The organism is Halodurantibacterium flavum, from assembly GCF_042681825.1.
GTDB classification, from domain to species: Bacteria; Pseudomonadota; Alphaproteobacteria; order Rhodobacterales; family Rhodobacteraceae; genus Halodurantibacterium; species Halodurantibacterium flavum.
On the sequence record NZ_JBHUGH010000011.1, the window covers coordinates 111,654 to 159,862 of the forward strand.

44 protein-coding genes and 1 pseudogene (1 of these 45 only partly in view) are annotated in these 48,209 nt (G+C 62.8%); 23 read left to right on the forward strand and 22 right to left on the reverse strand.

Annotation, left to right across the window (positions count from 1 at the left end):
- Positions 1-1,105 carry the 3' portion of a ribonuclease J gene (locus tag ACFSGJ_RS14745; RefSeq protein WP_390263403.1) on the forward strand. Its footprint begins 563 nt before the window's first position, so only the last 1,105 of its 1,668 coding nucleotides appear in the window; the start codon falls outside the window, past its left edge; its stop codon occupies positions 1,103-1,105.
- Between the two features lie 57 nt (positions 1,106-1,162).
- Here ACFSGJ_RS14745 and ACFSGJ_RS14750 read toward each other — a convergent pair whose 3' ends face one another.
- The gene (locus tag ACFSGJ_RS14750) at positions 1,163-2,629 is read right to left on the reverse strand and encodes a DEAD/DEAH box helicase (protein ID WP_390263406.1); all 1,467 of its coding nucleotides are present in this window, start codon (positions 2,627-2,629) and stop codon (positions 1,163-1,165) included.
- Between the two features lie 194 nt (positions 2,630-2,823).
- Positions 2,824-4,431: a peptide chain release factor 3 gene (locus ACFSGJ_RS14755; protein WP_390263409.1), complete on the reverse strand. Its 1,608-nt coding sequence runs from the start codon at positions 4,429-4,431 to the stop codon at positions 2,824-2,826.
- A gap of 78 nt (positions 4,432-4,509) precedes the next feature.
- Here ACFSGJ_RS14755 and ACFSGJ_RS14760 point away from each other — a divergent pair, with 78 nt between their 5' ends.
- Entirely contained in the window at positions 4,510-4,926 is a 417-nt protein-coding gene (locus tag ACFSGJ_RS14760) for a CoA-binding protein (protein ID WP_390263412.1), read from the forward strand.
- A gap of 115 nt (positions 4,927-5,041) precedes the next feature.
- On the opposite strand, the gene ACFSGJ_RS14765 is transcribed toward ACFSGJ_RS14760, so the two are convergent.
- The 3 genes from ACFSGJ_RS14765 to hisA are packed head-to-tail and all read right to left on the reverse strand — an operon-like array spanning position 5,042 to position 6,837.
- The gene (locus ACFSGJ_RS14765) at positions 5,042-5,356 is read right to left on the reverse strand and encodes a phosphoribosyl-ATP diphosphatase (protein WP_390263415.1); all 315 of its coding nucleotides are present in this window, start codon (positions 5,354-5,356) and stop codon (positions 5,042-5,044) included.
- Entirely contained in the window at positions 5,353-6,114 is a 762-nt protein-coding gene (gene hisF / locus ACFSGJ_RS14770) for an imidazole glycerol phosphate synthase subunit HisF (protein ID WP_390263418.1), read from the reverse strand. Before hisF ends, ACFSGJ_RS14765 begins: the two co-directional genes overlap by 4 nt.
- 3 nt (positions 6,115-6,117) lie before the next feature.
- Positions 6,118-6,837 carry a 1-(5-phosphoribosyl)-5-[(5-phosphoribosylamino)methylideneamino]imidazole-4-carboxamide isomerase gene (hisA, locus tag ACFSGJ_RS14775; RefSeq protein ID WP_390263420.1) on the reverse strand — a complete coding sequence of 240 codons (720 nt, stop codon included), beginning with the start codon at positions 6,835-6,837 and terminating at the stop codon, positions 6,118-6,120.
- A 135-nt stretch (positions 6,838-6,972) separates the two neighbouring features.
- Here hisA and ACFSGJ_RS14780 point away from each other — a divergent pair, with 135 nt between their 5' ends.
- Positions 6,973-7,362, forward strand: coding sequence for a DUF2147 domain-containing protein (locus ACFSGJ_RS14780; protein ID WP_390263423.1), 390 nt, complete (start codon positions 6,973-6,975; stop codon positions 7,360-7,362).
- Here ACFSGJ_RS14780 and hisH read toward each other — a convergent pair.
- Positions 7,359-7,997 (reverse strand): imidazole glycerol phosphate synthase subunit HisH, encoded by a 639-nt coding sequence (hisH, locus tag ACFSGJ_RS14785; RefSeq protein ID WP_390263425.1) that lies wholly within the window; start codon positions 7,995-7,997, stop codon positions 7,359-7,361. The two genes, ACFSGJ_RS14780 and hisH, sit on opposite strands and share 4 nt — an antisense overlap.
- Positions 7,997-8,584, reverse strand: coding sequence for an imidazoleglycerol-phosphate dehydratase HisB (gene hisB / locus ACFSGJ_RS14790; protein ID WP_390263428.1), 588 nt, complete (start codon positions 8,582-8,584; stop codon positions 7,997-7,999). Before hisB ends, hisH begins: the two co-directional genes overlap by 1 nt.
- A gap of 339 nt (positions 8,585-8,923) precedes the next feature.
- On the opposite strand from hisB, the gene ACFSGJ_RS14795 reads away from it, so the two are divergent.
- A complete protein-coding gene (locus ACFSGJ_RS14795; protein ID WP_183318999.1) occupies positions 8,924-10,195 on the forward strand; it encodes an integrase arm-type DNA-binding domain-containing protein in 1,272 nt (423 codons plus the stop codon).
- Between the two features lie 275 nt (positions 10,196-10,470).
- Here the strand turns inward: ACFSGJ_RS14795 and ACFSGJ_RS14800 are convergent, their stop codons facing one another.
- Positions 10,471-14,469 (reverse strand): ATP-binding protein, encoded by a 3,999-nt coding sequence (locus ACFSGJ_RS14800; protein WP_183318997.1) that lies wholly within the window; start codon positions 14,467-14,469, stop codon positions 10,471-10,473.
- A 107-nt stretch (positions 14,470-14,576) separates the two neighbouring features.
- Positions 14,577-15,308, reverse strand: coding sequence for a DUF2971 domain-containing protein (locus tag ACFSGJ_RS14805; protein ID WP_183318996.1), 732 nt, complete (start codon positions 15,306-15,308; stop codon positions 14,577-14,579).
- A 262-nt stretch (positions 15,309-15,570) separates the two neighbouring features.
- Between ACFSGJ_RS14805 and ACFSGJ_RS14810 the strand changes: the two genes are divergently transcribed.
- On the forward strand, positions 15,571-15,708 hold the full coding sequence (locus tag ACFSGJ_RS14810; protein WP_390263482.1) for a hypothetical protein: 138 nt from the start codon (positions 15,571-15,573) through the stop codon (positions 15,706-15,708).
- Here the strand turns inward: ACFSGJ_RS14810 and ACFSGJ_RS14815 are convergent.
- The 3 genes and pseudogenes from ACFSGJ_RS14815 to ACFSGJ_RS14825 all read right to left on the reverse strand — a co-directional run bounded on the left by ACFSGJ_RS14815 (position 15,670) and on the right by ACFSGJ_RS14825 (position 17,924).
- Positions 15,670-16,443: pseudogene (locus ACFSGJ_RS14815) on the reverse strand (protein NO VEIN domain-containing protein). The gene ACFSGJ_RS14810 and the pseudogene ACFSGJ_RS14815 overlap by 39 nt on opposite strands.
- A 208-nt stretch (positions 16,444-16,651) precedes the next feature.
- Positions 16,652-17,515, reverse strand: coding sequence for a hypothetical protein (locus tag ACFSGJ_RS14820; protein ID WP_183318994.1), 864 nt, complete (start codon positions 17,513-17,515; stop codon positions 16,652-16,654).
- On the reverse strand, positions 17,481-17,924 hold the full coding sequence (locus ACFSGJ_RS14825; RefSeq protein WP_183318991.1) for a very short patch repair endonuclease: 444 nt from the start codon (positions 17,922-17,924) through the stop codon (positions 17,481-17,483). Before ACFSGJ_RS14825 ends, ACFSGJ_RS14820 begins: the two co-directional genes overlap by 35 nt.
- A 253-nt stretch (positions 17,925-18,177) precedes the next feature.
- Between ACFSGJ_RS14825 and ACFSGJ_RS14830 the strand changes: the two genes are divergently transcribed.
- Complete coding sequence (locus tag ACFSGJ_RS14830) at positions 18,178-19,773, forward strand: NERD domain-containing protein (RefSeq protein WP_183318989.1); 1,596 nt, start codon at positions 18,178-18,180, stop codon at positions 19,771-19,773.
- Positions 19,774-19,779: 6 nt separating this feature from the next.
- Here the strand turns inward: ACFSGJ_RS14830 and ACFSGJ_RS14835 are convergent, their stop codons facing one another.
- The 6 genes from ACFSGJ_RS14835 to ACFSGJ_RS14860 all read right to left on the reverse strand — a co-directional run bounded on the left by ACFSGJ_RS14835 (position 19,780) and on the right by ACFSGJ_RS14860 (position 28,684).
- A complete protein-coding gene (locus ACFSGJ_RS14835) occupies positions 19,780-20,769 on the reverse strand; it encodes a hypothetical protein (protein WP_183318986.1) in 990 nt (329 codons plus the stop codon).
- Between the two features lie 713 nt (positions 20,770-21,482).
- On the reverse strand, positions 21,483-24,581 hold the full coding sequence (locus ACFSGJ_RS14840) for a helicase-related protein (RefSeq protein WP_390263434.1): 3,099 nt from the start codon (positions 24,579-24,581) through the stop codon (positions 21,483-21,485).
- A 2-nt stretch (positions 24,582-24,583) separates the two neighbouring features.
- Positions 24,584-25,666, reverse strand: coding sequence for a sigma-70 family RNA polymerase sigma factor (locus tag ACFSGJ_RS14845; RefSeq protein WP_183318982.1), 1,083 nt, complete (start codon positions 25,664-25,666; stop codon positions 24,584-24,586).
- Between the two features lie 40 nt (positions 25,667-25,706).
- Positions 25,707-26,876: a DNA cytosine methyltransferase gene (locus tag ACFSGJ_RS14850; RefSeq protein ID WP_210289717.1), complete on the reverse strand. Its 1,170-nt coding sequence runs from the start codon at positions 26,874-26,876 to the stop codon at positions 25,707-25,709.
- A 120-nt stretch (positions 26,877-26,996) separates the two neighbouring features.
- Positions 26,997-27,860: a nucleotidyl transferase AbiEii/AbiGii toxin family protein gene (locus tag ACFSGJ_RS14855; RefSeq protein ID WP_183318980.1), complete on the reverse strand. Its 864-nt coding sequence runs from the start codon at positions 27,858-27,860 to the stop codon at positions 26,997-26,999.
- Positions 27,857-28,684 (reverse strand): type IV toxin-antitoxin system AbiEi family antitoxin domain-containing protein, encoded by an 828-nt coding sequence (locus ACFSGJ_RS14860; protein WP_183318978.1) that lies wholly within the window; start codon positions 28,682-28,684, stop codon positions 27,857-27,859. Before ACFSGJ_RS14860 ends, ACFSGJ_RS14855 begins: the two co-directional genes overlap by 4 nt.
- Positions 28,685-29,118: 434 nt before the next feature.
- Between ACFSGJ_RS14860 and ACFSGJ_RS14865 the strand changes: the two genes are divergently transcribed.
- From ACFSGJ_RS14865 to ACFSGJ_RS14920, 12 genes are all read left to right on the forward strand, one after another.
- The gene (locus tag ACFSGJ_RS14865) at positions 29,119-30,078 is read left to right on the forward strand and encodes an ArdC family protein (RefSeq protein ID WP_183318976.1); all 960 of its coding nucleotides are present in this window, start codon (positions 29,119-29,121) and stop codon (positions 30,076-30,078) included.
- A complete protein-coding gene (locus tag ACFSGJ_RS14870) occupies positions 30,075-30,476 on the forward strand; it encodes a DUF2958 domain-containing protein (protein WP_183318974.1) in 402 nt (133 codons plus the stop codon). The genes ACFSGJ_RS14865 and ACFSGJ_RS14870 overlap by 4 nt, the downstream gene beginning before the upstream one ends.
- Before the next feature lie 119 nt (positions 30,477-30,595).
- Positions 30,596-31,084: a RadC family protein gene (gene radC / locus ACFSGJ_RS14875; protein WP_183318971.1), complete on the forward strand. Its 489-nt coding sequence runs from the start codon at positions 30,596-30,598 to the stop codon at positions 31,082-31,084.
- A 172-nt stretch (positions 31,085-31,256) separates the two neighbouring features.
- The gene (locus ACFSGJ_RS14880) at positions 31,257-33,401 is read left to right on the forward strand and encodes a ParB/RepB/Spo0J family partition protein (protein ID WP_342640479.1); all 2,145 of its coding nucleotides are present in this window, start codon (positions 31,257-31,259) and stop codon (positions 33,399-33,401) included.
- Between the two features lie 102 nt (positions 33,402-33,503).
- A complete protein-coding gene (locus ACFSGJ_RS14885) occupies positions 33,504-33,980 on the forward strand; it encodes a hypothetical protein (protein WP_183318967.1) in 477 nt (158 codons plus the stop codon).
- 72 nt (positions 33,981-34,052) lie between these two features.
- The gene (locus ACFSGJ_RS14890) at positions 34,053-34,322 is read left to right on the forward strand and encodes a DUF6117 family protein (protein WP_390263443.1); all 270 of its coding nucleotides are present in this window, start codon (positions 34,053-34,055) and stop codon (positions 34,320-34,322) included.
- Positions 34,319-34,615 (forward strand): hypothetical protein, encoded by a 297-nt coding sequence (locus ACFSGJ_RS14895; RefSeq protein WP_183318963.1) that lies wholly within the window; start codon positions 34,319-34,321, stop codon positions 34,613-34,615. Before ACFSGJ_RS14890 ends, ACFSGJ_RS14895 begins: the two co-directional genes overlap by 4 nt.
- A 426-nt stretch (positions 34,616-35,041) precedes the next feature.
- Complete coding sequence (locus ACFSGJ_RS14900) at positions 35,042-35,206, forward strand: hypothetical protein (RefSeq protein WP_183318961.1); 165 nt, start codon at positions 35,042-35,044, stop codon at positions 35,204-35,206.
- A 305-nt stretch (positions 35,207-35,511) separates the two neighbouring features.
- On the forward strand, positions 35,512-36,069 hold the full coding sequence (locus tag ACFSGJ_RS14905) for a hypothetical protein (protein ID WP_183318959.1): 558 nt from the start codon (positions 35,512-35,514) through the stop codon (positions 36,067-36,069).
- Between the two features lie 64 nt (positions 36,070-36,133).
- Entirely contained in the window at positions 36,134-36,484 is a 351-nt protein-coding gene (locus tag ACFSGJ_RS14910) for a hypothetical protein (RefSeq protein ID WP_183318957.1), read from the forward strand.
- Between the two features lie 10 nt (positions 36,485-36,494).
- Positions 36,495-36,689, forward strand: a complete 195-nt coding sequence (locus tag ACFSGJ_RS14915; RefSeq protein ID WP_183318955.1) for a hypothetical protein — start codon at positions 36,495-36,497, stop codon at positions 36,687-36,689.
- A gap of 70 nt (positions 36,690-36,759) precedes the next feature.
- Complete coding sequence (locus ACFSGJ_RS14920; RefSeq protein WP_183318953.1) at positions 36,760-37,176, forward strand: hypothetical protein; 417 nt, start codon at positions 36,760-36,762, stop codon at positions 37,174-37,176.
- 331 nt (positions 37,177-37,507) lie between these two features.
- On the opposite strand, the gene ACFSGJ_RS14925 is transcribed toward ACFSGJ_RS14920, so the two are convergent.
- From ACFSGJ_RS14925 to ACFSGJ_RS14935, 3 genes are all read right to left on the reverse strand, one after another.
- Positions 37,508-38,368, reverse strand: coding sequence for a DMT family transporter (locus ACFSGJ_RS14925; protein ID WP_390263476.1), 861 nt, complete (start codon positions 38,366-38,368; stop codon positions 37,508-37,510).
- Positions 38,369-38,433: 65 nt separating this feature from the next.
- Positions 38,434-38,823, reverse strand: coding sequence for a type II toxin-antitoxin system VapC family toxin (locus ACFSGJ_RS14930; RefSeq protein ID WP_183318948.1), 390 nt, complete (start codon positions 38,821-38,823; stop codon positions 38,434-38,436).
- On the reverse strand, positions 38,810-39,085 hold the full coding sequence (locus tag ACFSGJ_RS14935; RefSeq protein WP_183318946.1) for an AbrB/MazE/SpoVT family DNA-binding domain-containing protein: 276 nt from the start codon (positions 39,083-39,085) through the stop codon (positions 38,810-38,812). Before ACFSGJ_RS14935 ends, ACFSGJ_RS14930 begins: the two co-directional genes overlap by 14 nt.
- Before the next feature lie 183 nt (positions 39,086-39,268).
- On the opposite strand from ACFSGJ_RS14935, the gene ACFSGJ_RS14940 reads away from it, so the two are divergent.
- From ACFSGJ_RS14940 to ACFSGJ_RS14960, 5 genes are all read left to right on the forward strand, one after another.
- The gene (locus tag ACFSGJ_RS14940) at positions 39,269-43,612 is read left to right on the forward strand and encodes a strawberry notch-like NTP hydrolase domain-containing protein (protein WP_183318944.1); all 4,344 of its coding nucleotides are present in this window, start codon (positions 39,269-39,271) and stop codon (positions 43,610-43,612) included.
- Positions 43,612-44,652 (forward strand): DUF7146 domain-containing protein, encoded by a 1,041-nt coding sequence (locus ACFSGJ_RS14945; protein WP_183318942.1) that lies wholly within the window; start codon positions 43,612-43,614, stop codon positions 44,650-44,652. The genes ACFSGJ_RS14940 and ACFSGJ_RS14945 overlap by 1 nt, the downstream gene beginning before the upstream one ends.
- A gap of 330 nt (positions 44,653-44,982) precedes the next feature.
- Positions 44,983-45,918 carry a DUF2493 domain-containing protein gene (locus ACFSGJ_RS14950; protein ID WP_183318940.1) on the forward strand — a complete coding sequence of 312 codons (936 nt, stop codon included), beginning with the start codon at positions 44,983-44,985 and terminating at the stop codon, positions 45,916-45,918.
- Positions 45,919-46,080: 162 nt separating this feature from the next.
- The gene (locus tag ACFSGJ_RS14955; protein WP_183318938.1) at positions 46,081-46,497 is read left to right on the forward strand and encodes a hypothetical protein; all 417 of its coding nucleotides are present in this window, start codon (positions 46,081-46,083) and stop codon (positions 46,495-46,497) included.
- 706 nt (positions 46,498-47,203) lie between these two features.
- Complete coding sequence (locus ACFSGJ_RS14960) at positions 47,204-47,605, forward strand: single-stranded DNA-binding protein (protein ID WP_183318936.1); 402 nt, start codon at positions 47,204-47,206, stop codon at positions 47,603-47,605.
- Positions 47,606-47,659: 54 nt separating this feature from the next.
- Here the strand turns inward: ACFSGJ_RS14960 and ACFSGJ_RS14965 are convergent, their stop codons facing one another.
- Entirely contained in the window at positions 47,660-47,980 is a 321-nt protein-coding gene (locus ACFSGJ_RS14965) for a TerC family protein (protein WP_183318934.1), read from the reverse strand.
- Positions 47,981-48,209 lie beyond the last annotated feature (229 nt).

Below are 48,209 nucleotides of genomic sequence, written 5' to 3' on the forward strand. Positions count from 1 at the left end.
CGAGGGCGTCAAGGTTCTGGCCTGCGACTCCACCAACGTCTTTTCACCGCTGCCGGGGCGATCCGAAAGCTCGCTTCCGCCTGCGCTGAACGAACTGGTCGCGAATGCGCGGGGAATGGTGGTGGCGACCACCTTTGCGTCAAACATCGCGCGGCTGCGGACGCTGGCGAACGCGGCTGTCGCGAACGGGCGCTCGGTCTGCCTGCTGGGGCGGGCGATGCGCCGGATGGTCCAGACGGCGACCGAAACCGGCATCCTGCGCGACTTTCCCTCGACCGTCGCGCCCGAGGATGCGGCACAGATCCCGCGCGAGAACCTGATGCTGATCGTTACGGGCAGCCAGGGCGAACGCCGCGCGGCGACGGCGCAGCTGAGCCGGGGAAAGTATCTGGGGCTTTCGCTGAAGGACGGCGATCTGTTCCTCTTTTCCTCCAAGACCATTCCCGGAAATGAGTCGAGCGTGAACCGCATCATGAACGCCTTTTCCGAGATGGGCGTCGACGTGGTCGATGATGCGGGCGGGCGTTACCATGTCTCGGGTCATGCGAACCGGCCGGATCTGGAGCAGGTGCATGGCCTCTTGCGGCCGCAGATGATCCTGCCGATGCATGGCGAACACCGCCACCTGCGCGAACATGCCCGACTGGCCGAGGCGCGGGGCATCGCCTCGGCCATCCCGGTCAACGGCACGATCTGGGATATCACCGGAACGGCGCCGGTCAGCGCGGGCCATGTGGAGACGGGCCGCGTCTATCTGGACGGATCGGTGCAGGTCGGCGCATTCGACGGGGTGATCCGCGACCGCATCCGCATGGCGCTGAACGGCCATGTTCTGGTGACGCTAATCATCGACGAAGAGGATGAGCCGCTGGGCGAACCCTGGGCCGAGGTCATGGGTCTTGCCGAACGTGGCCGCACGGGCGCCGTCCTGACCGAAGCCGTCGAGGGCGAACTGGAGCAGTTCCTGAACCGCGCGGATGCCCGCACCTTGGGCGATGACGACAAGCTCGATGACGCGATCCGGCGCATCGTGCGTCAGGTCTGCATGGAGGAGATCGGCAAGAAGCCCGAAGTGACGGTGGTCGTCAGCCGTCTGATGGAATAGAAAAGGGCCCCTCGGGGCCCTTTTTTTGATCTGCGCCTCTGACCCCGCGGTGGCGGATCATGCCTCGCCGGCAGCCTCGGGAGATGCGTCGGCGTCACCGGCCTCCATCGGAACCTGACGCGCCAGGCTGCGCAGGATGAAGTCGGGGACGTGATCGCCCATGCCGACAACGCGGCCGTCGTCGCGGTCGTTGCGGCGTCCGCGATCATTCCGGCGATCATCACTCTTCCGGTCGTCCTTCCGGTCGCGCGGCTGTTCTGCGACGCGTTCGCGCGGCGCTGCGGCGGCTTCGACCGGTTGTTCTTCGCGGGCCGGGCGACGGCTGCGGGAGGATTTGCGGGGCTCCGGCTCCGGCCGGCTGTCACCACCACCCTCGGGCAGGGGGTTCACGCCCCTCGGGATGGGCTGCTTGACCAGTGATTCCACATTCGCGAGGTATTTTTCGTCCGCCGGGGTCGCCAGCGTGAACGCCTTGCCCTTGCGGCCGGCGCGGCCCGTGCGCCCGATGCGGTGCACGTAATCCTCGGGGTGGGTGGGCACGTCGAAGTTGAACACATGGCTGACCGCCGGAATGTCGAGCCCCCGCGCCGCCACGTCCGAGGCCACAAGCAGGTGGAGCGAGCCGTCGCGGAACCCGTCCAGAGTGCGGGTGCGGTGGCTCTGATCCAGGTCGCCATGGATCGGCGCGGCGTTGAAGCCGTGGGATTTGAGCGACTTGGCCACCACATCCACATCCATCTTGCGGTTGCAGAAGATGATCGCGTTGGTGCAGGCGGCGCCTTCGGCCTCGATCAGCGCGCGCAGGACCGCCCGCTTTTCGGCAAAGGCACGGTCCTTGCGGCTGGGCTTTATCTCGATCAGCTGCTGTTCGATGTTCTCCGAGGTGGTCGCCTGACGCGCGACCTCGATCCGGGCGGGGGCGGTCAGGAAGGTGTTGGTGATCCGTTCGATCTCGGGCGCCATGGTGGCGCTGAAGAAAAGGGTCTGCCGGGTGAAGGGGGTCAACTGGAAAATCCGCTCGATATCCGGGATGAAGCCCATGTCGAGCATCCGGTCGGCTTCGTCCACGACCATGACCTGAACGCCGGTCAGCAGCAGTTTGCCGCGCTCGAAATGGTCGAGCAGGCGTCCCGGCGTCGCGATCAGCACGTCCACACCGCGGTCGATCAGCTTGTCCTGTTCGCCAAAACTCACACCGCCGATCAAGAGCGCCTTGGTGAGCTTGGTATGCTTGGCATAGATATCGAAGTTCTCGGCGACCTGTGCCGCCAGTTCGCGCGTCGGCGCCAGAACCAGGCTGCGTGGCATCCGCGCCCGCGCCCGCCCCTTGGACAGCATGGTGATGAGGGGGAGCGTAAAACTTGCGGTTTTCCCCGTACCGGTCTGGGCGATCCCCAGAACGTCGCGACCTTCCAGCGCGTGGGGAATGGCCTGGGCCTGAATGGGCGTTGGGGTTTCATACCCGGCTTCGGTAATGGCTTGCAGGACCTTGGGGTCCAGGGCGAGATCGCTGAATTTCGTCATTGGCGTCCAGTTTGTTACGGCATCGGGCCGTAAGGTTGAGGGACGCGGGTTTCCGGGGCGTCCCGACAGCAAGAAACATCCGTCAAAACGGATGCACTGCGCCTAGCGGAAATTTGCCCAAAGGTCAATGCGCTGCACTCGGCGGGCGATTTTCGCCCGCCTTTGATCATCATCGCGGGCGAATTTTGCCCGCCTCAGACCATCATTTCCTTGGTGGCGGTGAGCTTGAGCGAGGGGTGATCGCGTTCGACCCGGTCGATATCCCACTGCAACCGCGTGAGATAGACCATATCGCCGTCATGGTCGGTCGCAATATGGCCCTTGTTCACGTTCACGAATTTCTCCACGTCCAGCTTCGGCCCCGAGATCCAGCGGGCCGAGGTGAACTGCGAGCTTTCGAAGCGCACGGGCAGGCCGTATTCCAGCTCGATCCGGCTTGCCAGAACCTCGAACTGAAGCGCGCCGACGACGCCCACGATGAAGCCCGAACCGATGACCGGCTTGAAGACCTTGGCCGCGCCTTCCTCGGCGAATTGCATCAGCGCCTTTTCCAGATGCTTGGCCTTCATCGGATCGCCCGCGCGCACATTCTGAAGCAGCTCCGGCGCGAAGGACGGGATACCGGTAAAGCGCAGCGCCTCGCCCTCGGTCAGCGCGTCGCCGATGCGCAACTGGCCGTGGTTCGGGATGCCGATGATGTCGCCCGCCCAGGCCTCCTCGGCCAGTTCGCGGTCGGCCGCCAGAAAGAGGACCGGGTTCGACACGGCCATCGGCTTTTTCGACCGCACATGCAGCAGCTTCATGCCCCGCTCGAAATGCCCCGAGGCGAGCCGCACGAAGGCCACGCGGTCGCGGTGCTTGGGGTCCATGTTGGCCTGCACCTTGAAGACAAAGCCGGTCACAGGGACCTCTTCCGGGGCGATCTCGCGGCTTTCGCTGCGCTGGATCTGCGGCGGCGGGCCGTAATCGCCGATGCCGTCCATCAGTTCCTTGACCCCGAAGGAGTTGATGGCGCTGCCGAACCAGATCGGCGTCAGCGTGCCGTCCAGAAACGCCTGCCGGTCGAAGGCGGGCAGCAGTTCGCGCGCCATCTCGAGCTCTTCGCGCAGCTTTTCCAGCAACCCGGCGGGCACATGCTCGGCAAGCCGGGGGTCGGACAATCCCTCGATCTTGATCGATTCCGCCACACGGTTCCGGTCGGCGCGGTCCATCAGTTCCAGCCGGTCGCGCAGGATGTCGTAACAGCCGATGAAGTCGCGCCCCATCCCGATCGGCCAGGAGGCCGGCGTCACGTCGATGGCGAGGTTTTCCTGGATCTCGTCGATGATCTCGAACGTGTCCCGCGCCTCGCGGTCCATCTTGTTGCAGAAGGTCAGGATCGGCAGGTCGCGCAGGCGGCAGACCTCGAACAGCTTGCGCGTCTGGCTCTCGACGCCCTTGGCGCCGTCAATCACCATGATCGCTGCATCCACCGCCGTCAGCGTGCGATAGGTGTCCTCGGAGAAGTCGGAGTGGCCGGGCGTGTCGACGAGGTTGAACCGGAACTGCCCGTAATCGAAGGACATCGCCGAGGCCGAGACCGAAATCCCCCGGTCCTTTTCCATCTGCATGAAGTCCGACCGGGTGCGCCGCGCCTCGCCCTTGGCGCGCACCTGACCGGCCATCTGGATCGCGCCGCCGAACAGCAGGAACTTTTCGGTCAGCGTCGTCTTGCCCGCATCCGGATGCGAGATGATGGCGAAGGTGCGGCGCCGGGCGATTTCCGTCGGCAGGGTCGGGCGGTTGTGCGAATGGTCCAGCATGGCGAGGTCTATAGGGCAGGGCGCCGCGCCGTGCAATCAGGGCTTTGCACCGCGCGCCAGTGCGCTATGGTCGGTTTCATGGATATCGATGACGTGACCCTTCGCCAGATCCTGACGGAATGCCGGACCATCGCCGTGGTCGGGTTTTCGCCCAATCCGGCGCGGCCTAGCCATGGGGTCGCGCGCTATCTGGCGGGGGTGGGATATCGCGTGATCCCGGTGAATCCGGGCCATGCGGGCGAGGTCGTGGCGGGCATGACCGTCGTGGGCAGCCTGTCCGAGATTGTGGAGCCCGTGCATATGGTCGATATCTTTCGGCGGTCGGAACATGTCCTGCCGGTGGTCGAGGAAGCCATGTCGCTTGCCGGGCTGCGATGCGTCTGGATGCAGCTTGGCATTTCCAATGCCGAAGCGCGCCGTCTGGCGGAGGCGAAGGGCATTCAGGTTGTCGACAACCGCTGCACCAAGATCGAGCACGCCCGCCTGATCGGCTGAGGGGCTGCTCCCGCCCGTCTTCGATGCTGACGCATCTCATCCCGTTGGGCCGGGCCGCGCTGACGCGCGGCTGGTACCTCAGGGGGATGCCGTAGCTCGACCGGTGAAGGCGGGATTATCCCGCGCGCCCCTTTTTTTCCGCGATGCCGGACGTGCCCTCGCGCCGTTCGAGTTCGCGCAGCACATCCGCCAGCGTCACACCGCGGGCGGTCAGCATGACAAGCAGGTGGTAAAGCACGTCGGCAGCCTCGGAGGTCAGGCGGGCCGGGTCGCCCCTGACGGCCTCGATGATCGCCTCGACCGCCTCTTCACCGAACTTCTCGGCGCATTTCTCGGGGCCTCTGGACAGGAGTTTCGCGGTCCAGCTGCTGTCCGGATCGGCGTTGCGCCGGCTCTCGACGGTTGCCGCCAGGCGTTCGAGCGCGCTCATGCGAGCCTCATCGGGATACCGGCTGCGGCCATGTGGGCCTTTGCCTCGGCGATGGTGAAATCGCCGAAGTGGAAGATCGAGGCGGCCAGAACGGCACTCGCACCGCCCTCGACCACGCCCTCGACCAGATGGTCGAGCGTGCCGACCCCGCCCGACGCGATCACGGGGACCGGAACCGCATCGGAAATCGCCCGGGTCAGGGGGATGTTGAACCCCGATCGAGTGCCGTCCCTGTCCATGCTGGTCAGCAGGATCTCTCCCGCGCCTTTTGCTGCGACGGTGCGGGCGAATTCCACCGCGTCGATGCCGGTCGGCTTGCGGCCGCCATGGGTGAAGATCTCCCACCGGCCGGGCGCCACGGTCTTTGCGTCGATGGCGACGACAATGCACTGGCTTCCGAAGTGATCCGCCGCCTCGGCCACCACATCCGGGTTTGCCACGGCGGCGGAATTGAAGCTCACCTTGTCTGCGCCGGCCAGCAGCAGGGCGCGCACATCGGCCACGCTGCGCACGCCACCCCCGACGGTCAGCGGCATGAAACAGTGTTCGGCCGTCCGGGTCACGAGATCGAACATCGTGCCCCGGTTTTCATGCGTGGCGTGGATGTCGAGGAAACAAAGCTCGTCCGCACCCGCCGCATCATAGGCGCGCGCAGCCTCAACCGGGTCGCCCGCGTCGATCAGATCCACAAAGTTCACGCCCTTGACCACGCGCCCGTCGGCCACGTCGAGGCAGGGGATGATACGGGTCTTGAGCATGATCTAGCCTTTCAGAGCGGCAAGCGCCGCCGCGAGGTCGATGGCCCCATCATAAAGCGCGCGGCCCGAGATCGCACCGGAAATGACGCCCGTGTCGCGCAGCGCAAGGAGATCAGCCATCGACGAGACCCCGCCCGAGGCGATGACCGGGATCGAAACGGCGCGGGCAAGAGCCTCCGTCGCCTCGATATTCGGGCCCTGCATCGCCCCGTCGCGGTTGATGTCGGTATAGATGATCGCGGCGACTCCGGCATCCTCGAACTGCCGCGCGAGATCGGTGACGATGACGTTGGTCTCCTCGGCCCAGCCGCGTGTCGCGACGCGGCCGTTGCGCGCGTCGATGCCGACCGCAATCCGGCCGGGGAAGGCGCGCGCAGCCTCGCGCACCAGTTCCGGGTTCTCGACCGCGACCGTGCCAAGGATCACCCGCGCCAGCCCCTTGTCCAGCCACCGTTCGATCGTTCCCATGTCGCGGATACCGCCGCCCAGCTGCGCCGGAACCCGCACGGCGGCAAGGATGGCCTCGACCGCCGCCGCATTCACCGGCTCACCTGCAAAGGCCCCGTTCAGATCGACCAGATGGAGCCATTCGCAGCCTGCATCCTCAAAGCTCAGCGCCTGCGCGGCGGGATTGTCGCTGAAGACCGTGGCCTGCTCCATCTCGCCCTTGTAAAGGCGGACGCATTGCCCGTCCTTGAGGTCAATCGCTGGATAAAGGATCATGGCTGCCTCCGGTTTCGCCCGGCGCGGTTCTGGCATAGGTTGGCAGCGTTGGCAAAGGGCAAGGATGCCGTGACGTCACACTTGGTCGAATCGCGCCGGCTGCGCAGGCTGCGCCGATATGGAGGAGGAACCATGATGCGTAAGCTGATCCTGGCGCTGGCACTGGCCACAGCGGCAGCCCCCGCTCTTGCGGCGGACCCGGTCGAGGGGCTGTGGATGACCCAGCCGGACAATAACGGGAACTATGGCCATGTGCAGTTCATGCCCTGCGACAGCGGCATTTGCGGCGTTCTGCTCAATGCGTTCGACAGCACCGGCGTCGAACGTCCGTCCGAGCATGTGAATACCTCGATCGTCTGGGCGATGCAGCCGCAGGGGAACGGGACATACGAAAACGGCCGGATTTTCGTGCCGGACATGGGGCGCGCGCTGAACTCCAAGATGGCGCTGCGGGGCGACCAGCTTGGCGTGTCGGGCTGCATCCTCGGCTTTTGCCGCGAACAGACCTGGACCCGCCTGCGCTAGGGGCGCCAGCGCAGGAAGTTCGCGATCAGGCGCAGCCCCGCAGCCTGGCTTTTTTCCGGGTGGAACTGCGCGCCGATGAAGTTGTCACGGCCGATGATGGCCGTGATGTCACCGCCATAATCCACATGCGCCAGCCGTTCTGCGGGGTTTGCCGTGCGGAAATGGTAGGAATGGACGAAATAGGCGTGATCGCCGGTCGCTATCCCGTCCAGAACCGGGTGGGGGTTGTCGATCACCAGGTCGTTCCATCCCATATGCGGCACCTTGAGCGCGGGGTCCCGGGGCGTGATACGGACCACCTCGCCCTCGACCCAACCAAAGCCGGGCGTGTCGCCATACTCGCGACCCCAGCTTGCCATCATCTGCATTCCGACGCAGATCCCGAGGAACGGGCGACCCTGACGGGTGACGGCATCCTCGATCGCCTCCAGCACGCCGCCGGCAGTGGCAAGCGCGCGGCGGCAGGCCGGAAAGGCGCCGTCACCCGGCAGCACGATCCGGTCGGCGCGGGCGACATCCTCGGGGCGGGACGACACGAGAACCTCTCCGCCGCCCGACTCGGCCGCCATGCGCTGAAACGCCTTTTCGGCGGAATGGAGGTTTCCGCTTTCGTAATCGACCAGAACCGTGAGCATCAAAGCGCGCCCTTGGTCGAGGGGATCGCATCGGCCTTGCGCGGGTCGGTCTCGACCGCCTGACGCAGCGCCCGCGCGACGGCTTTGAACGCGGCCTCGGCGATGTGGTGGCTGTTCAGCCCGTGCAACTGGTCGATGTGAAGCGTGATGCCGCCATGGGTGGCGAACGCCTGAAAGAACTCGCGCACCAGCTCGGTGTCGAAACGTCCGATCTGGGCACTTGGGAAGGCCATGTTCCACACAAGATAGGGGCGGCCCGAAAGATCGAGCGCGCAGCGCACCTGCGCATCGTCCATCGGCAGGTGACATTCGCCATAGCGGCGGATGCCCCGCTTGTCGCCCAGCGCCTCTGTCAGCGCCTGGCCGAGGGCGATGCCCGTATCCTCCACCGTGTGGTGATCGTCGATATGCAGATCGCCCTTGGCGCGGATGGTCATGTCGATCAGGGAATGGCGCGAAAGCTGGTCCAGCATGTGATCGAAGAAACCGACACCCGTCTGGTTGTCATAGCTGCCCGTCCCGTCAAGGTTCACGGTCACGCTGATCTCGGTCTCGGCGGTCTTGCGGGTGATGGTCGCGCTGCGCATGTCTTTCCCTGCCTCTGGCCATGGTGTGCCTTGGTTTCGCGGCCTTATAGGCCGCAGGAACAGGCAGGGGAAGGCCCCTGTCATATTACCGATATCCGGGAAAACTGGAGCGGGCGATGAGATTCGAACTCACGACCCTAACCTTGGCAAGATTGAGAAACTCTTGCGCCACAATATCCAGAAATGCGAAAATGCGCTACAAATCATATCGTTAGGCTGACCGCCATTCGCCACAACTCGCCACGATAGACCTAAATTTCCGCCTGCACTGCTTACATATTGCTTACATGGGTGCTATGATTAAGCCGTGTAAGCAGAACGATCAAGCGAGGAAGCGACGTGGCCAAGCTGACGAAGAAGGCCGTGGAGGCGCTGGAAGCACCAGCTACTGGGCAAGCATTCTTGTGGGATGGAGAGCTCAAGGGCTTTGGCGTCCGCGTGACCAAGGCCGGAGTCAAGACCTTCATCATCCAATACCGAAACGCTGAAGGAAAAAGCCGCCGTATCAATATCGGCCGTTTCGGCATCATGACCGTCGAGAACGCACGCGACGAAGCCAAGATCAAGCTAGGCGCTGTCGCTGCTGGCGAGGACCCCGCCGACACCGATGACGATCCCCACCATCAGGTCACGGTTTCCGATCTCTGCGATTGGTATCTCACGGAGGCCAGGGCTGGCCGCATCCTCGGCCGCCGCAACCGCCCGATCAAGAAGTCGACGCTTGCCATGGACAAGAGCCGTATCGAAACGCACATCAAGCCGCTGTTGGGCAAGCGCCTCGCCCATACCCTGAAGGTGGCCGACATCGAGGGGATGCAGTCCGATATCGTGGCTGGCAAGACGGCAAAGCCTCGAGGTAAGGGCCGAGGCGGCGTCACGACCGGCGGCCCCGGCGTTGCGTCTCGCGCTGTCGGAACCCTCCAGAGCATCCTTGGTCATGCCGCCCGGCTTGACAAGCTTGAGAGCCATCCCAGCCGCGGAGCGCGAAAGCTGGCCGGCAAGAAGAAGCAGCGCCGCCTGAGTGTTGCCGAGATTAAGCTGCTGGGCACAGCGATGCGGCACGCAGAGCGCAACGGCGAAAACCCGGTGGCGCTTGCCATCGTCCGGTTCCTGGCTCTCACGGGTTTCCGCATCTCCGAGGGCCAGGGCCTGCAACGGCCTTGGCTTCATGCGGACGCAGGTTATGTGGCGTTCCCCGACACCAAGGGAGACGCGCAGATCCGCGCGATCGGCCCCTCCGCCGCGAAGATTGCCGCCAGCCAGCCAATTCGAGGCAACAGCCCCTATGTCTTCCCATCCGACATCAGCGAGGGGCATTTCACGGCGGCTAAGGCCTGCCTCTTCAGGCTCTGCGCCAGCGTGGGGATCAAGGGGGTGACGCCCCACACGCTGCGCCACACATTCGGAAGCGTCGCCGGCGATTTGGGCTTCTCGGAGCTGACTATCCGCGCGCTTCTTGGCCATGCCGCTCAGAGCGTTACACAGGGCTACGTCCATATCGATGAGGCACTGAAGCTCGCGGTAACCCGAACCTGTGAAGAGATCGCCACTTTGCTCGACGCCAAGGAGGAGGCCGCACCGACCGCCCGAAACGATAGAGCAGCCGCTTAGTCGACATCCCAAACTACAGAAGGTTTGACGGAATAGCTTGCAAGCTATACGACGTTGGAGGCAAGTTTCATGCTGCCTTCGAAGGCGAGCTTCTCGGCTACGCTCCGCAGTGCGCTTCGCATTGATCACGGCCAGGTTGCTTGTCGACTGCGATCCACAGCGAGGGCGGTCTCGCGCCGATAGGCTCACGGTTCGAAACACGCCAACATGAGGGAGTTGCCCGCCTGCGGCAGGTGCGCCCTAGCCAACTCGCAGGCTCGCTACCGGTGAGGAGGTCAGTGACTGCCGGAACGAAGCACGCCGTGAACCCGCCAAAGCCGCTCAAGCGTCAGGTTATCGGCGCTGTGAACGGCGGAACCCAGCGAGATGCACACGGCCTGGCCGTTGAGACCTATATTCTCGAAGATGCGCGCGCCCGTTTCGATCCGTTGGCCGAGGCGCTTCAGATACCCGTAGCTCTCACCGCCGCTCCGAGCCGTTACGGCAACGATTCGCCCTTCCAGCGCCGTTAGCTTCGCGGGCGTGAGATCATCAACAGCCTCAAGCAGCACCGTGTCCCCATTCCGTATGACAGGATATGCGCTGTCCTCAACGATACTGGCCACCGCCAGCTTGCGGGAAAGTATGTCGCTGGCGCGCGCAGCAACTGCCTCGTCGCGCCCGGGAAGGTTTTGCGCATCGTAGAGCACGCCGACGATCGGCATGACGCGAGTTTCTGCCGTGGGGACGAGCAAGGCCGGCGGCACACGTTCTGTCCCGGAGCGATCCGCGGCAAGGATCGTTCGTGAAAGGTCCTTCTTGTCCCTATGAAACCGGCGCGCATAGATCTTGCTCCCATGAAGCGCAATGACCGGCTCGCCTTCCGTTGCATCGCGATCGAGCGAGACGATGACAACCTGCCCGGCCAGTGCAACCGAACCCAGCGTGGGACCGCGGATGACATACAGGGCAACGGCGCCGAGCGAGCCAAGGGACAGATATTCCTGGTCGCCGGTGACCGCGAGAATGTCAGCGGCGCTGCGCGCGGCCAAGGTGCCAAGCATCGGCAGGGGCGTGTCCGGCAGAACCATTGCCTCGGGCGCTGACGGTGCATCCGCCTGCACCAGATCGCGCTCCTCATGAGTGAGTCGTCCGAGAAAGCGCGCGTATGAGGCCGTGCAACTCCTCAGGAGGCTGTGCACACTCTCATAGACTTCATTCACGTCGGCAGCATCCTGCGGCGTGATCATGGACGGCTGATGATGTGCCTTGTTGATGATCTTGTAAAAAAGCGCGCTGTCTCGAAGCGCTTGGTGCGTGAGCAGCTTTTCAAACGGCGGTTCCTCGAAAGGCCGTTCTCCAGCATTCCTTGCGTGGCGTAGCTGGCCGAGCAGATCGCCAAGGGTCGGGGAGTGCATGACCAGGGGGTCAGTTGCGAGCAGGTTCCACAGCCTGTTTTCGATGTCGACCCGTACACATTTCACGAACTCCTGCGCCTTGGCAGAGTCGTTTTCGTCTTCGATCCAGCGATCCCGCCTTTCCCTGATTTCCTCGATAGCGGGGCTGAGCGATGCTGTAAGCCTGGATGACGACACAGGGTCGAGCCGCAGCGCCGTCCAAGTCGGCGCATCTTCGGCGCGGGAAGGGAGCTTGTCCTGCACCGACGCAACAAAGCGAATATCGTTCGACGCAATCAGCGGCCGCATCCCATGCGACGGCATCTTCGGCACTGTGGCTGCAAAGTTCTCGCTGTTAATTGGATCGAAATGAGTCTGGGGATCGTCGAGCAGAATGCAGCTTAGCCCGCCTGACTGAGTCCGCACGTGTTCCCACAGACCGAAAAGGAAAGCCCAAACGCACGCCCTCAAAAGCGAAGCGTTCATCACCTGATGCGCAGGCACGCGCATATCGCCCAGCCCGGCGCGAAGTCCAAACCCTCCATCTTCGCCTGGCTCAAACCCTCCATAATCCGGACCGCCGCGATAGTGCGGCCGGTAGATATTGCCCAGCCAGGTGCCGGTGTCGCGATCAAGCGTATTGATGAGCCCCGAAACCCGTTCATAGACCAGTGCCGGAAACTCAAGAAAAGGTTCCACCGCATCCGCCGCCCGTTCCAGCAACTTCAGCCGTTTCTCCTCGGCTTCCCACGCCTGTCGCACCCGCTCGAGCTCATCAAGCTGACGTATGAGCGAAAGGATTGGGGATGCGTTTTGAACGCCGCGCCGGATCGCTTCAATCTGATCGCGTAGCGAGCGTTCCTGCGGCTTTGCCTGTTCCCGTTCGGCAGGTATTTGGTCTTCGGCGGATTGCGGGGCGCCGACATAGCGCACCATCAACTGCTTCAAGACATCGCCCGCTGCCGCCCGGTGTGCGCGCAACATCAAAGCGTGGACGATGGCGGCAAGCCGCTTTTGCAGCGTACTGCCTGCAAAAAGCTCGGGAAGTTTGCTGTTCGCCGGCTGCGGCGCATCCGGCAACGGGTTCTCCCTTGCCGCTATCTCCCAGACCGCCTGAGCATTCCTCTGAAGCGGCTCCAGGCGGCCGGAGAAAGCCCTGTGTGCAAGTAGCTCGTCAACATAGCCCTTGCGAACAATGGCCAGCAGGGTATCCGGCAATGCCTTGTCAGCGAAACCCCGCAGGCTTTCGGGCAGAGCGTGCAGCAAGGAGGCCGCCTCGTCACGTTCCCATTCCGAGGCGGTCTTCGCGATATCGCTGTCAGCTTCGCGGCACTTCTCCAGCGCCGCCTTCACCGACATATCAAGCAACGCGTCGGGAGGAACCTCGTCAAGGTCCGTTCCGCAAACCGGGCAGTTCACCACATCACTGTCAGGGTGAGCGTTCTTATGCCAGTCGGCCACGCGCGCATACAGGCGCCAGCGTGTCGCCTGACGCTCATCCTCCAGCCGGGTCGCAAGCGCTCGCGCTCGCGCGAGAATATCCTCCACCGCCTTTAGCGCGTCAGATGCCTCTTCTTCGGAGATTTCTGAAAGGGAGAGGATCGTTCCAATCGAGGGCAGCTCCCGCAAAGCGCCACCCTTCAAACGTTCGGCAGCCGCATCAAGGGCGCCGGTCATGGCGTCGGCATCCTGCTTTGAGGTCAGTTCCACACGGCGGCCCAGGATGGTTTCCATCGTGGACATCATTTCGCTCTGCAGTTCCTGCAAAGCTTTGCGCGCGGCAGCGATGGAGGAGGCGCAGCCCGCCTTGTTCTCGCCTTCTCCTTCTTCCTCCCCCGGCATCAGAATCCTGGGCGGCGTTCCAAGATCGGAACGTTCCTCCCAGTTCTCGACAAGCGTTTGAAGACGGCTCGCAAAATCGCTTGTCTTCTGATCGCGGGCCTCTTCCGTCGTGCGTTTCTCGGCATTCCGCAGGCGTCCGACGAGCCGCGTTGAACGGTGCCCGAGCTCTTCAAGCGGCTTTAGTCCGGTTAGCTGCGAAACGGCCTGCGTGAAGTCGGTCTTCTCATCGAAGCGCATATGTGCAGCAACGCCTGGCATCAACGTGCCTACCTCAAGCGCCAGCGCCGGGATACCGAGCGCGTCCAGCCCTTCTACGGGAGCCGTCAGCTTCTTGCCCGACACTTGCACCCTTCGCGTCACGCTGCGGATTTCAGCCGTGTCTTCGCGTTTAAACGTCAACCTTACCCAGGTATCGAGCTTCGGCTGATCGGCGAGCTTTTCAAGATTTTCGGCAGAAGGGATAGGAACAATCGGCGGAATGGCTATTTCAGGCCGGTTATCACCCTCGCCAATTGCTTCGCTGTCCGCGGTCCATTCGACCGCCATGGGTTCGTGCACCTCATGCGGCATATGCTGCGACCGCAGCGCCTTGCCCGTCAGGCACCAGATCACCGCGCTCAACAATGCGGTCTTACCGGCACCGTTGAACCCGCTGACAAGCGTAATTTCCCTATTGATATCGAGAACGAAGTCATCCGGGTCTTCGCCGTTCGGACCCAGGTGGCGGTGGAGTCCGCCGAACCGATGCGCCTCAACACGTTCCAGATGCCAGATCGGCCGGGCGCCCGCCGAACGCGAGGTCCTGGCCGTCGCGGCCGGCAGCTCCGCTTCGAGCGCCGTAAGGAGCCCTTCGACTTCCTTTGCCTGAACGGTGCGATTCCGCGGCCACAGATCGCGATTGCGCCCATAGAACGCAAACGCTTTACGCTTGTCGTCTGTATCGAGCCGGAAGGCATCTTCATTCGCACGGTGAACCGGCACGCCCGCCGTCAGTAGCCTGACAACTTCATCCAGGCTGTAATCTTCAAGACGTATCGGTTCAGGCTGGTCGTTCATTGCGTTAGCCAATCATCATGGAGCTCATTTTTCTGAATCTCCCCCGGTTGCCAGACTATCCGGATTCTCGGTGAGAACAAAGCAGCAACTTTCAAAGGTTCAGCTTGTTACCCGATCGGGAAAATCATGTCCTTCGGCGGTGCGTAGAGCAGTGACCTCATAATCCGCCCCTTGAAGCCGGTGCGCCTGCGGATCTCGTCCTTCACCTTGTTCACGTCAGAGAGCGGCAGGCGCGGGTCGATCATAATTTGGTCGATCAGTGCGTGCGGATCGACCGAGTAGGCATAGATGTCCTGCTTTCCCTTATTCTTCTCCAGATAGAGAAGCCGTACCTCACGCTCGTGGATGAAGGCGTTGCGCTTGACCAGTAGCGTTTCGGCCAGCGCGCGGACGTGCAGGCCACCGCGGAACACCTTGTTGCCGAATTCCACCAGCTTCCTGTCGCCCATGTACTGGACCTTGCCGATGAAAGCTTGCTTATGCGCCCAGTCGCCAAGCGGGGCCTGCAATCCGGTGAGGAGGTTGCGGATCGTGGTGCGCACCCGCACGCCGGTCTTGTCGGGCGAATAGATACGCCAGATAGCATCGGAGCTGGTCTGCCGCGTCCAGCATTGCCCGTAGAAGTCGTTGTTGAATGCGAACTTCGCGATCGTGCCATCAGCAAGCCGCGCGGGGGCGTTCAGGATGAAATTCTCGAACGGGTCATCCCATTTCGAGGGCCGGACCAGCACGTTCTGCTTGTTTGCGAACAGTTCGTAAAACCGCCCGAGCGGCATCACGCGGTAGATATAGCCGTCAAACTCGGTGGCTTGTAGATTGATATAGTTCTTCGTATTCATCGCCCCCTCCCAGCGTTCTAATTTGCCGTGTATGTATTCGGCCGTAAAGCTGCGAGTGCCCCGGCGCCCCTGCCGGCTAGTTGATCTTCGGTGATGAGCGGTTTGGCCACGATCGCCTCCATTCAATCTCGACCTCCGGTCGAGAGCGAGAACGCCCACCCGGTGCAAACCCGGGTCGGGCTCTACAGTGGCAAGTGCGGGGCTGATTTGATCACGCGGCGGCCGTCAGAGTTCCGATGCTTATCGGTGCGAAGAGGGATGGATGGAGGGGGTGGCAAAGGTGGTGGCGAGTTCCTCCGGCTCGGATATTCAAGTGCATCACGATGCGCTCGGCAGTTATCTGCAGGAGCCGGCAATAGACTCAAACGAAGCTCGCCTGAAACGTCATCGCCGTCAGTGAGACGTGAGCATCCAATGGCGGATATAGCTCGAACGCCTTCGGCTCGCGCGAGAAGTTCTAGAGCCGGAACAAGCACCATTCGGCGCGCTTCTCCTCGGCAACCGCCAGTTCGTTGCGCGTGACGTGAAAGGGTGTGCGTTCCCAACCGTTCGTCGTCTTGACCTCGATCAATCGAGACCGCCCGTCTGCCGAGAAGCTTGCGATGTCGTAACCCGCACCGTCTCCATCTTCCTGCGACACCCATCGTATCTTGCGTGCTAGATCGTTTCGGCCCGCGTTGGTCAGCGAGGCATGTTCATGAGCCAAGACACGTTCTTCTCCCGCTCGACCGAGCGCGCGATTGCGCTCGTCCCTACCCGCGACATCGAACTTTCGGGCAATGTGTAGCGTCTGCTCCAGTTCCTGCGGCGGCGGCTGATTCGAAAGCGTGGGTGGCGGCCCGACCCAGAGCGGTGATGTCTCGCGTAGCCCGGAGTCTTCGCGTGCGGAGGGCCTTCTGGCAAACCAACCCGGATTCTGCGCCAGCCAACGCACTACTGCATCGATCAGAGACGTCTGGAAGTGGAAGGCCGGCCGGTAGCCAGGAATCCAATCCTCGCCAAGCCCCTTGAGCACTGCACTGATGTTCTGGTGCTTGAACTCGATCGACTTTCGGGAGCGGTCGATCCGCTCTTGTAGTCGTCGGTTACATTCGGCCTTGCTATAGGACCGGCCGGCGACGTCGTCAGCGAGCATTGCGAAGTAATCCGCGACGATCAAATCGTTCTCTTCATCTGTCCAGGGCTCGTTTGCATCACATCAGTCTAGAGGTGAGAAGCTACTGAGTCATCTACTGTTTCCATCGTACACTGAATTTGTCGTCGCAACCTCGCGCGTCGCCGTATTCTAATTTGCTAAATTCTTTTTATGCAAAGATCGTCCGATGAGTTTCCAACGCGAAAGCTTACGATGATGGCCGCCAATAGCGAATTGCCGGCACCTCTGCACCGATGGCGTTGAGAGCAAGTGAAAGGTTTTGATGCGTCCAATCCAGTTTCTTGTCGGCGGTCATCAAGCCCTCGTAATATGTACCATATACTGCGAAGCTCAAATCGATGAGATCGTTTCTTGCGCGGTCGAGCCGTTTCGGAGTTTGATTCCCGTTCTTGACCCACCAGAGCAGGTAAATGACGATCGCAAGCGAGTAGCGGTAGAGATAGGCTTGCGTTCTGAGTTCTTCGGGCGCCGGGCAGGTGGAATCCTGGTCACCCCCCGATAGCGTCTCCCATATCTGATCAGCGGCTCCGAAGATCGACGAGAACATCTCCGGCGTGTATCGCGTATTCCTCCTGATGATGCGAAGGTGCTGAGGCGTAAACATTTGCTCGGCCATCTCCGGCAACGAAACCAATATGTCGTGGGCACCTTCGAGCATTCCGGAAAGCGCATTTACAGCGCCGGACCAAAGTCGTTCTAACTGAGCGCGAACCCCGGGCTCGTCTCGGTCCGGCCCGTCCAAAATGGCGACCATTCCTCGAATCTGATGCGCCACGTCGGAGCGCTGCATTGAGGAGGTCATATTCGGGGTTCGAGGATCGATTTCCACGATTTCCTTTCCCGGTTTCAAGACGATGACCTGTTCCGGGAAGTCACCGATGACGGACATCCCAGCCACAATCGCTTCGATCGATTCCTGCTTGTACAGCTCGAACCAAACGAAGTCCGGTAGAACGGCAAAATTCGCGGCTGATGCATTGAGAAACAGCCTGAGATCCTCCGACTGCAGCATGCTGCTATCGATGACCAGGCGCCGCATTAGCTTCATCATCGCCGATGTCCCGAAGGACCGTGAGTTCGCTCGCGCTCGTCGGCGGCAGTGCCGACATCAACTTTGCCACGAGCGTGTCGGTCGACCTGGCCTCACATTCCCAAATGGTGAGTACCCGCCAACCCATCACTCGGAGCGCCGCTTCGTTTTCGCTATCACGCATGACGTTTCGCTCGAACTTCGCCGCCCAGAACTCGGCTCGCGTCCTGGGCGTCGTCGCCTTCTTGCAACCCGGATGCCGGTGCCAAAAGCAGCCATGCACGAAGATGGCCAAGTTGTGCTTCGGCAGCACGATGTCCGGCGAGCCCGGCAGGTCACGGCGCTGGACGCGAAAGCGATAACCAGATGCATGCAGGAGGCGCCGCACGGTCATTTCCGGTCCGGTATTCTTCTGCCGGACGGCACGCATGATGCGACTCCTGATCGGGTCTACTTCCAAGATCAGTCTCTCTCAAACGGTGTGAAGCGATCGATCACCATGAATCCCTCCTGAGATTCGCCGATCCCGTCGTCCTGCCCGAACGTCGCGGCAGCCGCAGACCGACCTCCGATCGATTTTCGTTTGGCCAACCGCTCCACGACCCGCAGCCTCAACTTAATAGTAGTTCTTTGAAACTGATGTCTTCTTGGACTCGTCGCCAGCGCTTATAGAATTGATTTCCATGGCTATCACTATCTCATATCCAGTCGCCGGTTACGATCCTCAGTCCGAATTGAAGGTCCACGCCGCACTAAAGGCGCTTTCGGACGACTGGCACATCATACATTCCGTGGCGTGGCTCGGCCCGCGAGGCAACCGGCTTGCCGATGGAGAGGCTGATTTCGTGCTCCTCCATCGATCCTTTGGCATCGTAGTATTGGAGGTGAAGGGCGGCGGTGTCGATCTCCGGAATGGCCGCTGGGTTTCCGAAGACCGTCATGGTCGAGTGAACGATATCAAAAACCCTTTCGAGCAGGCGACCACGTCGAAAGTGAACCTGCACAAGTGGCTGAGAGGCCGTTTGGGCCTATATGTCCCGACTTGCCACGCCGTCGTGTTTCCCGACATCACCTACTCGCTCGAACTCGGGCCCGCCGCACCGACCGAAATCGTCATCGACGGTCGAGGACTGTCGGATGTTCACATCTCCCTCGCACGCGTTCTCGACCATTGGCAACAGAAGGCGAGCTTGTCCGCGGCCGACACGACCAGAATCGTCGACGCGCTCGCTCCGACCGTTACAGTCAGACGGACGTTGGCCGATGCCGCTCACGACGCCGACGCCGGACTCCTGCAATTGACCCAAGGTCAGGTTCGGGCCTTCGCGATGACCCGAAGGACCCCCAGAGCGGTCGTGTTCGGAGGCGCCGGCACCGGGAAGACGGTATTGGCTTGCGAAAAAGCGCGTCAGCTCAGAGACGAAGGCAATAGCGTCCTGCTGACGTGTTTCAACGAACTGCTGGCACGCCGACTGGCTGCCGATCCCTCGCTCCACGACATAAGAACCGCGACTTTTCACTCCCTTTGCATGACAGCCGCTAAATCGTCAGGAGTGCCGATACCGAGAATGCCGGATTCGAACTGGTGGACAGGCGACGCGCCATTGGTACTTCTTGAAGCCATGGAGAGGAATGGTCTGACCTTCGACGCCATCGTGGTCGATGAGGGGCAGGACTTTGCCGGGAGTTGGATCGAGGTACTGGAGGCGCTTTGTAGTGCCGGTCCCGACGCGCCCTTTTATGTATTCGCTGATGAACATCAGCGCCTTTGGGACCGGGACTGGGTGCCGGATGCGCAACGTTTCAGACTCGATCTCACCACCAATTGTCGAAACGCACGACCTATATCGGAACGCGTGGCGGTAATCGCCGGCTTTGATGTCGACGACTTATGTATCGATGGACCACCGGCCAAATGGTCGGACCTAACCAGGGTGCCGGATGCGCCTCGTCTCGTGCAGCGTATCGTCGAAAAGCTGCTCGCAGAAGGGTTCGAAAAGCGCGACATCGTCGTTTTGTGCGAGACTGCGAGCCTCGTGGGAAGGCTCAGGGAGATGGCCGTCGCCGACTCTGGATTTTGCCCCTACGGTGGCTCCGGAGTGGTGGCCGAAACTATAGGCCGATTCAAGGGCCTGGAGGCCCTTGCCGTGGTCCTCGCCCTTGACGGGGATACGCCCGAGCCGCCCGACCGAAATGCATATGTCGGCTTCAGCCGTGCTCGGGCCTACTTGAACGTCCTTGGTTCGCCCTCCCGAAAGGCTTCCGTAGGATGGAGGTGACGCTCGTCAGCTGCGCATTCGAAAGTAGCCATCCGTATCGAACAGCACCTTCCGATCGAGTCGCGTATTGAATAGCCGACACGACGGTTCGCCCAGATGAAGGCATACGGCACAGGCTGCCCCGTGCCTCGATTCCCAACAACCTGGATCCAATGCACATCGCGATTCGTCCAACACCACGCGATCCAAGACCGTGTGCAGATCGTGCTCGAACATGGCCTGTAAGCCCCCGAGGACGAAGTCGCCCCTAGGAACGGCGTATGTCACGACAGCCAAAGCCAAGGGGAATAGGAGCTCGGAAATGGATTCCCTATCGATACCTGCATAGTAGGAGGTCTGTCGGACCATTCGGTGCGAAAAGCTGTGAACGAGGGTCGTGATGTCGGACAGGACCGCCGAGTTTTCAGGATCATTTCCCACCGCGCCGAGGATTCCCTCGTAGGCATCTCGTATGTTGTCCTTCACCTCGATTCCGTGTCCTCGTTCCCGTAGCCAATACGAGACCCGGACCGGATCCAGCCGAGTAATAAGCGCTTCCGTGGTGGCGAGGTCCCCATAAACCACGACTGTACCGTCTCGTTCGGTGAACGCCCGAAGTCGTGACGCTCCCGGCTCGTGATCGCCCCGCGTGTAACCGAATTGACCGTTCAGGATCGGAAAGCGCTCCACCAGATCGATTCTCTGCACTCCCGCGCGTTTCAAGGCATGGTCGTACTGGCCGTCATAAAGCGCCTGCCTCTTCCCCGTGGCGGTCCTCTTCAGATCTCCGATGGTCTTCCTCGTCTCTGACATCGCAAGGGCGATCGCGGAAGCGTCATACTCTGCGGCATCGTTAACCTCGGGCGAGATACGGAGCTCCCGCGGCTTGTCGTCTGCCACCCCAGCGGCCGCAAGCGCGGCGTCGATCTGTTCCGGAGTCAATCCTTGCTCTGCCAGAGTTCTTCGAAGCGCCGCAGACTTCGCGCCAGCAACTCCATCGACCCAAGGCGATGCCATTCCTTCCGCTACCCACGCCAGTGCGGCCGGCCCACCCCCCGCGGCGTGTAGTCGCCGCCTCTGAGTGCGTGACGGGGGATTCACGATCACGACGCTCCTCGGGACATAGACGGAAGCGCTGCGGTGAACCGTGAATTCCATCCTCTCGCCATTCCGGCCCGATTGGCCACAAGTGCAGTTGGTATAGAGGAAGTTCGATCGCAAAGTTCGATTGCATTCAGGGCACGAGAGCTCGATTTCTCGCAGACTGGTCGTCCCGGGCAAGCGCATCCTCACATCGTCATGAGCCGGACAACGCGGATAGCTGGGCTCCCGTATGTCCCCGCAAGCGTCGTGAAACAATACGAAAGGGAGTTGCCCGTGCGGCCCGATCGCACCGCATTTGCAACGTGCCCGGGGGCTATCCAACAGTCGTGAGCAGTTCTTGCACCGCCAGGTCTTCGGGAACGGCTCCAACCAAGCTCCGAGTTCCCGATCGAGCGATCGCACCTGTACATTCGCACCCGCTCTCAAGCTGGCCACGAGTCGCCCATCGCGACCGCTCGCTTCCCAAGGGGCGGCAAGCCGGATCAATTCTGCTGACAATGCCTCTGCATCGACCTCGTGAACAGGCTTGTACTTCCAACTTTTGACTTTCCAAACGCCGCCTCTGACATCGACAGTCTGCTGCGGGAGATGACCGTAAAGGATTTGCGATGCGCTTCTGGTTTCCTTCATCTCGGGTCCTCTCCGCGAATCTCGACTTGCTCCTCAACGTCGCGAAGAGACAGCATGGGGCCACCTTTCGGCCCCATGGAATTCGACCATTCGTTGGCGTGCGCTGGATCGCCGAGATTCGCAGCGAGACGTTCGTACCACCATCGCACGTCTTGGGAGAGATCGGCCGTCATTTCATCGGTGTAGCCGAGCATCCCGGCGATCGTGGCACTCTCGTTCTCGCAGAAGTCAGGGTGTGCATCCAGATAATCGCGCAAGACTTTCGCCTTCGCTATGCTGCGGCCCGCCCGGGGCTCGTGAAGCAGCAGGATCCGCGCGAAGGCCAGACCCGGCAAAGTTCGCTCCAGCACCCGTCTGCTATGCCCGGTGATCGGTATAGGTTCGACGAAACGATCACCCTGAGCCACGTACTGCGGGAACGCTTTGAAGACGCTGGCGTCGCGCTCCCTGGCAATTCGGTGCACGACAAAGGCGAGGGCAGGCCACCTGCGCCCCACACGTGCCGTCGCCTGGATGAACTCGGCCGTAGTGAGCGGTAACCCAAGCATCACCATCACGTTTAGTCGGTCGATGTCCACGCCATGCGACATCATCGAGGATGCCGCGACCACGTGAAGTCGGTTGGCGAACTCGGCGTCAGGGCGTTCGAGCTTTTCGAGGACTTCCGATACGTCCGAGAAAAGGGTCCGCCCGGTCATCGAGGTTACGTTGGGCGCCGGCTTAGGGATAGCCTCCCACTGTGTCTCAGACGAACGGACAACAGCGTCGAGGTCGCGCAGCGTGTTCCCGTACACGACGTTCGTGCCGTATATGTCGACTAGGAAGTCGGCGAGCGACGGATCGACACCGATCTTCTCTGCGACGCCGCGCGGATCTCGCAGCCATTCGCGGATTGCTGACTGCAGCGAGATCATCATGCGGTCGACTGCGAACTCGACGGTCTGCCCGCGTGGCGAAACAGCAAGGTAGGAGCGCATTCGCTTGTCCGTCTCCCGGGACCAGAAGCCTTCTCCTATCTGGGGCTCTGGATACGGAAACACACGTGCTTTTTTGCCGTATAGGACTTCGCTCTGTCTTTCGTAACCGCTCAGCGTGGCGGACGAAGCCAGTATTTTGGGCCGCGTTCCCGAAAGGTGTCGCTGCAAGTGGTCATAGAGCGCCTCGTAATGCGCGTCGACAGCTCCGAGGCTGTCACGCAGAAGATGCAACTCGTCCTGCAGTCTGAACGACACCCCATAGAGAGACGGGTCCATCGGGAGGCCTTTAGGTGACCCTTTGCAATCCGGCACTAGGCATCCATTCGGACGACTCCATCGGGTCGCATAAGTGTGGCCATGCTCGGGCTCGGAACAGTATCCCATAGGTGGGCCGATGATCCCACGCATGTTGGCCTGTAGTGCGATGCCCGCCGCCTTGTCGAGCGTGCCGACGATCACCGTCGGGAGATAACGCCATACTTCGAAATCGACGACCCAGATCGGAAGTGGCTGCGCAATATCCCACTCGCAGTCGGAGTTCGTGCAGCGGTGCTCCAGCCGCCAATATCGCCGATTGAAACGCATCTCTATGCTGTCTGTGCGGCAGAACGGGCACACCTTGAGCATGCGAAGACGATCTGGCATCGAATCGTCCTCGTAGTCCCATTGGCCGCGCCGATCGCGATTTCTCTCGCGTTTGATCTCGTTGGGGGTGGCTCCACTGCCAACGAGAAAACCGAGGCCAAACGGGTCCCCCTCGATTGCCTCCTTGCGGCGGACCATCTCTGCCGCGGCCAGGGCATTGGCGAAACGCTGCGTCTGTTGGAGCGAAAGCAATCGGAGTGGGAATCTCGACCACGCCGTCACCCCCGTGGTCTTGCCACGAAAGCGATCCAGGAAAGCGGCTGTCAGGATGAGACCGAGATAGGTCTCCGTCTTGCCGCCTCCGGTCGTGAACCAGACGATATCGACGATGTCGGCACCCTCGTTTCGGCAAGCGTCCAGGTTCGCGTAAAGAAAACCGATCTGAAACGGCCGCCACGATGTGTATTTGAAGCCACCCTTGCCGTCTCGTGCGGAGATGAGCATAGATGCGTTCATCAGACGAAATGCGCGGCAAAGATCCTGGTCTTCCTCGAGGCGCGCGACACCGGCAGCTATTCGCTCGACTTCTTCGAGAAAACCCTGCCTCTCCCGCCTCGCTTCGCGTTCCATCTCCTCCGACCAGTCGGCATGTCTCGATCGTATACGCTCCATGTCCCATGCGTCGTCTCCCCAAGCCCGGAGCGCTTCGACGAGTTCGCGACCAGGCGCGACCGGATCGTCTGCAAGCCTTTCGAAGGAAAAGAAATCTTCCGACTGGCCAGGAGCGTTCCAGAATTGAGGGCGTGGCTTGTCGTGGCGCGGAAGATCGACGGTGGTGAAAACCGATCCCTCGACGGAAACCCCGCAGTTGATGCCCCACGCGGGGACATGCCGATCATAGCGAAAGCTGTCGGGTAGCGCTTCGAGAATGAACTCCCGGGTCGGCAGACCGGAAACCTCAAGTTCGCACTGAAACAGCCGCCCTCTGGCGAAAGCGTTCTTCTGTTCCTGATTTGGCTTCGAGCAATTGACGAGGGTGACGGTCAATCCCGGCAAACCATCCCGACTTGTATCCACCTCGATTTCAATGGCGGCGGCGAGGCCGGAGTCCGGAAAGCGGCTATCGAGCTCGCGTTGGATGGATGTCGTAAATCGATTTGTAGACCCATGATTGAGAAGGATACTGACGCTTTCAGTGCAGTCGATCGGATCGGACTTGATCCACCTATCGCCCTCCTTCCGCCAGACCGCGAACGAAGCACGGAGGTCGAACGACACCATGTCTCCAAATTCTGCGTCGGGGCCCAGCCGCATGCCGACGGCGCATGGCTCCAGTCTCTCTGCCCGTTCCCCAAGCTTGGATTCGGCGATTTCCTCTTCGGGGGCGAGGCGCCCGAGCCAGAACAATCCACACGGATCCACTTCCAGCGCCGACTTTTTTGCTCCCGTAGCATCCGCTACGACGAAATCGGCCAGCCAGTCGACAAAACGTTCGGCGGCCTGGTAGCGGTCGGTGATCGCCGTGTGCGGCAATTTCAATCTCCTTCGAAGGTCTTGTGCAGGCCGATCTTGCGAGCGCGTCCGCGCAAGATCCTGAGCGCCTTGCTTTCGAGCTGTCGTATGCGTTCCCGCGTCACACCATACTGTTGACCAATCTGCTCGAGCGTCTCGGCGGGTCCGTCAATTCCGAATCGCCGGCGGACGATATCGATGAGCCGCTCGTTTCCAATGCCGTCTACCAGCTCTCCGAGAACCTCCGCGAGGTCGCTGGCGATCGCAACCTCTTCCGGAGTCGGAGCTTCGTCGTTGATAAATTCGCGCAGCGGCGTGGAGGACTCGTCGTCGATAGGCACGTCGTACGAGATCACCTTTTGCTCGGAGAGCTGCGCAATCCTCGCTGTGAAGGCTTCATCCCAGCCGAGCGATTCCGCAATCTTCGGGATGTCTGCAGCGCTGTAGCCCGTGGATAGCCCCAGGGATCGCCTCGTGCGTCGGTATTTCGATATCTGTCCGCGCATATGGACGGGGAGGCGTATCGTCGAACCCACATCGTCGATGCCGCGCGAGATCGCCTGCCTTATCCACCATACAGCGTATGTCGAGAACCTGGTGCCCCAGTCCGGGTCGAACTTGTCACATGCCCTCATCAGTCCCATCAAGCCGAACTGAACGAGATCCTCTGGATCCATTCGATATCGGAACCTTCGGTCGTAGGCCATCTTGGCGACCAAGCGAATGTTGGAGGTCACGAGCTTCGCCTTCGCCTGCTCGGCCCGCGCGAGGACACGCTGCCCGATAGGCGAAAACCGATCCGCATCCGGCAACCGCAAACCGTCTTGGATGGCATACCCGAGCTCTCGCTCCTCAGCTTCATTGAGCAAAGGATACTTCCGTGCGAGACCCAGTAGCTGCTCTAGCGCCGTCCCCGCACGCGGTGACGGAATTCCCTCGAAGGTTACCTCACTGACTGCCGAATCTTCGACTATCCTTATGCTGTCGGCCGTCAACGCCCTTTCGATTGCTATCGCTTCGTCGGGCGTGATGCCGCGTCGAAGATAGGTGGCGTCGATTTCGCTGCGCTTGAGTTCGCCGTCCTGACGATAGGCGTCATCGCCCAAGTCCTCGAGTGTGCGACCTACCAGGCGGTCACGCTTATCGTCAGCTGTTTCCGACAATGTTCTTTTCGCGAATGTGCCGCACGATCGACTTCCCGATCACTTCCCCCAGCAATGGTGGTACGGCGTTACCGATCATTCGGCCGACGGATTTCATGGAAACCGCCGAGCCTGGCTCAATGAATTCATATGTCCGGGGGAAGGTTTGAAGAATCGCCGCTTCGCGGAGACTGATGGCACGATGTTGCTCCGGATGACCGAATCTGCCGTTTCCGAATCCGAAGCACTGCCCCGTCATTGTGGGAGCCGGTTTGCCCCACTCCATTCGCCCATAGACGGCCGGGTACGTTTTCCCGCTTTCCCGAACGTGACACGGTGCGCGAAGCTCATCTGGCCAGTCTCGCCAAGTTCCGCCGGGTTTCGAGGCAAGCATCCGCTTCATGTTCGTCGGAGACAGCCGGCTCGTACGATGAAGCGGATCCCCTGTATCGGTTTCACCGGCACCGAGCGGGGGCATGTCTCCGATCACGTCGCGCACCGCGGTCCACTGTTCTGGGTGTTTGTGGGTGGGTGGCAGAATGTCGATTTCACCGTGCCGCGATGCAAGTAACACAAGACGGCGACGTTGCTGCGGTGCGCCATACTCGCGACAGTCCACGATCCAATGTTTGACACGAAAGCCCGCCTCCTCGAGCTCGTCAACGAAAGACTTGAACCGGTCGGTAACTGCCAGAGGCGTTACGTTTTCCATCGATACGATGTCTGGCAGCACCGACCGTGCGAGTTCACCGAAACGATCCAATAGCGCCCATTTGTCTCGATGATTTCCTCTCGGCCCTTGCGTGTAGGTGGAGAACGGCTGGCAGGGTGCACAGCCGGCTAGCACTCGAACCTTCGCCCCATCGAGAGCGGTGGCAGCATCGGCGGCGGTGTAATCTAAGGCGCTCTTATGGACGAACCGGGAGCCGTTGTTGACCTCGTAAGCGTACCGGCACGCACCATCTATATCGACGCCTTCGACCACGGTGATCCCGGCACGCTGCAGACCATATGTCAGCCCACCGGCCCCGCAAAAAAGATCGACCGCCATCACGTCGTCGCTCCCGGTCACGGGAAAGATCGAGTGGTCCTGCACAGAATTGGCGTTGCCCCGGGCGACTTCTCGTTCGGGTGCCGATTTTTTGACCGATACAGAGTTCAAAGTACCTGACATGGCAAATTCTTGATAGATTCTTGCTTGAAACTCAATTCCCGCGAGCGACTTGACAGTATTGATCCACCCTTATCCCGCCCGTTGGTCCTTCTCGCGGCACCGTTCGGGCAACACTTCTGGCTACCATAAGATTCCAAACCTTTCCTTCATGGCGGGGGTCTTCGCCCACGGCTCACCGGGGAGCCGATCGACCAGTGCCGTGAACACGAGCCGAAACGATTCCGCCGTCGATGCTTCGGTCAGCGTCTCCACCTGAGCCGCCGGTAGCAGAGGCCGCATGTCGAGCAGAAAGCGCGGGTTCGCCAGCTTGGCGAACATGCGTTGCTGGGCCTCGGCGCGGGAGATCGCCTGGCCGGCAAGGGCGAGATAGCGACCGAACATCTCGACGATGCGATCGATGGCGAGATCCTCGAAGACTTCGAGAGCATGGGCAATGTCGTAAAGATCGCGTCCCTTGTCCCGCTGCAGCAACGCCCGCAGCTTGGTCGCCAGCATCTCCTCGCGGGAGAATGTCGGAATGGCGGCCTCGCCGGAGAACCAGGGATTGGTGACCTCGAGCGATAACGCCGCCGGCGCATCGAACACCTCGATCTCGCGGGTGTTGATCTCGATCTTCAGACGGATCGGCACGCCGCTGCCGTCCTCGGCCTCGACCCGGAAGCGAAACTTCGGCGCGACGGGGCTCTGGTCGAACCGCGCCTGCCCGAGCCATGGCTCCAGAAGTGCGCGCAGTCGGTCGAGGATCGGACCGATCGGACCGCCGGAGGTGCGGACCAGATCGATGTCCTCCGAATAGCGCAGCGGCGCCGGAAAATGCAGCTTGTTAAGCGCCGTTCCGCCTCGGAACCGCAATGCGTCGCGCAGCATGTCGTCGGAGAAGATGTCGACGAGGGCGCGGCTGATGATGAGGTCCTGCTCGACCTGGCGCTGATCCGCCCACGGAACGACATTGCCCCAGGCGACGATGTTCTGGGCCGGGATCATTCGTCGAGCTCCGGCACGCGCCGCACGATCACACGCCAGCGGGAATCGCGTTCCTGTGGTTCGGGCGCGAAGTCCGGATCCCGTGCCTCCTGCCGGTCGAGTTCGGCCCAGGGAACAGCCCCTCGTTCCTGCAGCGCCTCCAGCATCGGCGTCGTCAGGGCCTCGCGGCCGAGGCGATCCAGAAGATGTCCGAGGCGTTGCACGACCGGCCGCTCAAAGGTTGCCGACAGGGTGGCGAGTTGCTGGGGATCGATCTTCTCCGCGAGGTCGGAGAGCACCGTGGCGACATTGTCGATGCCGCCGGACGCCTTCGGATAGCGCAGCAGATCGAGAGCCGTCAGAGCTGCTGACGAGATATTCATTGTACCGGTATCGGTCTTGCGGCCCTCAATCCCTGCGGTCACCGCTTCCATGTCCTTGCGGAAATAGAAGACGATCAGGTTGCGGCCGGCACGGATCTTCGGAAGGCGCTTGGCCGAAACGACCTGGAACTCCATGACCGCCTGGTGCGTCGCGCCATGCAATTCTGCGGCCTTGAGAAGCCCGACATAGTAGGCCTGACGCTCATAACGCATGAGCGCGTCGATGTACCAGGCCGGCGGTGGCGCTCCCCAGGATGCAAACTGCGGCGGGACGACGACATAAAACCCTTGCCGCGGGTTCAGCAGGGCCTTGCGACGCTGCAAGCGCTCGGCGGCATCCAGGAACGCGCCGCGCCCGACGCCGAGCGCCGCCTCGGCTTCCTCGGCGGTGAAAACCGTCCGGCCCGCGGAGAGCAGGCCGCTGACATAGCTCGACAGGGCGGATCGCTGATCGTGAACCATGCTCTCTTATCCGCTTTTAGCGCGGATATTTCAACACGGATTGTAACAGAGCCGCGATTCACCTCAAAAAATCCGCACTATCAGCGGATATTTTGACATGATTTATCCAGGGTGAACTGGCCTCGGTTGCCTTGAGAACTCTCGCCTTGTCCCCAATGCTTGGCTGACCGAATCAGGCATGGCGTCGCCCTTCGGGCCGGGCTCTCGGCTGGCGCTGAAGCCCCGCTTGCGCGGTCTTCACCCTGCGGGCGTCGATCCCTGACGCGTCGTGGTGCTGCTGCGGTCGGTGGATGTCGGGAAGGCGGCTTTGCGCCTTCACGGTTCTGCGCCCTTGCGGGCCTCCGGCCCGGCGAGAGTCAGAGTGCGGACGGGGGTTTGCCGTGACGGGTTGAGGTCGAGAGAGAGGCTCTCGGCGCCCGTCGCGGAGAACCGCGATGTCCAGATATGACCGCACCCCACGCGCCGGCCCGGACCGGACGAACCTGTACGATGAAATCACCAACAAGATCATCGCCGAGCTGGAAGCCGGCCGCGTGCCCTGGGTGCAGCCCTGGGGCACGTCTGCGGCGAAAGCCCCGCTCGGCCTGCCGAAGAATGCCAGCACGGGCCGAAGCTACAGCGGCATCAACATCCTTCTCCTCTGGGGCGCCGTCGTCCAGCACGGCTTCCCCGGCCAGGGCTGGCTCACTTTCCGGCAGGCCCTTTCCCTTGGCGGCAATGTGCGCAAGGGCGAGCGCGGCACCACCGTCGTCTATGCCGACCGCTTCGTTCCCGAGGACGAGAAGAAGCGCGCCACCGAGACTGGAGAAGAGGCGCAGGCCGTTCCGTTCCTCAAACGGTTCACCGTGTTCAACACGGCGCAATGCGAGGGGCTGCCCGACGATATCGCCGTCACCATCCCGCCGCCACCCGGCCTGATCGAGCCGAAGGTCGAGGCGCTCATCAAGGCGACCGGCATCGACTTCCGCATCGGCGGCGACAAGGCGTTCTACGTTCCCGCCCACGACTATGTGGTCGTGCCGCCGCCGCAAGCCTACTACGAGCCGATCAACTGGCATCGGACCGCACTGCACGAAATCGGTCACGCCAGCGGTCATCACAGCCGGCTCAACCGCGATCTTTCCGGATCCGTCGGCTCGAAGAAATACGCCTTCGAAGAAATGATCGCTGAACAGATTTCGGCTTTCTGCTGCGCTTCGCTCGGCATCGTCCCGACCGTGCGCCATGCAGATTACATCGGCTCCTGGCTCGACGTCATGCGCGAGGATTCCCGCGCCATCGTCCGTGCCGCCTCGCAGGCCAGCAAAGCGGCGGACTGGATCCTGTCCTTCCTTCCGGATGCTGACAGCCCCGCCGTCGATGCCGAGATCATCGACAGGAGGGCAGCGGCATGATCCTCCTGACACCCGAACTGCGCGTTCGCCTGCTCGCCAATGGCCGTCAGCGCGACGTCGACCATGTGCCGGTCGTGAAATTCTACAATCCGTTCGGCGAAGGCGTCTGGCTCGCGACCGAGCTGGATCCGGACGGCGACATCATGTTCGGCCTCGCCGATATCGGCTATCCGGAGCTTGGCAGCTTCTCGCTGGAGGAAATGGAGTCCATCCGGTTGCCCTTCGGCATGGGGATCGAGCGGGACCTGCTCTTTACCGGGGATTTCCCGATCTCGGTCTGGGCTGACGCGGCAAGAGAGGCTGGCAGCATACGTGCGGCCGAGCGCATTCTTTACGCCCGCGCCCGCGGCGCCGCGTCCAACCTCACTCCCCCTGATACGGAAACCCGGAAAGCCTGATTTCCGGCTCTCCGGCTTGCGATCCTGCGCCGCTCTCTCCGAGGCAGAGGGCGGCGCGTCTCGCCGTGACGCGGTGAAAGTCCCGGCACCCGGCCGGCTGCCCGTCGGGGAATCCGAACATGACGCGACATCACAGAAAACTCACCATCGAGCCGCAGCCTCTCCGGTTCTCGGCCCAGGAGCAGGCCGTCGTCTACGAGGCCCGCCAGATCCTGCTGCGCCACCTCAACCAGAACCCGGTCCTGTCCTCCTGGCAGGCGGTTCTTGACTATTGTGCCATCACCATCCGTGGAGAGGTAGAGCGCTTCCATGTCCTCTATCTCGACCGAAAGAACCGGCTCATCTCGGACGAATGCCTCGCCATCGGCACGGTCGATCATGTCCCGGTCTATCCCCGGGAAGTGCTGCGGCGGAGCCTGGCGCTCAACGCGACCGCGCTGATCATCGTGCACAATCATCCGGCCGGCGATCCCGAACCCTCGGCCGCCGACCTCGCTATGACGAAGGAAATCCAGAAGGGCTGCAAGGTTCTGGGCGTAACGCTGCATGACCACATCATCGTCGGTATCGGCCGGGAGGTCAGTCTGCGCGCCCGAGGCGAAATCTGATTGCTTGTCGGACAGCCTGACGGGCTCGGCTTCTCCGCACGCGGTTTCCCGGTGGCTTCCAGTCACAGGAAGCCGACCGCGCTGCCCGCAGAGTCAGAGGAGGGAAGGTGTTTTCGCGACGGGTCGGAAGCGGAGAGAGAGGCTCTCGGCGCCCGTCGCGGAGACTACCCTGATGGCTACTGCCGCTCAGAAACTCACCCTGTCGCCCTCGCGCGACATTCCCTTCAACAAGCTCGTTCTCAGCCAGTCGAATGTCCGGCGCGTCAAGGCCGGCGTTTCAGTCGAGGAACTGGCTGAGGACATCGCCCGCCGCGGCACGCTCCTCCAGAGCCTCAATGTCCGCCCCGTGCTCGATGCCGACGGCAACGAGACCGGCATGTACGAAGTGCCGGCCGGCGGCCGCCGCTATCAGGCCCTGGCGATCCTCGTGAAGCAGAAGCGTCTCGCGAAGACCGCGCCGGTGCCCTGCGTCGTTCGCGATCCCTCGACGCAGATCCTCGCCGAGGACGACAGCCTGGCCGAAAACACCCAGCGCGTGGCTCTGCATCCCCTCGACCAGTTCCGCGCCTTCCTCGACATGCGCAACAAGGGCATGACCGAAGAGGAGATCGCGGCCGCCTTCTTTACCACGGTTCAGGTCGTCAGGCAGCGGCTTCGCCTCGCCACCGTCTCTCCCGTGCTGCTCGACGTCTATGCCGAGGACGGCATGACGCTGGAGATGCTGATGGCCTTCACCGTCAATCCCGACCATGCCCGTCAGGAACAGGTCTGGGAGAGCATCCGCAATTCCTGGCAGAAGGAGCCGTGGCAGATCCGGCGCATGCTGACCGAAACCACCGTCCCGGCGTCCGACAAGCGCGCCCGCTTCATCGGCCTCGAAGCCTATGAGGCGGCGGGCGGCGCGATTCTGCGCGATCTCTTCTCCCACGACAATGACGGCTGGCTGCAGGACGTCTCCCTGCTCGACCGCCTGGTTGACGAGAAGCTGAAGGTGATGGCCGACGAGATTGCCGACCAGGGCTGGAAGTGGATCGACGCTTCGGTCGAACTCCCCTACGGCCATGCCAGCGGCCTGCGCAAGCTGACCGGCACGGCGCAGGACCTCACCGAAGACGAACGGGCGGCCCGCGAGGCTCTCCGCAATGAGTATGACGATCTCGAATCGGAATATGCGGAGGCCGACGATCTGCCCGAAGAGGTGGATCAGCGTCTCGCCGAGATCGAGGCCGCCCTCGACGCCTTCGAGAACCGCCCCGTCAGCTTCGATCCGGACGAGATCGCCCGCGCCGGCGTTTTCCTCAGTATCGACCGGGACGGCCAACTCGTCGTCGATCGCGGCTATGTCCGTCCCGAGGACGAGCCCGAAGCCGCCGTCGAGGGCGACGACTCCGGGACCGGTGACGAGGCCGACATCGACCGCGTTGACGCCGATGTCGATCCTTCGGCTCGGCGCGCCGCAATCACCATCGGCAGCCAGCCGACGGACACGGATGACGACGAAGGCGACGTCATCAAGCCGCTGCCGGAACGCCTGGTGACGGAGCTGACGGCCGAGCGGACACTTGCGCTGCGCGACAGGCTGGCGAACAACCCGTCCGTCGCGTTCCTGGCCGTGCTGCACAAGTTCTGCCGGGACGTCTTCTCCCGCTACACCTCCTACAGCCCGGCCATGGAAGTCTCGGTGCGCAACACCGGCTTCTCCCTGCAAGCGCCGGGCCTGAAGGACACCCCGGCGGCGCAGGCCATCGAGGAGCGCCACAAGGCATGGGAGGCGCGCATGCCGACCGACGAGGCCTCCCTCTGGGATTGGCTGATCTCTCTCGAAGGCACCGAGCAGGCGGCGCTCTTTGCGCATTGCGCGGCTTTCGGGGTCAACGCCCTTTACGAGAAGGCCGATCGCTACGGCGGCGGCACCGTCACCGTGCACGGCATCCAGCAGCGTCTTGCCGAGGCCGATCGTCTCGCACGCGCTGTCGAACTCGACATGGTGGAAGCAGGCTGGAGGCCGACGGTCGAGAACTATCTCGGCCGCGTCACCAAGCCTCGCATCCTCGAAGCCGTGCGCGAGGGGGCGGGCGAGCGCGCGGCCGAGCTGATCGACCATCTCAAGAAGGGCGACATGGCCAGGGAGGCCGAACGCCTGCTGGCCGATACCGGCTGGCTTCCCGAGCCGCTGCGCCTGGTCGCGGAAGAGCCAGCGGAGCTTTCGGCCGAGCACGACGACGGTGAGGCATTGCCAGACTTCCTCGCTGGCGACGACGAGCACGATGCGACTGACGGCACCGACGAGCCGGCGGTTCTCGTCGCCGCTGAGTGACACGCATCTGCGGGGCGGCTCCGGTCGCCCCGTCTTTTTCCTCACTTTCCACTCGCTAGGCCCGGCATTCCGCTGGGCTGGTTTCGTTTCAGGAGACCAACAATGTCCGCTTCCCTTGTCCTCGACATAGCTCCGCTCGGCTCGCTGATTGCCTATGCCGACGGAGAGCCCAAGCCACCCGCCCGCTTCACGAAGAAGCTGGCAGCCTGGGAACGTCGCAACGGTGTCGGCCGTCTCGTGCGCAAGGAGCCCGCGCGCGAGCGCCCGACCTACACAACCCCGCCATGCTTCACCCTGCATGAAGGCAATTTCGGTCAGGGCGGCATCATCCTCGTTACGGTCATGCGCACCTATGGCATCGACAGCGACCTGACCTTCCGGGTCGTCGAGCGCCCGAGGGTCGGTCAGGTCCGCGTCGTGCAGGATGTCGGCGACAACGTCGAACTGCTGCATCTGGCGGAGAGTCGTGAAGCTGCCGAACTCTGGCTGGCGAAGACCGGATACAGCCGTGCCCGGCTTGAGGACGTCACGGCCGATGAGGTCGGTGCCGATGTCGTCGAGGGCCGCGCTGCCGCCTGACCGTCGCTCAATCCCGTCTACCTGGCCCGCCGTCGAACGACCGCGGGCCATTTTCGTTTTCAGGAGAAACCCATGGCCATTCCCGATTACGCCCGCACCAACTTCAACACCCTGCTGCGCGCGGCGGGCGACGGCAATCTCGCACTCATGAAGTGCCTGGATGCCGTCACCCGCGAGCCGCGCTATGTCCTGTGCGCCGTGGGGCGCGCGGACGACGGCGATTACGTCATGACGCCGTTCGGCCATCTTGCAGACGGCGATCCCTATGACGCCTACCTGCCGCCCGACCCTGACGATCCAACCGGCTTTCTGCCGAACAGCGAAGGCGAGGGCGCAGCATGATGACGGTGGAGGAGATATTCGCCGAGGACCGCCGCAATCCTCCCCCGGAGCGCTCGCTTCCGTGGGCGGAAACCCGTGGTGGCGTCACCGTCGTTGTGGAGCCGAAGCCGCATTGGGCCGGCGACATGCGGGCTTTTCGGCTCGATGCCCGTGAATACTGCCACTATGCCGACTGGAGTGCGAACGGCGGCCGGGCGCGGTTCTACGGCCATATCGATACCTGCGGCGGCGATCTGCTTCTGAAGGCTCGCGTTATGGTCGCCCGAGAGATCGCGGACCGGCTTTGGGGCTGATCCGTTTCGGCCCGTTTGGCTATGTCAGGCCCTATCGTGCTGAGTACAGCCGTTAATCCTGCCAGAGGTCGCGTTCCAGTTTGCATGGGCCGCCATCGTTTGTCCGGGCGCGGGACGGCTTCCGCGGCCTGCAACACCGATCTGATAAGACCGGCCTGGGGGAGGCTGGCAGCGAAGGCGCTGGCACCTGCGACGGGTGCCGGCTTCCAGTCAGATGCAAAGCACCACCCCCGCTTCCATTCGCGAACCTTGGTCCGAACCGTCTCTTCGTCAATCAACCCCGGAGGGGTCGGCTTACGCGAGCGTGCCGCCCTCGCGGATTCGGACGAGCCGAACGCGCGAGGGTGATTGCAGATCCGGTCAGACACTTCGGGCGCCTGTCGCGCGGGGGATGGTCCCCCGCCTCCAAAGACAGGAGCCGGAACAATGTCCTATGCAGATGCCACCGCTTTCGCCGCCAGCCTCGCCGAAACCCTGATGGTCTCGATCGTCGTGTTCCAGGCCGGGGACGGAACCCACGGCGTTTGCCCCGCCGGCGAATTCGACGGCGATGAGGACATGGTCGAATTTGAGATCGATCCCTGGCAGTGAGGCGCATGCGCCTCACATCAACGGCCCAAAGCAACCTGCGCCCGGGCCTTGGGCACAGCCGCGCCGGCGCGGGGTGCGATCCCAATCAGCCGGATTTGCTGCCGCGACATGCGCTCACGTTGCCATCGATGCCCGGGCGAACGCGCCCGGCGTCACGCCCAAATGGCGTCGGAACGATCAAATGGCTCCGATCGAAGAAACCGACTCTCACGCCGGATTAAAGAGCGAGAGGACGGTTGCGAGGGCCATGACGGGTTGGTTGCCGGAGAGAGAGGCTCCCGGCGCCCGTCACGGAGCGTCAGCCGATGGCCCTTGCACATCAAACCACCTTCGCCCCAATCGGAAAAATTCTTGCCGAACGGGTGCTTCCCAGACTTGAGCACACGCAGAAGCGCCCCTTGCGTGTCGCCTGCCTCGGCACGGTCAGCTATGACGGCGCCACCGAAGCAGATTGCGTCGACCGCAGCATCCCGATCGGTGAAGCCTCATCGCCGCAGGATGCCATGGCCGTTGCCGCAATGCGGGTCTCGCACGGTGACATCCGGGTCACACCGGACAATACGCTACGCTTCAGGCCACGGCTGATCGTTATTCAAGACAGCGGGTTTGGCCTCGTCATCGCCGGCGAAATCCGCGCCGGCATAATCCTCTGGCAGCAGCCTGTCGCCAGCAAGGCCGAAGCTACACTCGTTGTCGTCGAAGCCAGCCACCTGCGCGGCAGGGCCTTCGCCGCCGCCGGCCACGGAGATCACCCAGCGGCCCGCGATTTCCGCTTCCAGGCTACCCTACTCGAAGCGAGGCTGGTCGATCCCCGCTGGCGCGAGACTGCCTGCGAGCTGCTGCGGCTCCCGCAGGCCGCGTGATTTCCCCTCCCACGATCACCATTCATCCCGGCCTCCTGCCGGGCATTCACCTACGGAGTCTCCCATGCCGAAATTTGTCGTCAGCAAAGGCCATGACGCCTTTGTCTACTACGAAACCATCGTCGAGGGCGAATGGCTAGCCACCCGCTACGTGCAGGAATTCGATGACTACGAAATCGACGAGCATAACGGCGTTCGTCCGCTCGAAGATGGCGAGACCGTCGAGGCGTTTCTGTTCATCAGCGTCACCTCTCAGGAGCGCGATGCCCTGCTGGCGGGCCTTCGCCTCCTTCAACTCGCACTCGCCGGCGAACACATCGACCCGCAGCTGAGAAGCATCCTCACCAATGACGGTGCTCACGCCGGCCTCGATCTCACCCAGATCGACGCCCTGTGCGAACGCACCAACATCTAGGAGGCGCCCGATGTATGCCACTTATCTGCGCCTCGATGTCCTCGTGTGGGACAGCGATCGCACGGTGATCCGCGCGGCACGCCGAAAGCTGGCTCAATCGGCCCAGCGCGATCCGGCCGTGCGGGATGCGCGCAAGCGCTTCTATCGCAAGATGCTTCGCGACCATGCCGATGCCCAGCAGCTGGTGGTGCATTGTCGCCTCTGACCCACCCGCACCGCAATTCCCGATCCCCGCCCCGGCCTCGCGCCGGGCTTTCTCGTTTCAGGAGCCTGTCATGGCCGACTATTTCACGCACTTCTCCTGCCTGCTCAACGTCCGCACGCCCAAAAACGCAGCGCGCGCGCTCGAGCTCTACAATCGCATGCAGGAGGAAGGCGCCTCAGAAGATCCGCCATCCGAAAGCTTCCTCGTGTCGATCCAGCCCGAATATGGCGGCACACAGCTCTGGATGCGTGATGACGTCACCGGCGATCCCGAACGCCTGATCCAGTTCGTCAAGCTTTGCGCCAAGGAGTTCAGGCTGACAGGCCGCTGGGGCTTTCAGTACGCCAACACCTGCTCGAAACCCTGCATCAACGCCTTTGGTGGCGGCGCGCATGTGCTCGACCTTGCAACCGGTGAGACGGTCGCCTGGACCTATACCGACGGTTGGCTCGCCGAGGTTCTGGACGGAGGCGATCCCGATGCCTGAGGTAATCGAAACAGGACCGCCTTGAAGGACAGTGCAAGAGCGTGCGCGACCAGCATGTTGAAAGGTGCTCGCGTCTTTTCCCCTCCAATGCGCACGAACGGCTCCAGCAACATGCCAAACAATTGTGCGGACAAGCCCTGTTACTTCTCACCTGGGCACGAACAGGATATATCAGCCCCGAGGAAGACAAGGCCGCCTTGTTCCAGTGGTACAAGGATCGGCAGAGCGCTTCCGCCGAAGACTGATCCACGAGCAGCCACAATTCATGCCATTGTGAGCAGGCGCCGCTCGACTGCATCGAGCAACTGAACTGGTCGCGAAACTACCGCCTTCACGAACCGGGGCGCGGCCGACTTCGGACCAGCAGCACCATCGTCACCATCAGCAAGATGGCACCGGCTATGGCGGACGGCCCGAGTGTCTCGCCAAACAGAGCGAAGGCGAGCGTCGTCGCCGTGAGCGGCTCGGCCAGCGCAATGATGCTGGCAGGCGTGGCCTGCGTCGCCTTCATCCCGCGGAAATAGAGCACATAGGCCAAGCCTGTCGGAACCAGGCCCATATAGAGAAGTGCGGCCCAGACCTGTCCTGTCCAAACGCCCGGCGTCATCCCGGCCGCAATGGCGAGCGGCAGCAGCATCACCGCACCCGCGCCGAATCCTGTGACGATGATCTTTCCGGGATCGTGTCGACCGGCAAGGCTTCGGCTCAGCAGCACGAAGCCGGAATAGGAGAGCGCGGAGCCACATGCCCATAAGATGCCCGCCGGATCGGCGTCTTCGGCTGGCGGCGTGCCGATCAGCAGAATGGTGCCGATCAGGCCAAGCCCCAGCGCGGTGACAACCGTGCGGGATACCTTCTCGCGTAACAGGATGATCGCCAGAATGCTGACGATCACAGGCGCCGAGCAAATGGTGATAAGGGTTGCCAGGGCAACGCCGACATCGGCGACGGCCTGGAAATAACACGCCTGATAGGCCGCCATGGTGAGCCCGATTCCGGCGATGCGCAGGCGGTCGCTGCCGTCGAAGCGGAAGGTCTCCGGACCGAGCCGCCACCAGCACCAGAGACCCAGTAGCGGGACGGCCAGCGCGAGGCGGAAGAAGCCGACGACCAGCGGCGGGATGTCCTCGATCCCGTAGAGCAGCCGCGAAGCGATGCCGACTGTCCCCCATAGAACGGCCGCGGCAAGCACCAAAGCCGGGCCGGAAACGGGCGACGGATGAGAGCGCACTCCGCTCGGCTGTCCGCCGGCAGCAGTCACGCTTCCCGCACGCTCTCGTGGCCGCTCGCCCTGGCCGCCTTGACGAACTTCCGGTCGAAGGTCGCGAAGCCCGAGCAATGCGTGGATTTGCCGAGATGCAGCGCGTCCGCGAAGTCCATGCCTTTCTCGGCCAGATCGAGCGCGGTTGCGACGACGGCTCCATCCTCGATCGTTACCGTGGGGAGTCCTGCGAACGCGCGCAATGCGCGTGCGACGTCCGCCGGCCGGTAGGCATAGGTGCTGCGCAACACCCATTCCGTTTCAAGGATGACCGTGGCCGCAACGAAGATGGGTTCGCCATCGATGAGTGCGCGTGCGCGTGGGGATTGCTTCGGATGATCGCCGGTCAGGTAGCGGACGATCAGGTTCGTATCAACCGCGAGCATGCCGGCGCCTGGCCTCGGCGAGCACGCCAGCATCCATCTCTTCGAGGCTCTTCGGCTTGCCTTTGTGAGGCAGCACGCCAAAGACGTCTTCAGGCCGCGTCTCCGCGAAGGCTGGCGCAGGCTTCAACAGCACGCCCTCGGCCGTCTCCTCGACGGTCAGCCGTGTTCCCGCCTGCCATTCCCGCCGCTGGCGAATGGCGCTCGGCAGAATGACCTGTCCCTTGGTGGAAACCGTGGTGATGAGCTTCTCTGCGTTGGCCATAGGCCCGAACCTTTCAGATGTAAGACAAACGTAAGATACTCCTTGCTGGCCTCCGGTTCAAGCGGCGCGGACTCCGACGCCGTTCCTAGAGCCAGAGGAAGGCCGGGACGGGTTTGAGCCTGTGCGGTCGAGAGAGAGCGCTGCGCGGGCTCGATCCCGTTCTGCTCTCCCGAGGTCTTCTTCATGAACATGATTTCTCCATTCGCCGCGGCTTCGGCCGCCGCGCTGCTTCCGCTCGCCTCCGACGCTGACACATCCGCTCCCGTCTTCGCGGCGGCGGGCCTGTTGCTCCCCCATCTTGAACGCGGCCAGCGCATCGACGCCGCCACGCTGCGCGCCGCGATGGAAAGCGCCTTCGGCGCATCCGACGCCACCGGCGCTTGGGACTGGAAAACGGCATACGAGGCCTGCGAGGCCGCAACCGTCCTCTTCCTGCGCAAGTACGGAACGGCGCTTTTCCGTAAAGCCGCGTCTCCGGCTGCTCGCCTTTCCGCTTTGACGAAAATCGCCAGCCTCCTTCCGACGCACACGCGCCGCTCCGAGGAAGCTCAGACCTTCCAGCAATTCTCCACCCCGATCCCGCTCGGCCTGGTCGCGGCAAATGCCGCCGCCATCACACCGGCCGACCGTGTGCTGGAGCCTTCGGCCGGCACCGGCCTGCTCGCCATCCTCGCCGAGATCGCCGGCGCCACCCTCATGCTCAACGAGCTCGGCGAGATGCGCGGCGGTCTTCTCTCTTCTCTCTTTCCGGCCGTTTCCGTCACGCGCTTCGACGCCGCCCAGATCGACGATCATCTCGATCCGGCCGTGGCGCCAAGCGTGGTGCTGATGAATCCGCCATTCTCCGTCATGGCCAATGTCGAGGGTCGCGTCGCGGATGCCGCCTTCCGCCATGTGGCCTCGGCGCTCGCGCGTCTCGCTCCCGGCGGACGGCTTGTGACGATCACCGGCGCCGGCTTCGCGCCCGACAATCCGGCCTGGGCTTCCGCTTTCGCCCGTCTGCAGGAGCGCGGCCGCATCGTCTTCTCGGCGGCAATCGACGGCTCGGTCTATGCCAAGCACGGCACGACCATCGACACGCGCCTGACCGTCATCGACAAGCTGCCCGCCGACGACCCGTCATCTTTTCCAGCTTCCCCCGGCGTCGCCTCCGACACCGCCACGCTGATGGGCTGGTTGGACGAGCTCCTGCCGGCACGGCCTCCGGTCGCTCCGTCCGTTGTCGTTCCTGTACCGGCCGTGTCTACGCCCCGCAGTGTACGCGGCTATCTGAACCGTGCTGCCAAAGCCGCTCCAGCCGCGCCGATGGCGGAGCCCGAGGGTCTGCCGCTTGCCTATGAGACCGTCGACTGGCAGGACGGCGAAGCAGGCCGGCTCTCCGATGCCATCTATGAGGAATACGGACTTCAAGCGATCCGTATCGCCGGCTCTCAGGCGCACCCGACCAAGCTCGTGCAGTCGGCGGCCATGGCCAGCGTCGCGCCGCCGAAGCCGAGCTACCGCCCGCGGCTCCCTGCCAATGTCCATGAGCTGCTCTCCGACGCCCAGCTTGAGACCGTGGTTTATGCCGGCGAGGCCCATTCCAACTATCTCGCCGGGTCCTGGACCATCGACGACACCTTCGATGTCGTCACCGCCGCGCGCGAGGATGCGAAGAACGCCGTCCGCTTCCGCCGCGGTTTCATGATCGGTGACGGCACCGGCGTCGGCAAGGGCCGTCAGTCCGCCGCGATCATTCTCGACAACTGGCTCCAGGGCCGCCGCAGGGCGGTGTGGATTTCGAAGTCGGACAAGCTTCTGGAGGACGCGCAGCGCGACTGGTCGGCGCTCGGCATGGAGCGATTGCTGGTCACGCCGCTGTCGCGCTTCCCGCAAGGCAAGCAAATCTCGCTGGCGGAAGGCGTCCTATTTACAACCTACGCCACGCTACGCTCCGACGATCGCGGAGAGAGGGTTTCGCGCGTCAAGCAGATCGTCGAATGGTTGGGCTCCGACTTCGATGGAGTGATCATTTTCGACGAGGCGCATTCGATGCAGAACGCCGGTGGCGGCAAGGGAGAACGCGGTGACATCGCCGCCTCGCAGCAGGGCCGTGCGGGCCTACGGCTCCAGCACGCACTTCCGAACGCGCGCGTCGTCTATGTCTCGGCGACCGGCGCCACCACGGTTCACAATCTCGCCTATGCCCAGCGGCTCGGGCTGTGGGGCGGCGAGGATTTTCCGTTCTCGACGCGCGCCGAGTTCGTCGAGGCGATCGAAGCTGGCGGTGTCGCCGCCATGGAGGTGCTGGCACGCGACCTGCGTGCGCTCGGCCTCTATACCGCCCGCTCGCTCTCCTTCGATGGCGTCGAATATGAGCTGGTCGAGCACACGCTGACGCCGGAGCAGACCCGCATCTACGACGCCTATGCCGGGGCCTTCGCGGTCATCCATAACAATCTCGACGCGGCCATGGAGGCGGCCAACATCACCGGTACCGAGGGCACGCTGAACAGGCAGGCGAAGTCGGCAGCCCGCTCGGCCTTCGAGAGCGCCAAGCAGCGTTTCTTCGGCCATCTGCTGACGTCGATGAAGACGCCGACCCTGATCCGGTCGATCAAGCACGATCTGGAGGAAGGCTATGCCGGCGTCATCCAGATCGTCTCCACCGGCGAAGCGCTGATGGAGCGACGGCTCGCCGAGCTTCCGACCGAGGAGTGGAACGACGTCCGCGTCGACATCACGCCGAGGGAATATGTCCTTGACTACCTTGCCCATTCCTTCCCGGTGCAGCTCTACGAGCCCTTCACCGACAGCGAGGGCAATCTATCGTCGCGTCCGGTCTATCGTGATGGCCAGCCCGTCGAAAGTCGTGAGGCGGTCGCCCGGCGCAACGCGCTGATCGAGAAGCTCGCCAGCCTGCCACCCGTGCCGGGCGCGCTCGACCAGATCGTCCAGCATTTCGGGATTGATACCGTCGCCGAGGTCACCGGCCGATCGCGCCGGATCATCCGAAAAACGAGCCCGGGCGGTGTCGATCGACTCGTGGTCGAGAACCGTGCGGCGGCCGCCAATCTCGCCGAGACGCAGGCCTTCATGGATGATCAGAAGCGCATCCTGATCTTCTCGGACGCCGGCGGGACCGGCCGCAGCTACCACGCCGAATTGTCAGCGCGGAATACGCGGCTGCGCGTCCATTATCTGCTCGAACCCGGCTGGAAAGCGGATGCCGCCATTCAGGGGCTCGGCCGAACGCACCGGACGAACCAGGCGCAGCCGCCCTTGTTCCGGCCGATCGCGACCGACGTGAAGGCCGAAAAGCGCTTCTTCTCGACCATCGCCCGCCGCCTGGACACGCTGGGCGCGATCACGCGCGGCCAGCGCCAGACCGGCGGCCAGGGTCTCTTCCGGCCCGAGGACAATCTGGAGTCGCACTATGCCCGCGATGCGCTGCGCCAGCTCTATCTGCTGCTGGTGCGCGGCAAGGTCGAGGGCTGCTCGCTCGACCGTTTCGAAGCCGCCACCGGCCTGAAGCTGATGGATTCCACCGGCATCAAGGACGATCTGCCGCCGATCACGACCTTCCTCAATCGACTGCTCGCACTCACCATCGAGCTTCAGGGCATCCTCTTCACCGCTTTCGAGCAATTGCTCAATGCGAAGATCGAGGGCGCTATCGCGTCTGGAACCTATGATGTCGGACTGGAGACGCTGACGGCGGAGCGGTTCACGGTGACCGACCGTCAGACCATCTACACGCATCCGGGCACCGGCGCGCAGACGCAGCTCCTCACCATCACACAGCGCGAGCGCAACCATCCGGTCACGCTCACTGCCGCTCTGGATCACCTCGGCGATCCCCGCGCGAAGCTCCTGATCAACGAGCGATCCGGGCGCGCAGCCGTCCAGATCCCGACCACCAGCGTCATGCTCGACGATGGCGAGGTCGAACGCCGCGTTCGTCTGCTCCGTCCGATGGAGGCGCACAATGTCCCGGTCCGGATGATGGGCGAGACCCATTGGATCGAAGCGGGCAATGATGTCTTCGCCGAGGCCTGGAATGCCGAGGTCGCGGAGGTGCCGGAATTCTCCGACTCGACCATCCATATCGTCACCGGCCTGCTGCTGCCGATCTGGAAGCGGCTGCCCAACGAATCCACCCGCGTCTATCGGCTCCAAACCGATGAAGGCGAGCGGATCATCGGTCGCAAGGTCTCGCCGGCCTGGGCCGCCAATGCAACCGCGACCGGAACGACTTCGCTCGCGCCGGACGATGCGTTCATGGCACTGATGGATGGCCGCACGATCCTCGACCTCGCCGAGGGTCTGCAGCTTCGCCGCAGCCGCGTCATGGGCGCCAACCGGATCGAGCTCACCGGCTTCGACGACACCATGCGCGAGCGTCTCACCGCCTATGGCCTCTTCCACGAGATCATCTCCTGGAAGCTGCGCATGTTCGTTCCGGTCGCTGACAACGGACCGGTTGTCCTCGCCAGGCTGCTCGACCGCTATCCGGTCGAGCGCGTCGGCGAACGGGAGGCCGCGTAATGGTGCGTCACGATGCCTCGGACCTCGCGATCCGTCTCGGCCGGCAGGCCGAGGCGGTGTGCCGCTATTACCTGTCCTCGGGCAACCGTGCCGGTCGCTACTGGGTAGTGGGCGATGTCCGCAACGCGCCCGGCCGCTCCATGTTCGTCCGTCTTACCGGCCCGGAAACCGGCAAAGGCGCGGCCGGTAAGTTCACCGATGCCGCAACCGGCGAACATGGCGACCTGCTCGACGTCATCCGCGAGACGCTGGGCCTGGTAGACTTCAAGGACGTGGCCGAAGAAGCACGGCGTTTCCTCTCTCTCCCGCATCCCGAACCGCAGGAAAGACCACGGAACGCTCATATCCATCCCGCAGCATCTGGGTCGCCGGAAGCGTCGCGGCGGCTTTTCGCCATGTCGCAGCCGATCAGCGGCACACTTGCAGAAACGTATTTCCGCAATCGCGGCATTACGGCTTTGCACGGAACCGGAAGTCTGCGCTTCCATCCGCGCTGCTATTATCGGCCTGACGAGCATTCGCCCACTGAGACCTGGCCGGCGATCGTCGCTGCCGTCACCGATCTTGCCGGGCGACAGACCGGCGCGCATCGCACCTGGCTCAACCCGGACGGCTTGGACAAGGCGCCTGTCGAGACACCGCGGCGGGCGATGGGCGATCTTCTCGGCCATGCGGTCCGTTTCGGGATCACCGGTGAGGTGCTCGCCGCCGGCGAAGGGATCGAGACCGTGCTATCACCCCGCATGGTCTTGCCCCATATGCCGATGCTGGCAGCACTCTCGGCCGCACACCTCGCCGCCATCCTGTTCCCGACGTCGCTGCGGAGGCTCTATGTCCTCAGAGATCGCGACCCGGCGGGGGACGTTGCGAGAGACAGCCTGATCGCCAGAGCTGAAAGCGTCGGCATCGAAGCCGTTGGATTGTCGCCAATGCGTGGGGACTTCAACCAGGATCTGCGCGAAGCCGGCGCCGATGCCTTGCGGGCGGCCTTGAAGGACCAGCTTCTTCCTGAGGATGTCGCCCGGTTCATGGAGGGCTGAGGGAGATCGGCAGGAGAAGACGCGCGCCGACCGTCCATCTTCACCTGCCGTCTTCGGACATCGGTGCGATTCCTGCCTGTCGTGGAGGCAGCGCCCACGGCCTTCTCGAGAGGGCGATCGGCCCACAAACGCGCCGGTCAGGCAATGGCCGCGTCCGGCTAATTTCCGCCGGCGAGGACGAGCCTCGCCTTTGCATCGCGAAGCAAATTAGCCGGACACGGCCATCAAGACCCTCGCGCGAGCGCGAGGACTGCCAGCCCGTCCCGCCCGTGGGCTTTCGACGCCTGCGAAGGCCGCGATGGGCGCGGCTTCAAACGAAGGAAGCACCCGATGTTGCACGAAGACGAAGATGCAGGTTTCGAACCGGTCCACACCTCTTCCCCCACCGATCATGTCCTCACCGAACTCCAGCTCTATGGCTGGCGCCCGTTTCAGGACGAAGCCGATCCGAGGCCGCTTCCCGAAGGCAATGCCGTCGCCGGCGCGGTCGCCGACATCTTCGATGCCCTGATCGTCACGCTGTGCGACACCCGCCTCGAACCCGACCTCGACGAATTGCTCTGGTCGACCGTCAATCTCTTCCACCGCGCCGCCAACCGGGTAGAACGCGAGCTCGACGACAACGAGCAGGCACAGCGCCGCCTTCAACGAGAACAGGATGGCAGCGAGGTGAAGTCCGTCGATCTGGAGCGCGTAACGGCAGAGGGCCAGACCCTGATCGAGCGGCGCAACAGCATGGAGCTCTTCCGCGATGTCGCCGCCGAGCAGTTCGAGCGCCACACCGGCACGCCCTGGCGTCCGCGCTCCGGCTCGATGGTCAACCATCGCAATCTGACCGCCGCGATGATCGACAGCCGCGACTTCCTTGCCGCAAAGCGCCGGGCGGAAACCGAGGTGATGCTGCCGGCCGGTCCCAAGGTCGCCGTCACCGGTGGGCTCGACTTCAACGATCACCGGCTGATCTGGGCGAGGCTCGATCAGGTCCATGCCAAGCACCCCGACATGGTGCTTCTGCACGGCGGTTCGCCCAAGGGCGCCGAACTGATTGCCGCGAAATGGGCGGATAACCGCAAGGTGCCGCAGGTCGCCTTCAAGCCCGACTGGACCAAGCACGGCAAGGCCGCGCCCTTCAAGCGCAACGACCAGATGCTGGAGGTCCTGCCGATCGGCGTCCTCGTCTTCCCCGGCACCGGGATCCAGGAGAACCTCGCGGACAAAGCCCGCAAGCTCGGCATCCCAGTGATGAAATTCGACGGCGGCGCTTAGAGCGCCGCCGCTCGGCGGTAGTTTAAGCCGCCGATACTTGACGGCGTAGGTCCCTCAGCCCAAGAATATCGTCTTGCAGAACCGGTTCGAAGCATAGTCGCAGGCGGAGCGATTCATCGGGCAGCCTGTCGTGATCTTTCCATTGATCATGTGGAGGTTCCCATGACGCTCATCCTGCTCGCCATCTCCCTCTCGATTGCGCTCTGCGTAATCGCTTTCAATTTCGCAACCTACGCTTTGCCCGTGATGGTCGGGATTGCGGCCTTCCAGCACGTCTACGCGACCGATGCCGGTTTCGTCATGTCGGGCTTGGCTGCCATCGGAGCCGCATTGCTCTCCGTCGGCCTGGTCATCGCCATTCTCGGCTTTGCCAAGAACCCGTTTCTGCGTCTCATTGCGCTTGCCGCCTTCGCCATACCAGCCTTCATCGCCGGCTATGCTCTTTTCCATGGCGTCGCCAAAAACGCCATCGACTCCGCCATCCTTCTCAACATGCTGTGTGGTACCAGCGGGCTGATCGTCGGCGTGGCGGCGATGGCCAATCTCAACGCCCTCGGCACGGTCGTCCTTTCGCGCTGACCCAACTGGATAGCTGATCCAGGTGGCCGGCACACAGACGCCAACGGTGCCAGGACACAGACGGGCAGCATCGTCGGCCAGCCCACGCTTTCGCCGCTTGTGAACCGCACACTCGGATTCCCTTGTCTGTTTCACAGGAATGACGACCCTCGCGACAGGTCCCAGCCGAGCTCTTGGTCAATCGGCAGCAATCGACCGTCTTGGAATAGGTGGTAACCGAGGCGGCTGGCGATCCCTCATACTTCACGGGCAAGCTGCCCCGATGCTCCGGCCGTTTAGGGATGCCGGTTCTCTTCAACCGGTGCCACCCGATAGCCCTTCGCGCTGAAGGCTCGGCCACGGACGAGTGATGGCCGCGAAGGGGACAGGCCGCGTGATGAATGTGGTGCTGCCGCCAGGGTAGTGGGGGGCGGATCCTTCGCAGTCCGTGTTGCGGATGAAGAGGAAGGTTCTGCTGGCTGTCCCCGTTCCAGTGGCTTCTTCTGAAGGACCAATCCCTCCTCCTGACTGATCCCCTAAGCCCGTTCGGTTTCTGACCGCAACCCGCGCGGCTCCGGACCGTGTTGGCGCTGAAGCGCCTGCCCGCTCCACTCCGGGCCTTACGGGTCAAGCTGACGCTCCGGCGTCAGTGCAGGCATCTCCCGACGGTCTTGGCCGGGCATCATCGGAGGGACGGTCCTTCCGAATGAAGCAACGGAGAACTACCATGCAGAACATCGTCATCCTCGCTGGCAACATCGGCCAGGACCCGGAAACCCGCACCACCCAAGGCGGCACCAGCATCACCCACTTCACGCTGGCCACCTCGCGCCCCCGCTACTCGGAAGGCCGTGTCGTCCGCGACGAGAATGGCTACCGGGTGCAGGACACCGAATGGCACCGCATCACCTGCTTCAACGGCCTCGGCAAGACGGTCCAGGAGCACTGCGAGAAGGGCATGAAGGTCCTGATCCGCGGCCGCATCCACTACACCAAGTGGACCGATCAGCAGGGCGTTGACCGCTACGGCTGCGAGATCATCGCCGAGACGGTCGACTTCCTCAGCCGGGCGAAGCAGACCCAGAACGACGACGGCAAGGTCATTGACGACGACGAAATTCCGTTCTGAGCGGGCGTCGAAGGCCCGGCGGCAACAGCCGCCGGGCAATCCTCATGGTCGCGGCTAGTGATCGGCACTAACGCAAGAGATTTCGGTGATCGCCCGCGTTTCCTCGTCGTAGGCCAAATTCATCCGATCCCGACCGAGATCCGACATCACGGCGCAGGTCAGCCTCACGATCCAGAAGATCGAGAAGAGCAGCACCACGCGCATAGCGGGCGCCAGCGACAGGCCGACGATGCGCGCCCTGTTGCGCTGATGGGACGGCAGCTTGTCCGCCAGCATCGCGATGAAGACCAGGTTGTTGATGCCGAGAACGACTTCGAGAACGATGAGGGTGACAAGGCCGATCCAGATACTTGAATCTGCCGTCGGCGCGATCATCGTGCGCGGGGCTCGCTTGGCGTGCGACCGAATCAGTCGGGGTTCATTTTCTTGCTGACAGGGCCTCAAACGCCGATTCTGGGTCGCTTTCCCAATCAACTCCGACTATAATAGATGGGGTATTCGAGCGCTCCTGCACAGCAACTTCGAGCCTGGTTGAAACATTTAGGAGTTTCACCGGCACCATGCGGAGCTAATCATCTAGTCGCCATAAAACCCCAATGTCAGA

Bases quoted from the DNA above. Each gene is read 5' to 3' on its own strand.
- ACFSGJ_RS14750 (WP_390263406.1), bottom strand. From the start codon at position 2,629: ATGACGAAATTCAGCGATCTCGCCCTGGACCCCAAGGTCCTGCAAGCC.
- ACFSGJ_RS14755 (WP_390263409.1), bottom strand. From the start codon at position 4,431: ATGCTGGACCATTCGCACAACCGCCCGACCCTGCCGACGGAAATCGCC.
- ACFSGJ_RS14760 (WP_390263412.1), top strand. From the start codon at position 4,510: ATGGATATCGATGACGTGACCCTTCGCCAGATCCTGACGGAATGCCGG.
- ACFSGJ_RS14765 (WP_390263415.1), bottom strand. From the start codon at position 5,356: ATGAGCGCGCTCGAACGCCTGGCGGCAACCGTCGAGAGCCGGCGCAAC.
- hisF (WP_390263418.1), bottom strand. From the start codon at position 6,114: ATGCTCAAGACCCGTATCATCCCCTGCCTCGACGTGGCCGACGGGCGC.
- hisA (WP_390263420.1), bottom strand. From the start codon at position 6,837: ATGATCCTTTATCCAGCGATTGACCTCAAGGACGGGCAATGCGTCCGC.
- ACFSGJ_RS14780 (WP_390263423.1), top strand. From the start codon at position 6,973: ATGCGTAAGCTGATCCTGGCGCTGGCACTGGCCACAGCGGCAGCCCCC.
- hisH (WP_390263425.1), bottom strand. From the start codon at position 7,997: ATGCTCACGGTTCTGGTCGATTACGAAAGCGGAAACCTCCATTCCGCC.
- hisB (WP_390263428.1), bottom strand. From the start codon at position 8,584: ATGCGCAGCGCGACCATCACCCGCAAGACCGCCGAGACCGAGATCAGC.
- ACFSGJ_RS14800 (WP_183318997.1), bottom strand. From the start codon at position 14,469: ATGAACGACCAGCCTGAACCGATACGTCTTGAAGATTACAGCCTGGAT.
- ACFSGJ_RS14805 (WP_183318996.1), bottom strand. From the start codon at position 15,308: ATGAATACGAAGAACTATATCAATCTACAAGCCACCGAGTTTGACGGC.
- ACFSGJ_RS14810 (WP_390263482.1), top strand. From the start codon at position 15,571: ATGGAGGGGGTGGCAAAGGTGGTGGCGAGTTCCTCCGGCTCGGATATT.
- ACFSGJ_RS14820 (WP_183318994.1), bottom strand. From the start codon at position 17,515: ATGATGAAGCTAATGCGGCGCCTGGTCATCGATAGCAGCATGCTGCAG.
- ACFSGJ_RS14825 (WP_183318991.1), bottom strand. From the start codon at position 17,924: ATGCGTGCCGTCCGGCAGAAGAATACCGGACCGGAAATGACCGTGCGG.
- ACFSGJ_RS14830 (WP_183318989.1), top strand. From the start codon at position 18,178: ATGGCTATCACTATCTCATATCCAGTCGCCGGTTACGATCCTCAGTCC.
- ACFSGJ_RS14835 (WP_183318986.1), bottom strand. From the start codon at position 20,769: ATGGCATCGCCTTGGGTCGATGGAGTTGCTGGCGCGAAGTCTGCGGCG.
- ACFSGJ_RS14850 (WP_210289717.1), bottom strand. From the start codon at position 26,876: ATGTCAGGTACTTTGAACTCTGTATCGGTCAAAAAATCGGCACCCGAA.
- ACFSGJ_RS14855 (WP_183318980.1), bottom strand. From the start codon at position 27,860: ATGATCCCGGCCCAGAACATCGTCGCCTGGGGCAATGTCGTTCCGTGG.
- ACFSGJ_RS14860 (WP_183318978.1), bottom strand. From the start codon at position 28,684: ATGGTTCACGATCAGCGATCCGCCCTGTCGAGCTATGTCAGCGGCCTG.
- ACFSGJ_RS14865 (WP_183318976.1), top strand. From the start codon at position 29,119: ATGTCCAGATATGACCGCACCCCACGCGCCGGCCCGGACCGGACGAAC.
- ACFSGJ_RS14870 (WP_183318974.1), top strand. From the start codon at position 30,075: ATGATCCTCCTGACACCCGAACTGCGCGTTCGCCTGCTCGCCAATGGC.
- radC (WP_183318971.1), top strand. From the start codon at position 30,596: ATGACGCGACATCACAGAAAACTCACCATCGAGCCGCAGCCTCTCCGG.
- ACFSGJ_RS14880 (WP_342640479.1), top strand. From the start codon at position 31,257: ATGGCTACTGCCGCTCAGAAACTCACCCTGTCGCCCTCGCGCGACATT.
- ACFSGJ_RS14885 (WP_183318967.1), top strand. From the start codon at position 33,504: ATGTCCGCTTCCCTTGTCCTCGACATAGCTCCGCTCGGCTCGCTGATT.
- ACFSGJ_RS14890 (WP_390263443.1), top strand. From the start codon at position 34,053: ATGGCCATTCCCGATTACGCCCGCACCAACTTCAACACCCTGCTGCGC.
- ACFSGJ_RS14895 (WP_183318963.1), top strand. From the start codon at position 34,319: ATGATGACGGTGGAGGAGATATTCGCCGAGGACCGCCGCAATCCTCCC.
- ACFSGJ_RS14900 (WP_183318961.1), top strand. From the start codon at position 35,042: ATGTCCTATGCAGATGCCACCGCTTTCGCCGCCAGCCTCGCCGAAACC.
- ACFSGJ_RS14905 (WP_183318959.1), top strand. From the start codon at position 35,512: ATGGCCCTTGCACATCAAACCACCTTCGCCCCAATCGGAAAAATTCTT.
- ACFSGJ_RS14910 (WP_183318957.1), top strand. From the start codon at position 36,134: ATGCCGAAATTTGTCGTCAGCAAAGGCCATGACGCCTTTGTCTACTAC.
- ACFSGJ_RS14915 (WP_183318955.1), top strand. From the start codon at position 36,495: ATGTATGCCACTTATCTGCGCCTCGATGTCCTCGTGTGGGACAGCGAT.
- ACFSGJ_RS14920 (WP_183318953.1), top strand. From the start codon at position 36,760: ATGGCCGACTATTTCACGCACTTCTCCTGCCTGCTCAACGTCCGCACG.
- ACFSGJ_RS14930 (WP_183318948.1), bottom strand. From the start codon at position 38,823: ATGCTCGCGGTTGATACGAACCTGATCGTCCGCTACCTGACCGGCGAT.
- ACFSGJ_RS14935 (WP_183318946.1), bottom strand. From the start codon at position 39,085: ATGGCCAACGCAGAGAAGCTCATCACCACGGTTTCCACCAAGGGACAG.
- ACFSGJ_RS14940 (WP_183318944.1), top strand. From the start codon at position 39,269: ATGAACATGATTTCTCCATTCGCCGCGGCTTCGGCCGCCGCGCTGCTT.
- ACFSGJ_RS14945 (WP_183318942.1), top strand. From the start codon at position 43,612: ATGGTGCGTCACGATGCCTCGGACCTCGCGATCCGTCTCGGCCGGCAG.
- ACFSGJ_RS14950 (WP_183318940.1), top strand. From the start codon at position 44,983: ATGTTGCACGAAGACGAAGATGCAGGTTTCGAACCGGTCCACACCTCT.
- ACFSGJ_RS14955 (WP_183318938.1), top strand. From the start codon at position 46,081: ATGACGCTCATCCTGCTCGCCATCTCCCTCTCGATTGCGCTCTGCGTA.
- ACFSGJ_RS14960 (WP_183318936.1), top strand. From the start codon at position 47,204: ATGCAGAACATCGTCATCCTCGCTGGCAACATCGGCCAGGACCCGGAA.
- ACFSGJ_RS14965 (WP_183318934.1), bottom strand. From the start codon at position 47,980: ATGATCGCGCCGACGGCAGATTCAAGTATCTGGATCGGCCTTGTCACC.